General features: G+C 46.1%; 46 protein-coding genes and 1 pseudogene (2 of these 47 running past the window's edge). 30 read left to right on the forward strand and 17 right to left on the reverse strand.

What is annotated here, in order from left to right; all coding sequences use genetic code 11:
• The 5 genes and pseudogenes from glgB to AACV12_RS13820 all read left to right on the forward strand — a co-directional run.
• On the forward strand, positions 1-1,523 hold the 3' portion of the coding sequence (gene glgB / locus AACV12_RS13805) for a 1,4-alpha-glucan branching protein GlgB (RefSeq protein ID WP_170900540.1). Its footprint begins 667 nt before the window's first position; the window shows 1,523 of its 2,190 coding nt (coding positions 668-2,190); its start codon lies off the left edge, out of view; the stop codon is at positions 1,521-1,523.
• Between the two features lie 290 nt (positions 1,524-1,813).
• Complete coding sequence (locus AACV12_RS13810) at positions 1,814-2,332, forward strand: Hcp family type VI secretion system effector (RefSeq protein ID WP_013868180.1); 519 nt, start codon at positions 1,814-1,816, stop codon at positions 2,330-2,332.
• Positions 2,333-2,474: 142 nt separating this feature from the next.
• Positions 2,475-4,940 (forward strand): annotated as a pseudogene (tssI, locus tag AACV12_RS13815) (type VI secretion system tip protein TssI/VgrG); the annotation flags it as partial.
• Positions 4,929-5,504, forward strand: coding sequence for a pesticin C-terminus-like muramidase (locus AACV12_RS18110; RefSeq protein WP_445286172.1), 576 nt, complete (start codon positions 4,929-4,931; stop codon positions 5,502-5,504). The pseudogene tssI and the gene AACV12_RS18110, both read left to right, overlap by 12 nt.
• A complete protein-coding gene (locus AACV12_RS13820) occupies positions 5,501-5,884 on the forward strand; it encodes a hypothetical protein (RefSeq protein ID WP_019281225.1) in 384 nt (127 codons plus the stop codon). The genes AACV12_RS18110 and AACV12_RS13820 overlap by 4 nt, the downstream gene beginning before the upstream one ends.
• Positions 5,885-5,952: 68 nt before the next feature.
• Here the strand turns inward: AACV12_RS13820 and AACV12_RS13825 are convergent, their stop codons facing one another.
• Entirely contained in the window at positions 5,953-6,213 is a 261-nt protein-coding gene (locus tag AACV12_RS13825) for a DUF3012 domain-containing protein (protein WP_170900544.1), read from the reverse strand.
• 306 nt (positions 6,214-6,519) lie between these two features.
• Here AACV12_RS13825 and rbsD point away from each other — a divergent pair, with 306 nt between their 5' ends.
• The 6 genes from rbsD to AACV12_RS13855 all read left to right on the forward strand — a co-directional run bounded on the left by rbsD (position 6,520) and on the right by AACV12_RS13855 (position 12,517).
• Positions 6,520-6,939, forward strand: coding sequence for a D-ribose pyranase (rbsD, locus tag AACV12_RS13830; protein WP_013868176.1), 420 nt, complete (start codon positions 6,520-6,522; stop codon positions 6,937-6,939).
• A 20-nt stretch (positions 6,940-6,959) separates the two neighbouring features.
• Positions 6,960-8,465 (forward strand): ribose ABC transporter ATP-binding protein RbsA, encoded by a 1,506-nt coding sequence (gene rbsA, locus AACV12_RS13835; RefSeq protein ID WP_013868175.1) that lies wholly within the window; start codon positions 6,960-6,962, stop codon positions 8,463-8,465.
• Between the two features lie 11 nt (positions 8,466-8,476).
• Positions 8,477-9,445 carry a ribose ABC transporter permease gene (gene rbsC, locus AACV12_RS13840; RefSeq protein WP_010320544.1) on the forward strand — a complete coding sequence of 323 codons (969 nt, stop codon included), beginning with the start codon at positions 8,477-8,479 and terminating at the stop codon, positions 9,443-9,445.
• Between the two features lie 73 nt (positions 9,446-9,518).
• Positions 9,519-10,397 carry a ribose ABC transporter substrate-binding protein RbsB gene (rbsB, locus tag AACV12_RS13845; RefSeq protein ID WP_010320543.1) on the forward strand — a complete coding sequence of 293 codons (879 nt, stop codon included), beginning with the start codon at positions 9,519-9,521 and terminating at the stop codon, positions 10,395-10,397.
• A 175-nt stretch (positions 10,398-10,572) separates the two neighbouring features.
• The gene (gene rbsK / locus AACV12_RS13850; protein ID WP_249371349.1) at positions 10,573-11,493 is read left to right on the forward strand and encodes a ribokinase; all 921 of its coding nucleotides are present in this window, start codon (positions 10,573-10,575) and stop codon (positions 11,491-11,493) included.
• A gap of 16 nt (positions 11,494-11,509) precedes the next feature.
• A complete protein-coding gene (locus AACV12_RS13855; RefSeq protein WP_013868172.1) occupies positions 11,510-12,517 on the forward strand; it encodes a substrate-binding domain-containing protein in 1,008 nt (335 codons plus the stop codon).
• Between the two features lie 45 nt (positions 12,518-12,562).
• On the opposite strand, the gene AACV12_RS13860 is transcribed toward AACV12_RS13855, so the two are convergent.
• Positions 12,563-13,186: a DsbA family protein gene (locus AACV12_RS13860; RefSeq protein ID WP_094149348.1), complete on the reverse strand. Its 624-nt coding sequence runs from the start codon at positions 13,184-13,186 to the stop codon at positions 12,563-12,565.
• Positions 13,180-14,043, reverse strand: coding sequence for an MBL fold metallo-hydrolase (locus AACV12_RS13865; RefSeq protein ID WP_013868170.1), 864 nt, complete (start codon positions 14,041-14,043; stop codon positions 13,180-13,182). The genes AACV12_RS13860 and AACV12_RS13865 overlap by 7 nt, the downstream gene beginning before the upstream one ends.
• Before the next feature lie 110 nt (positions 14,044-14,153).
• Between AACV12_RS13865 and AACV12_RS13870 the strand changes: the two genes are divergently transcribed.
• Positions 14,154-15,056, forward strand: a complete 903-nt coding sequence (locus AACV12_RS13870) for a LysR family transcriptional regulator (RefSeq protein ID WP_013868169.1) — start codon at positions 14,154-14,156, stop codon at positions 15,054-15,056.
• Between the two features lie 53 nt (positions 15,057-15,109).
• On the opposite strand, the gene AACV12_RS13875 is transcribed toward AACV12_RS13870, so the two are convergent.
• The 5 genes from AACV12_RS13875 to AACV12_RS13895 all read right to left on the reverse strand — a co-directional run bounded on the left by AACV12_RS13875 (position 15,110) and on the right by AACV12_RS13895 (position 19,930).
• The gene (locus AACV12_RS13875) at positions 15,110-15,250 is read right to left on the reverse strand and encodes a hypothetical protein (protein ID WP_010320537.1); all 141 of its coding nucleotides are present in this window, start codon (positions 15,248-15,250) and stop codon (positions 15,110-15,112) included.
• Positions 15,251-15,383: 133 nt separating this feature from the next.
• Complete coding sequence (gene gnd / locus AACV12_RS13880; protein WP_017046894.1) at positions 15,384-16,832, reverse strand: decarboxylating NADP(+)-dependent phosphogluconate dehydrogenase; 1,449 nt, start codon at positions 16,830-16,832, stop codon at positions 15,384-15,386.
• 13 nt (positions 16,833-16,845) lie between these two features.
• On the reverse strand, positions 16,846-17,562 hold the full coding sequence (gene pgl, locus AACV12_RS13885; RefSeq protein ID WP_017044906.1) for a 6-phosphogluconolactonase: 717 nt from the start codon (positions 17,560-17,562) through the stop codon (positions 16,846-16,848).
• Positions 17,559-19,061 (reverse strand): glucose-6-phosphate dehydrogenase, encoded by a 1,503-nt coding sequence (gene zwf / locus AACV12_RS13890; RefSeq protein ID WP_026027598.1) that lies wholly within the window; start codon positions 19,059-19,061, stop codon positions 17,559-17,561. Before zwf ends, pgl begins: the two co-directional genes overlap by 4 nt.
• A gap of 356 nt (positions 19,062-19,417) precedes the next feature.
• Entirely contained in the window at positions 19,418-19,930 is a 513-nt protein-coding gene (locus AACV12_RS13895; RefSeq protein ID WP_170900548.1) for a hypothetical protein, read from the reverse strand.
• 209 nt (positions 19,931-20,139) lie between these two features.
• Here AACV12_RS13895 and AACV12_RS13900 point away from each other — a divergent pair, with 209 nt between their 5' ends.
• The 3 genes from AACV12_RS13900 to AACV12_RS13910 all read left to right on the forward strand — a co-directional run bounded on the left by AACV12_RS13900 (position 20,140) and on the right by AACV12_RS13910 (position 25,900).
• Positions 20,140-22,500, forward strand: a complete 2,361-nt coding sequence (locus AACV12_RS13900) for a Lon protease family protein (RefSeq protein WP_094146852.1) — start codon at positions 20,140-20,142, stop codon at positions 22,498-22,500.
• A 270-nt stretch (positions 22,501-22,770) separates the two neighbouring features.
• Positions 22,771-24,399, forward strand: coding sequence for a methyl-accepting chemotaxis protein (locus AACV12_RS13905; protein ID WP_017044904.1), 1,629 nt, complete (start codon positions 22,771-22,773; stop codon positions 24,397-24,399).
• 256 nt (positions 24,400-24,655) lie between these two features.
• A complete protein-coding gene (locus AACV12_RS13910; RefSeq protein WP_047687787.1) occupies positions 24,656-25,900 on the forward strand; it encodes an MDR family MFS transporter in 1,245 nt (414 codons plus the stop codon).
• A gap of 42 nt (positions 25,901-25,942) precedes the next feature.
• On the opposite strand, the gene AACV12_RS13915 is transcribed toward AACV12_RS13910, so the two are convergent.
• From AACV12_RS13915 to AACV12_RS13925, 3 genes are all read right to left on the reverse strand, one after another.
• Complete coding sequence (locus AACV12_RS13915; protein WP_013868161.1) at positions 25,943-26,680, reverse strand: MBL fold metallo-hydrolase; 738 nt, start codon at positions 26,678-26,680, stop codon at positions 25,943-25,945.
• Positions 26,658-27,287, reverse strand: coding sequence for a hypothetical protein (locus tag AACV12_RS13920; protein WP_017043842.1), 630 nt, complete (start codon positions 27,285-27,287; stop codon positions 26,658-26,660). The genes AACV12_RS13915 and AACV12_RS13920 overlap by 23 nt, the downstream gene beginning before the upstream one ends.
• Positions 27,288-27,386: 99 nt before the next feature.
• Positions 27,387-28,721, reverse strand: a complete 1,335-nt coding sequence (locus AACV12_RS13925) for an MATE family efflux transporter (RefSeq protein ID WP_170900550.1) — start codon at positions 28,719-28,721, stop codon at positions 27,387-27,389.
• A gap of 478 nt (positions 28,722-29,199) precedes the next feature.
• Here AACV12_RS13925 and AACV12_RS13930 point away from each other — a divergent pair, with 478 nt between their 5' ends.
• The 8 genes from AACV12_RS13930 (at position 29,200) to AACV12_RS13965 (ending at position 39,866) form a co-directional block, all read left to right on the forward strand.
• Positions 29,200-30,438, forward strand: a complete 1,239-nt coding sequence (locus tag AACV12_RS13930; protein WP_017044902.1) for a carbohydrate porin — start codon at positions 29,200-29,202, stop codon at positions 30,436-30,438.
• Positions 30,439-30,775: 337 nt separating this feature from the next.
• A complete protein-coding gene (locus tag AACV12_RS13935) occupies positions 30,776-31,783 on the forward strand; it encodes a LacI family DNA-binding transcriptional regulator (RefSeq protein WP_017044901.1) in 1,008 nt (335 codons plus the stop codon).
• A 30-nt stretch (positions 31,784-31,813) separates the two neighbouring features.
• Positions 31,814-33,061 (forward strand): extracellular solute-binding protein, encoded by a 1,248-nt coding sequence (locus AACV12_RS13940; protein ID WP_170900553.1) that lies wholly within the window; start codon positions 31,814-31,816, stop codon positions 33,059-33,061.
• 95 nt (positions 33,062-33,156) lie between these two features.
• Positions 33,157-34,143 carry a carbohydrate ABC transporter permease gene (locus tag AACV12_RS13945; protein WP_013868154.1) on the forward strand — a complete coding sequence of 329 codons (987 nt, stop codon included), beginning with the start codon at positions 33,157-33,159 and terminating at the stop codon, positions 34,141-34,143.
• Between the two features lie 4 nt (positions 34,144-34,147).
• Entirely contained in the window at positions 34,148-35,014 is an 867-nt protein-coding gene (locus tag AACV12_RS13950) for a carbohydrate ABC transporter permease (protein WP_017044900.1), read from the forward strand.
• Positions 35,015-35,094: 80 nt separating this feature from the next.
• Positions 35,095-36,189: an ABC transporter ATP-binding protein gene (locus AACV12_RS13955; protein WP_088733558.1), complete on the forward strand. Its 1,095-nt coding sequence runs from the start codon at positions 35,095-35,097 to the stop codon at positions 36,187-36,189.
• Positions 36,189-38,789 carry a glycoside hydrolase family 3 protein gene (locus tag AACV12_RS13960; protein WP_170900555.1) on the forward strand — a complete coding sequence of 867 codons (2,601 nt, stop codon included), beginning with the start codon at positions 36,189-36,191 and terminating at the stop codon, positions 38,787-38,789. The genes AACV12_RS13955 and AACV12_RS13960 overlap by 1 nt, the downstream gene beginning before the upstream one ends.
• A gap of 63 nt (positions 38,790-38,852) precedes the next feature.
• Positions 38,853-39,866, forward strand: coding sequence for a LacI family DNA-binding transcriptional regulator (locus AACV12_RS13965; protein ID WP_026027775.1), 1,014 nt, complete (start codon positions 38,853-38,855; stop codon positions 39,864-39,866).
• Positions 39,867-39,903: 37 nt separating this feature from the next.
• Here the strand turns inward: AACV12_RS13965 and AACV12_RS13970 are convergent, their stop codons facing one another.
• Entirely contained in the window at positions 39,904-41,460 is a 1,557-nt protein-coding gene (locus AACV12_RS13970) for a methyl-accepting chemotaxis protein (protein WP_040122886.1), read from the reverse strand.
• Between the two features lie 234 nt (positions 41,461-41,694).
• Between AACV12_RS13970 and AACV12_RS13975 the strand changes: the two genes are divergently transcribed.
• A complete protein-coding gene (locus AACV12_RS13975) occupies positions 41,695-44,613 on the forward strand; it encodes an alkaline phosphatase family protein (RefSeq protein ID WP_170900557.1) in 2,919 nt (972 codons plus the stop codon).
• Positions 44,614-44,709: 96 nt separating this feature from the next.
• Here AACV12_RS13975 and AACV12_RS13980 read toward each other — a convergent pair whose 3' ends face one another.
• Entirely contained in the window at positions 44,710-45,240 is a 531-nt protein-coding gene (locus AACV12_RS13980; RefSeq protein WP_370685849.1) for an RNA methyltransferase, read from the reverse strand.
• A gap of 196 nt (positions 45,241-45,436) precedes the next feature.
• On the opposite strand from AACV12_RS13980, the gene AACV12_RS13985 reads away from it, so the two are divergent.
• The 5 genes from AACV12_RS13985 to AACV12_RS14005 all read left to right on the forward strand — a co-directional run bounded on the left by AACV12_RS13985 (position 45,437) and on the right by AACV12_RS14005 (position 50,033).
• Complete coding sequence (locus AACV12_RS13985; protein WP_170900559.1) at positions 45,437-46,765, forward strand: endonuclease/exonuclease/phosphatase family protein; 1,329 nt, start codon at positions 45,437-45,439, stop codon at positions 46,763-46,765.
• Positions 46,766-47,713, forward strand: a complete 948-nt coding sequence (locus AACV12_RS13990) for a hypothetical protein (protein WP_249371351.1) — start codon at positions 46,766-46,768, stop codon at positions 47,711-47,713.
• Positions 47,714-47,796: 83 nt separating this feature from the next.
• A complete protein-coding gene (locus tag AACV12_RS13995) occupies positions 47,797-48,318 on the forward strand; it encodes a DUF2058 domain-containing protein (protein WP_026027777.1) in 522 nt (173 codons plus the stop codon).
• A gap of 306 nt (positions 48,319-48,624) precedes the next feature.
• A complete protein-coding gene (locus AACV12_RS14000; RefSeq protein ID WP_017044884.1) occupies positions 48,625-49,176 on the forward strand; it encodes a YbhB/YbcL family Raf kinase inhibitor-like protein in 552 nt (183 codons plus the stop codon).
• Between the two features lie 14 nt (positions 49,177-49,190).
• The gene (locus tag AACV12_RS14005) at positions 49,191-50,033 is read left to right on the forward strand and encodes a helix-turn-helix transcriptional regulator (RefSeq protein ID WP_212754899.1); all 843 of its coding nucleotides are present in this window, start codon (positions 49,191-49,193) and stop codon (positions 50,031-50,033) included.
• Positions 50,034-50,046: 13 nt separating this feature from the next.
• Here AACV12_RS14005 and AACV12_RS14010 read toward each other — a convergent pair whose 3' ends face one another.
• The 3 genes from AACV12_RS14010 to AACV12_RS14020 form a co-directional block, all read right to left on the reverse strand.
• Positions 50,047-52,887 carry an FAD-binding and (Fe-S)-binding domain-containing protein gene (locus AACV12_RS14010; RefSeq protein WP_445286171.1) on the reverse strand — a complete coding sequence of 947 codons (2,841 nt, stop codon included), beginning with the start codon at positions 52,885-52,887 and terminating at the stop codon, positions 50,047-50,049.
• Between the two features lie 69 nt (positions 52,888-52,956).
• Positions 52,957-54,093: an FMN-dependent L-lactate dehydrogenase LldD gene (gene lldD, locus AACV12_RS14015; protein WP_170900563.1), complete on the reverse strand. Its 1,137-nt coding sequence runs from the start codon at positions 54,091-54,093 to the stop codon at positions 52,957-52,959.
• Between the two features lie 107 nt (positions 54,094-54,200).
• On the reverse strand, positions 54,201-55,901 hold the full coding sequence (locus AACV12_RS14020; RefSeq protein ID WP_170900565.1) for an L-lactate permease: 1,701 nt from the start codon (positions 55,899-55,901) through the stop codon (positions 54,201-54,203).
• Positions 55,902-56,121: 220 nt separating this feature from the next.
• On the opposite strand from AACV12_RS14020, the gene AACV12_RS14025 reads away from it, so the two are divergent.
• Positions 56,122-57,021 (forward strand): LysR family transcriptional regulator, encoded by a 900-nt coding sequence (locus tag AACV12_RS14025; RefSeq protein ID WP_013868134.1) that lies wholly within the window; start codon positions 56,122-56,124, stop codon positions 57,019-57,021.
• A gap of 317 nt (positions 57,022-57,338) precedes the next feature.
• Here the strand turns inward: AACV12_RS14025 and AACV12_RS14030 are convergent, their stop codons facing one another.
• Positions 57,339-57,671, reverse strand: the 3' end of a protein-coding gene (locus AACV12_RS14030; protein ID WP_170900567.1) for a zinc-dependent alcohol dehydrogenase family protein. Its footprint extends 657 nt past the window's final position; only the last 333 of its 990 coding nucleotides appear in the window; its start codon lies beyond the right edge, outside the window; its stop codon occupies positions 57,339-57,341.

The following is a 57,671-nucleotide window of genomic DNA, read 5'->3' on the forward strand; positions in this document are numbered from 1 at the left end:
ATCGGCGTTATGAATGGCAAGACAGTACGTGGCAAGCTCGCCCCATCACCGAAAAGCGCAAGCAAGCGCTCTCTTTCTATGAGTTGCACGTGGGCTCTTGGCGTCGTAATTCGGCGGGTGAATTTTTAAATTATCGTGAGCTGGCTGATCAACTGGTGCCTTATTTGGTGGATTTAGGCTATACCCATGTAGAGCTTATGCCCGTTTCTGAACATCCATTTTATGGTTCTTGGGGCTATCAACCTGTTGGCTTATTTGCGCCAACGAGCCGTTTTGGTACGCCCGATGATTTTAAATATTTCGTTGATCAATGTCACCAAGCCGGCCTAGGTGTGGTGCTCGATTGGGTTCCCGCACATTTTCCTGCCGATAGTCATGGTTTAGCCAATTTTGATGGCACTCCTTTATTCCATGATCCTGATCCGCGCCGTGGTTGGCATCAAGATTGGAGTTCGTATATTTACGACCTTGGCCGTGAACATGTGCGCCGTTTCTTAGTCTCGAATGCGTTATATTGGTTTGAACAGTTCCATATCGATGGCATTCGGGTCGACGCCGTTGCTTCGATGCTCTACCTCGACTACTCACGCAGCCATGATCAGTGGATCCCAAATGTGGATGGCGGCAGAGAAAATTACGATGCGATTGCCACCTTAAAGTGGATGAACGAAGAAGTGTACAAACACTTCCCGAATGCTATGACCATTGCTGAAGAATCAACAGCTTTTCCCGGCGTTTCAGCGCCAACCTTTATGGGCGGCTTAGGTTTTGGTTTCAAATGGAATATGGGCTGGATGCACGACAGTTTGGCCTATATAAAAGAAGATCCCGTCCATCGTAAATACCATCACAACGTCATCACCTTCCCGTTAGTCTATGCACACAGTGAAAACTATGTGTTGTCGCTATCACACGATGAAGTGGTGTACGGCAAGGGTTCGATCCACAACAAAATGCCCGGCGATGAGTGGCAACAAACGGCAAACTTGCGTGCTTATATGGGTTACATGTATGGCCAGCCGGGTAAAAAACTCAACTTCATGGGCACTGAATTTGGTCAAACGGCAGAATGGAATCATGATGACCAACTTCAGTGGTTCTTATTGCAGTTTGAACGCCATCAAGGAGTGCAGAATTTAACGCGAGATCTCAATAAGATGTATCAAGCCGAGCCTGCACTTTTTGAGTTAGACAGTGAGCCTCGTGGCTTTGAGTGGCGCTTACAAGATGCGGCCGATGCGAGCATTCTTGCGCATGAACGCATGAGTGACTGCGGTGAACGTATTTTAATTATCACCAATTTTACCCCTGTTCCTCACCAAGCTTTTCGTTTAGGTATGCCTGTCAAAGGTGAGTATCAATTACTGCTTAATACAGATGATAGACACTATGGCGGTAGTGGTTTTGAAGTCAAAAACCGTGTACTGACTGAAAACGTTGAGAGTGAGGGTTTAGACCAATCTATTTTGGTCTGTGTACCGCCACTGGCAACTCTCTACTATAAGCTAGAGACAAGGGTATAGTTGTCAACCCCATTGCAATTTAATGAGTTGAATGGTTCCTTGTGAAGTCTCAACATCAAAATCCCGATTTACAGTGTGAATCGGGATTTTTACATCTGGCTGTCTCAGAATGAGGGTAAGTTTTTACCCATCGAAGCAATATCTTGCTCATACTGGGCAGGTTTTTGCTCAATCAAAAATACATACAATATAAGTGTTTGATTTTAAATAGTAATAGAGTTGGCACTGACTTTGCTCTATGACGAGTGAACTTGTTTCATACCATTCATCATTAAAGTAAGGAATTTGCAATGCCAACTCCATGTTATATCTCTATCGAAGGCGAAACTCAGGGCCTGATCACTGCTGGTGCTCTGTCTACTGATTCAATCGGTGATGCGTTCGTTGAAGGTCATGAAGACCAAATGTTGGTTCAACAATTTGACCACGTTGTAACTGTACCGACTGATCCACAATCAGGTCAGCCTTCTGGTCAACGTGTTCACAAACCATTTAAATTCACCGTAGCGCTAAACAAAGCGGTTCCTCTTCTTTATAACGCACTGGCGTCTGGCGAGAAGATGAAATCGGTTGAGCTAAAATGGTACCGCACTTCTATCGAAGGTAAGCAAGAGAACTTCTTCACTACTACACTCGAAAGCGCGTCTATCGTGGACATTCACTGTGAAATGCCACACTGCCAAGATCCAGCGAACGGCGACTTCACACAAAACGTTACGGTTTCTATGTCTTACCGTAAAATCCTGTGGGATCACGTGAATGCGGGTACTTCAGGCTCTGACGACTGGCGCAAGCCTGTTGAAGCGTAATCACGCTTAGTTTTTGGGTCGCTCACTCGTGTTTCATGTCCTTGGGGTGAGTGGCCCACACCAAAACCTTAAGCTCAGTACGTAGCCTAGTTATGTATTGAGCTTAAGGTTTTTCGACATTCAAATGTGGAAGGGAACAAAGATGGCAAGGTTAAGTTTTAGGCTCACCGTGGAGGGTTTGGCAGACGACACGTTGGTGGTGCGTGAATACCAAGGCGTGGAATCGCTGTCTGATAGCGCGCAAGCGGGCCTGCATTGCTACGGTTTTCGCTATGAGATAAAACTGGCCAGTCGCCAATCTGGCTTAACAGCGCTGGAGCTGGTGGACAAAACCGCTCAGCTTGAGATGTTGCGTGATGGCCTTGTCGTGCAGCGCGTGCACGGCATTGTGCGCCAGTTCAGTAAAGGCGATATTGGCCATCATCACACCTTTTATTCACTGACCTTAGTCCCGGCATTAGAGCGGTTATCACTGCGCCAAAACAGCCGTATTTTCCAGCTCAAAACCGTTCCCGAAATCCTCTCCATCGTACTGCAAGAAATGGGCATTAACGACTACGCCTTCTCGCTGAAGCGTGAGTGTGCTCAGCGTGAATTCTGCGTGCAGTACCGTGAGACGGATATCGACTTCTTGCACCGCTTAGCCGCCGAAGAAGGCTTGGTGTATCACTTCATTCATGAAGAGGGGAAACACACCCTCTTTTTCAGTGACGACAGCCAAAGCCTGACGAAGCGAGAAACGCCTATCCCTTACAACGCCCTCGCAGGTGGCGTGATGGAGAGCCCTTATGTGTCGCAATTAACGCAACACAGCCAAACCGAAGTGAGCCACAGCGCGCTGCAAGATTACAGCTTTAAAAAGCCGAGCTACTCGTTTGCTCAGCAAGCGCAAGGGCGCGAGATGGATTACCAGCAAGCGACCTACGAACACTTTGATGCACCGGGTCGCTTTAAAGACGACGTCAGCGGCAAAGCCTTTAATCAAATTCGCTTAGAGTACTTACGACGAGAAGCGCGTACCGCGACCGGAAAAAGTAACCATCCGGGCCTGCAAGCGGGCACAAAGTTTGACTTACAAGAGCACCTTGACGACAGCGCGAACCGCGACTGGGTTGTAGTGCAAGTGCACCACCAAGGGCGTCAGCCACAAGCATTGGAAGAAGAGGGCGGCAGTGGCGCGACCACGTACAGCAACCAATTCACGCTCATTCCTGCCGATGTCACGTGGCGTGCGACACCGCAAGCCAAACCTCAAGTGGATGGCCCTTGCATGGCGTTAGTCGTGGGCCCTGACGGCGAAGAAATCTTCTGCGACGAACATGGCCGCGTCAAACTGCATTTCCCGTGGGACAGATATTCCAACGGCGATGAACACAGCTCGTGCTGGGTGCGTGTCTCACAAGGTTGGGCTGGCAGCCAATATGGCATGATAGCCATTCCGCGCATTGGTCATGAAGTCATCGTCTCGTTTCTCAACGGCGACCCAGACCAACCGATAGTGACAGGCCGTACCTACCATGCCACCAACAAAGCGCCGTACACACTGCCGGATAATAAAACCAAAACCGTGCTGCGCAGTGAAACGCACCAAGGAGAAGGGTTTAACGAGCTGAGCTTTGAAGACCAAGCGGCGCAAGAGAAAATCTACCTACACGCGCAAAAAGACTTAGATGCTTTGGTGCTCAATGATGCCACGGCGCACATCAAGCACGACCAGCACCTCACGGTGGATAACGACCAGTTTACGCACGTTAAACATAACCACTACCTCACGGTGGAGGGAGAAAGCCGCGATAACATAACCAAAGATAGCAGTGTAGAGATTAGCGGGTCATTACAGCATAAAGTGGCCAAACTGACCGCGATACAAACAGGGCGCGAAATCAGCCTTAAAGCGGGAGCTAAAATCGTTGTAGAAGCTGGGGCTGAAGTGACTTTAAAAGCGGGTGGCAGCTTTGTCAAAGTGGATGCCGGTGGCGTGCACATCGTTGGTCCTGCGATTAACCTCAATGCTGGCGGAAGTGCGGGCAGCGGTAGCGCTTATGGTGGGCAATCCGCCATGTTGGCAACCCCACTACTTGATATGAAAGTTCCAGCCGAATTGCAAGCGAGTGCAATTAACGCGACCATGCAAAGCGGCCAAGCGAATGTGATCACTCATTTTGAGGCTGCCGCAGTACAATACGCTGCGCAGAAATCATCTGCATCATCAGAAAAGCAGTCAGAAGCGAAGGTGGCAGAAAAGAGCGCTCAGGAAGAGAGCCCAAAAGAGGATGCACAAAACGAAGATAAAGCATCACTGCTACAATCGGATGTGTTGAAACCTTCAGAAGAGCTGGAAAAGTTAGCGAAGAAACAAGCCAGCGCTTTCAGAAAAGGCAACAATGGCGAAGAAGTGAGCTTGATTCAGCAAGCGTTAATCAAAATGAAATTTGATTTGCAAGCCGATGGTGATTTCGGTAATAAAACCAAAACGGCCATCGAACAGTTCCAAAAAAGTTATCAACCCAGCCATCAAACGCATCCGTCATACAGCATTGGCCCCATTGATGGTATTGTTGGCCAAGGCACATTACTTGCACTGGATGAAGCTTTGATGGATGGTTGGGAGTCAAAATCGCAGTGTAAATTGATGATCAATTTTGACTTCATTAAAGAACTTGAAGGAGTAAAAAAGAAAGGATATGTTCCTGATGTCGAAAATAGTAATAGTGGTGTCACTATTGCTTCAGGATTTGATTTGGGAGCACGCTCAAAATCAGATTTAATTGCTTTAGGTCTCCCTGCTTCTTTGGTAAATAAGCTTACACCTTATCTTGGTTATAAAAAGAGTGAAGCTGAAGCTATTTTGATTAAGAATCCTCTTATGGTTAACGATTTTGAATTAGAAATTCTAGTATCAAAAGTAAAAAAATCAGAGACAAAACGTATTGTTGATTTATACAATCGAATATCCAAGACGACAAAGTTTGAATGTTTACCGTGGCAGGCTCAAACTGTCATTGCTTCATTGTCATACCAATATGGTTATTTACCATCAGAGACAGAAAATTTCTGGAAGCAAGCCATCGAACAAAATTGGGTAGAAATGTATGATAACTTAATGAAATTTGGTGATAAATATCCCACGCGCAGAAAAAAAGAAGCAAAATTAATAGGAGAAATAAAATGAAAAAATCACTGGTGTTTCTTTTTTGTATAATAACATCCTATGCTCATGCATTTTCAAGCAATGAAATATATAAATCCTTAGATATAACATCGTTTAATAGCTCGCTTATGCAGAAAATATCTGAGAATCAGCGCTATTTTCCACAGTTGGATTTACCTAAACCGAAGATATCAAATGAATCAATTCTGATTGAAAGTGATTATTGGAAGTATGAGATTAAGTTTCTTAAAGAAACCAGTAGTGGAATACATATTTGTTTTATAGATAAAGCAAAGTGGGGCAGTTATGATACTCAAACTCCGATGATTATACGTAAGTATGCTAATGAATACGTAGCAATAAAAATGGTTAGTGATGTATGTGAAGATTTCGCTAAATAGATTTTTGTAGAACATCATGTTTTTATTTGCAATCTCCCAGAGCCAACCTAGCTCTGGGGACTCCCTTCTTACAGCACACAATATTTAGCGTAAGAACCAGCCTCATTCGCTGTCCAATCACCTTTTGGCTTGTCTTTCATACCTTCACACCACGCGTCGCTGCCAATTTGTGATTGGAAGACACAGTGCTTTGCATAATCCACCGCCTGCCCGGCGTTCCATTCGCCTTTTGGTTTCTCTTTCATATCTTGACACCATGCTTCGCTGCCTACTTCTGAGCAGGCGGCGAGTGAAAATGCAGTAAACAATACCAAGGCTATTTTTTTCATGTTTGAGTTCCAAATGGATGCGATTTTTGTTCGGAGTGACTATACCGAAAATCACGGTCTCAGTGTTAATCCTATGCTAAAAATGGGCATCTAATGACAAATCACTCAGTGATGATCCTCACTCTTTTTTACTCCTCAGCTCACTAATCAACGATCAAAATCACATTACCTATTTTCGCATCGTGCAAATTATTTTTGCTACGCTAGGATTCATCGAAACGTTTCGATGAGATTTTCTTGAACGATTCAAGAGTGATAGAAAGGTGTCAAAAAGCGAAACATAAAGCCTAACGTGAAGGTATAACAATGAAAAAAAGTACCCTATTAAACTCGGAACTCTCTTACTTGGTGGCTACTTTAGGGCATACCGACGAAATCACAATTTGTGATGCAGGTTTGCCCATTCCCGATGAAGTGCAGCGTATTGATTTAGCATTAACTCACGGTATTCCCGGTTTTATTGACACGGTCCGCGTGATTCTTTCTGAATCTCAAATTGAAGGTGTGATCATTGCTGAAGAGTTTGCACAAGTAAGCCCTGAGCATCACAAAGCGCTGCTTGCTGAGCTGAAAGCGGAAGAGGAGTTGTGCGAGAAAGCGATTGCTGTCACTTACCTCTCTCATCAAGATTTTAAAGAGCGCACTATGCGTAGCCGCGCCGTGGTAAGAACAGGCGAATGTACGCCGTATGCGAATGTTATTTTTCAAGCAGGCGTCGTGTTTTAAGCCGCGATTGAGGATCCACTATGACTCAAGCAATTTTAGCGCTCAGTGAGATTGAAAAAGCGTTCCCCGGCGTGAAAGCGCTCGATAAAGCTAGCCTCAATGTTTACCCCGGCCGCGTGATGGCGTTGATGGGCGAAAACGGCGCGGGTAAATCAACTTTAATGAAAGTGTTGACGGGTATCTATTCATTGGATGCGGGTTCTATCACTTACCAAGGAAAACCAGCCGCCTTTAAAGGCCCACGAGATTCACAACAAGCGGGCATCAGCATTATTCACCAAGAGTTGAATTTGATTCCGGAATTAACCATTGCTGAAAACATTTTTCTGGGTAGAGAGATAACCGGTGCGATGGGGCGAATTTTATGGAATGAAATGTACCAAGCAGCCGACAAACTACTGGCTCGCTTAAATGTTAAACACAGCTCCAAGACCTTGTTGGGTGACTTAAGCCTTGGTGAGCAACAGATGGTTGAGATTGCAAAAGCGCTCTCATTTGAGTCGAAAGTGATCATCATGGATGAGCCGACGGATGCGCTGACGGATACCGAAACTGAATCGTTATTTAATGTGATTAACGAGCTGCGTGAACAAGGTTGCGGCATTGTTTATATCTCACATCGGTTGAAAGAAATTTTTGAAATTTGTGACGACATTACTGTGTTACGTGATGGCAAATTCATTGGCCAGTGCAAAGTGTCTGACACCAATGAAGATGGCCTGATTGAGATGATGGTCGGCCGGAAATTAGAAGAACAGTACCCACGTATTGAGGTAAAGCACGGCGACACTTGTCTTGAAGTGATAGGCCTTACGGGCTCAGGTGTGCATGACATTAATTTTACGCTCAAACGAGGTGAAATCCTCGGTGTCTCGGGTTTGATGGGCGCAGGGCGCACTGAATTAATGAAAGTGATTTACGGCGCGCTGCCCAGTGAGCGAGGCGTGATTAACCTTGAGAACAAAACCATCAACCCAGTCAGCCCACAAGATGGCCTTGCAAACGGTATCGCGTATATTTCAGAAGATCGCAAAGGGGACGGTTTGGTTCTTGGCCTGTCGGTGAAAGAGAACATGTCACTGTGTGCGTTGAATAAATTTAGCAAAGGTGTACAGATTCAACACAGTGATGAAGTCATCGCAGTGGAAGATTTCATTCGCCTATTCAACATCAAAACGCCATCTCGTGATCAAATCATTGGTAATTTGTCCGGTGGCAATCAGCAAAAAGTAGCGATTGCGAAAGGGTTGATGACACGTCCCAAAGTTTTGATTTTGGATGAACCCACACGCGGGGTTGACGTCGGAGCCAAAAAAGAGATTTACCAATTGATTAACCAATTTAAAGCCGAAGGGATGAGCATTATTTTGGTCTCGTCAGAGATGCCAGAAGTGCTAGGGATGAGTGACCGAATTTTGGTGATGCATGAAGGTCGAATCAGCGGCGAATTCAGTGCCAAACAAGCCAACCAAGAGATTCTACTCGCCTGTGCGGTAGGCAAAAAGATCAATGAGGAAGCAGCATGAGCAGTAACAGCATGAGTAATTCAACCCAAACTAACCGCAGAAAATGGATCAGTAAAGAGTGGCTCATTGAGCAAAAATCACTGATTGCTTTGCTTTTTTTAGTGGTCGTTGTCTCTTTTTTAAACCCCAATTTCTTCACGGTTGACAACATACTGAACATTTTGCGCCAAACCTCAGTCAACGCCATTATCGCTGTGGGGATGACCTTGGTTATTCTAACGGCAGGTATCGATTTGAGTGTTGGCTCGGTACTGGCGTTGTGCGGCGCTTTTGCTGCAACCATGATTGGTCTTGAGATTCCTGTCATTATCGCAGTCCCTACAGCGTTACTTGCTGGCGCGGCACTGGGTGCGATTAGCGGCATCATTATCGCCAAAGGTAAAGTGCAGGCGTTTATTGCCACCTTAGTCACTATGACCTTACTGCGTGGTGTGACCATGGTTTATACCGATGGGCGTCCAATTTCGACAGGTTTTACCGATACTGCAGATGCTTTTGCTTGGTTTGGTACAGGTTACGCGTTGGGTATTCCCGTTCCGGTGTGGATGATGGTGGTGGTCTTTGCTGCGGTTTGGTACTTACTCAACCATACACGTTTTGGCCGCTATGTTTACGCGCTAGGTGGCAATGAGTCTGCGACTCGATTGTCAGGTATTAATGTGGATCGCGTGAAAATTGGTGTGTACGCCATCTGCGGTCTATTGGCTGCGCTGGCTGGCATCATCGTCACGTCTCGCCTCTCTTCTGCGCAACCGACTGCTGGTATGGGTTATGAGCTGGATGCCATCGCTGCCGTCGTACTTGGTGGTACCAGCTTGATGGGTGGTAAAGGACGCATTATGGGCACGTTAATTGGGGCGCTGATCATCGGCTTTCTTAATAACGCGCTGAACCTGCTTGATGTCTCTTCTTACTACCAAATGATTGCGAAAGCCGTGGTTATTTTGCTCGCGGTACTCGTGGATAACAAAAATAAGTAACACGATAGAAAACCTCCGTTTTAAAGCGAGCCATATTAGCTTTAAAACGGCCCCTACAAAAAGGACTATAAAGATGAAAAAACTTGCAACTTTAATCTCTGCTGCTCTACTTTCCACCACTGTCTCTGTGGCTGCGCATGCGCAAGACACCATGGCGATTGTACTATCCACTCTGAACAACCCATTTTTTGTCACCATGAAAGATGGCGCAGAAGCGAAAGCGAAAGAGCTAGGCTACAACCTGATCGTCTTGGATTCACAAAATGATCCAAGCAAAGAGCTATCAAACGTAGAAGACTTAACCGTTCGTGGCGTTAAAGCGATTTTGATCAACCCAACCGATTCTGATGCCGTCTCTAACGCCATTCGTATGGCCAACCGCGCTAAAGTGCCAGTGTTGACACTGGATCGCGGTGCAAGCCGTGGTGATGTTGTGAGCCACATCGCTTCTGATAACGTAGTCGGTGGTGAAATGGCCGGTCACTTTATCGTCGAAAAAATCGGTGCAAAAGCCAAAGTCATTCAACTGGAAGGGATTGCCGGCACATCGGCCGCTCGTGAGCGTGGAGAAGGTTTCATGAACGCGGTGAAAGGCAGTGAAATGGAACTGCTTGCGAGCCAGCCTGCTGATTTTGACCGCACTAAAGGTTTGAATGTAATGGAAAACCTGCTAGCGGCAAACCCAGATGTTCAAGCCGTATTTGCCCAAAATGATGAAATGGCATTGGGTGCACTTCGCGCCGTTCAAGCATCAGGCAAAGAGGTGATGATCATCGGTTTTGATGGTACCGACGATGGTATCGCGGCGGTAGAACGCGGCCAACTTGCTGCGACTGTTGCTCAGCAACCAGACATGATCGGTGCACTTGGCATTGAAACGGCCGATAAAATGCTAAAAGGCGAACAAGTGGATGAGTACATTCCGGTTCCTCTAAAAATCATCAGCAAATAATCTTTGCTGTAGGTAGCTCTTTACTGGCTCGTAGAGAGCTACCTCTTCTATAACCCCTCAGTCATCAATAACCAGTAATCAGGCTCGATAGGTTTGTTTTTTCAGGTGAAGCCACAAAAGCCAAACCTCTCCAGCTCTATTTCAAACATGTTCACTCATGAACAAAGGACAAATTATGAATCAGTTAGTGGTATTAGGTAGTGTTAACGCTGACCATGTTTTGCAAGTGCCTTCATTTCCTCGCCCGGGCGAGACGCTGCATGGTCGTCATTATCAAGTTATTCCCGGTGGTAAAGGGGCCAACCAAGCTGTAGCGGCCGCGCGATTAAAAGCGGACATCGGTTTTATTGCCTGCGTGGGTGACGATGCATTCGGTATCAATATTCGTGAGAATTTTAAGCTCGATGGTATCAACATTACGGGAGTTAAAATGCAGCCCAATTGTCCGACGGGCATTGCGATGATCCAAGTCTCGGACAGCGGAGAAAACAGCATCTGTATTTCGGCAGAGGCGAATGACAAGCTGACGGCTGATGCCATTGAACCGGATTTAGCCGCCATTGGTGCGGCCAAATATTTATTGATGCAACTGGAAACGCCAATCGATGGCATTATTAAAGCTGCGCAAATCGCCAAACAAAATCGTACCAATGTGATTTTAAACCCAGCGCCTGCCCGAGATCTGCCTGATACTCTGCTAGAATGTGTCGATGTGATCACACCAAACGAAACGGAAGCGCAGCGCTTAACGGGGATCACGGTTGATGATGATCACACGGCACAGTTAGCGGCCAATGAACTGCATAAAAAAGGGATTGAAATCGTCTTGATCACCTTAGGTGCAAAAGGCGTTTGGCTAAGCCAAAATGGACGTGGTCAACTGATTGCTGGTTTTAAAGTCGATGTGACAGACACCACCGCGGCAGGTGATACGTTTAACGGTGCTTTGGTCACGGGTTTGTTGGAAGATATGCCTTTAGAATCAGCCATTAAATTTGCACATGCTGCGGCAGCCATTTCTGTTACCCGTTTTGGCGCGCAAACCTCAATACCCACCCGAGTAGAAGTGGACGCGTTTCTCGCTCAGCATCAATAGAATAGGAAAAACAGACATGGCGACAATGAAAGATATTGCAAGATTAGCCGGTGTATCCACGTCTACCGTCAGCCATGTCATTAATAAATCTCGCTATGTGAGCGATGAAATTGCTGAGCGTGTCAATAAAGCCGCGCAAGATCTGAACTATGCCCCGTCAGCATTGGCTCGCAGTCTCAAAATGAACCGAACGCGCACCATTGGTATGTTAGTGACCACTTCGACGAACCCCTTTTTTGGCGAAGTGGTCAAAGGGGTAGAACGCAGTTGCTACCACAAAGGTTATAACCTTATTTTGTGTAATACCGAAGGGGATAGCCAGCGAATGCAAGCCTCTATCAACACGCTGCTGCAAAAGCGCGTTGATGGCTTACTTTTGATGTGTTCCACCTTAGAAGGTGAGCGGATTGACGTTTTTGAACGCTACCCAGATATCCCTGTTGTGGTGATGGATTGGGGCCCAATGCTCTTTCCTAGCGATAAAATACAAGATAACTCTTTACGTGGTGGTTATATTGCGGCGAACTATTTGATTGAGTGCGGTCATAAAGAAATCGGTTGCATTACCGGGCCATTGATTCGACATCAAGCTCAAATGCGTTATGAAGGCTATAAGCGCGCTGTCTTGGAAGCAGGTTTGGACATTTATCCCAATTGGATTGTGGAATCCGATTTTGAATGTGAAGGTGGCTACGAAGCGTTCAATAAAATGTTAGCTAAAGGGCCATTGCCGAGTGCGATTTTTGTCTCTAATGACATGATGGCAATGGGTGTGATTAATGCAGCTAATGAAAAAGGGATCCGCATTCCTGAAGATCTTTCGCTGATGGGGTATGACGATATTCACATCGCCCGTTTTATGTCGCCAGCTCTAACCACTATTCATCAACCCAAATATCGTTTAGGTAAAGCGGCAGTTGACACCTTACTTGCCCGTTTAGAAAACGAAGCGCTCGAACCGCAAATTGTCCAATTAGAGCCGACTTTAGTGGTGCGTAAAAGCATCAAAATGATGAACAAGTAGATGGAAAAATCCCTCTCTTTTCTAAAGAGAGGGATGAGGCACTAATTACTGAGTCATATTTTTCCAGAAATCAGCCCATTGCTGCGGTCGATTATAGAAATGGCTAACAGATACGGTTCGCCATTGCCCCTCTGCTTCATACACAATCGAGGGAAAACCAGAAAGCTGATATTGCGCCATTAAGCTTTGCGTCTGCTCTAACTGCTCTGGTAACTGAGCTTTGGCTTGCTCCATCGCTTGTTCCCATTGATTTGGCTCTAGGTCAAGCGATTGGGCTAACAGTGCCAATGTGTCAGTATCGGCCACAGGCAAACCTTGCTGGTAGTGCGCTTGTTGAATGCTTTTGAGCATAACACTTGGCGATACACCGAGTAATTGCGCTGCAATAATGGCTTGAGCAGTAACGTATGAGTCCAATATCACGGTTTCGCCACTTTTGATTTTGGTGATGTAACCTTCCCCAAATACGGCTCCTGTTTGCTGAGCAATGCGCTGATCAGCTTGCAGTACATGTTGGCGAAAACCATCTGAAAGAGGCGATCGCTCGATCATTCCACCCGGATGAAGGTGCAGTTTGATTCCGCTCATTTCATTCAACTGCTGAATCAGAGAGGTTGCTCCGTAACACCAGCCACACATTGGGTCGAAAATATAGTGGACGTTTACCATTTCATCTCACCCATATGAACTTTGGCACCAATTTCTAAAGCCATTGGTAGGCCAGCATTAGGGTAAAGGTTTTGCATGGTTTGAATTAACTGAGCGCTGTCTTTGCTGTTTGCTTTGGCTTTAGCAAAATCCATAAGATATTGCTGTGCAAATTCAATTGAAGAAGCATCAAGCGCTGTTCCAGAAGTCATATGCCCCGGGATCACTACGTTTGGTTTGAGTGCTTTCATTTGATCAAGTTGTTGCGCCCAAGCTTGGCGGCTCGCATCACTTTGTGCATCAGCCATCCATAAATGAACATTTCCGTATACCGCGACGTTACCTAAAATCGCTTTATTGGCTGGTATCCATAAATAAGGACGATGCGCTAATGCTCCATCCGCATCGCGAATTTCAATAGTTTGCCCATCAATGGTTAAGGTTTTGCCATTATAAGCCGTTGGTAGTATTGGTTTTACAGGGGCATTTGCCCCCATTTTGGGAGCCCAAAATGCCAGTTTACCTTCGAGTTTTTCTGCAATCGTTGCACGTACGCCAGGAGTCGTCAGCACTTTCGCTTGTGGAAACATGTCATGCAGTACTTCAGCGCCAAAGTAGTAATCAGGGTCAGCTTGGCTAATAAAAATCGTGGTTAAGTTTTTGCCAGAGTCGAGTACTTTTGCTGCAATACGGAGTGCGTCGGCTTTAGTAAAGCCAGTGTCAACCACCATCGCTTCTGTTTCGCCATAAACCAAAGTGGAGTTGACATGGAAGCTATTGCCATCTGCATTGTAGACGTCAAGTGTCAAAGGTTGTTGTGCTGCAAACGCGGTGCTGCTGATGAGTGTGGTTGCTGTAAGTAGAGTCAGTGTTTTCATGATTATTTATCCAAAGAGTATGTTATCGGTTCGGGAGCTATCATACGAATTAGACTTGTTCGGATATATAGCTAATAATTGACATCATTGTTTCTTAATTAGAACTAATCATGGACAAACTCACAGCAGCTCAGGTCTTTTTAGATATAGCGATTACCCAAAGTTTTACGGCGACAGCGGAACGGCTGGATATTTCTCGTCCTATGGTGACTCGGCATGTTGAAACCATGGAAACTTGGTTACAAGCTCGGTTATTAAACCGAACCACACGAAAAGTATCGCTCACATCAGCAGGAGTTCAATGCCTAGACGCGATAAAATTATGGGTCGAGCAAGCGCAGCAATTAGAACATCAGTTGATGGATCAACAGTCGTTATCTGGAAAAATCCGGATTGCGACCAGCATGTCGTTTGGCTTTTCTCAACTGATCCCGGCCGTTAAACCTTTTTTGAATACGCATCCAAATATCGAAATTGATATTGATGTACAGGATAAAACCGCAGATTTGATTGCAGAGCGAATTGATTTAGCGATCCGTATTGCGGCCGATCCTGATCCTTCTTTAATCGGGCGCCCTATCGCCCAATGTGATTCTGTATTGGTTGCCTCTCCTGACTATCTCATGCGCTGTGAGCCAATAGTCACACCAAGCGATCTCTCACAGCATCGTTGTCTTGGATACAAAAACTTTGAGCGACATATTTGGCATTTAAAACAAGATGATAAGCATCAATCGGTGGAGGTGCCATGCCAGCTAACTGCGAATGAAGCCACCACTTTGTTACATGCGGCTATCCACGGGATGGGCGTTGCTTTACAGCCGACTTATCTAGCCAAGGGTGCGTTAGAAAGGGGGGATTTACAGCAGGTGTTAGCGCATTGGCAACCGAAGAAAATGGACATTTACGCTTTATATCCTTCTCGGCGTCATTTATCACCCGCTGTCAGAGCTTTGATTGATCACTTAAAGGAGTATTTCATGAATCATGATTGGCAAACGATATGCCTATAGATGAGGTAGAGAGGAGTGATAAGCAGAGCGTGTTGCCACACTCTGCTTATGGATTATGCTACTGCGCCTTGTTTCTGCGCTTGTTGCACTAATGCCTGACGTTGAGCTTCCATAGCAGATTGAACTTCATTTTCCCTATGAGTGTCTTCTTCCACAGCCTGTGGGACAAATACATAGAACTTATTGATGGTCATCTTTGGATCTCATGTAGTTTTGGAAACAAAAAAATAGAGGATGTTAACCTAGTTAACATCCTCCATGACGGTCAAATTATAGGCGTAGATGAAGGGGCTTAGCTAGTCCTTTTTTCATCGTAAGCCGAATTTTTTATACGTCGTAAGTGGTAGACGCCGTATCGCCGCCTGTACCGGTCCAGTTTGTGTGGAAGAATTCACCACGTGGACGATCAGTACGCTCATAAGTGTGAGCACCAAAGTAATCACGTTGTGCTTGCAGTAAATTAGCCGGTAAGCGAGCGGTGGTGTAGCCATCTAAGAAAGTGAGCGCGGAGGTCATACATGGCATTGGAATGCCGACTTCCATTGATTTGGCCGCTACTTTACGCCAAGCCGCTAGGCAGTTATCCAAAATGCCCTTGAAGTAGGCATCTGAACCTAAGAAGGCGATTTCTGGGTTAGCTTCGAACGCATCACGAATGTTGCTCAGGAATGCGGAGCGGATGATACAACCACCACGCCACATCAATGCCACGTTACCGTAGTTAAGATTCCAACCATTCTCGTTAGACGCTTGGCGCATTAGCATAAAGCCTTGTGCGTAAGAGATGATCTTAGACGCAAGTAGCGCTTGACGAAGTGCGTCAACCCACTCTTGTTTATCACCTTCGATCTGCATATTGCTCTTACCAAACAGCGCTTCGGCAGCAACGCGCTGATCTTTCAATGCTGAAAGGCAACGAGAGAAAACTGACTCAGTGATCAGCGTCAGCGGAATACCCATATCGAGTGCGTTAATGCCCGTCCATTTCCCTGTGCCTTTTTGGCCAGCAGTATCGAGGATTTTCTCAACCAGAGCTTCACCATCTTCGTCTTTGTAGCCTAAGATATCAGCGGTGATTTCCACTAGGTAGCTATCGAGCTCGGTCTTATTCCAATCAGCAAACACTTTTTGCATTTCATCATGGTTTAAACCCAAGCCGTCTTTCATAAACTGATAAGCTTCGGTAATTAGCTGCATGTCGCCATATTCGATACCGTTGTGTACCATTTTAACGAAGTGGCCCGCGCCGTCGTTACCCACCCAATCACAGCAAGGTTCACCAGCTTCGGTTTTTGCTGAGATACCTTGGAAAATTGGCTTCACGGCTTCCCAAGCTTCAGGTGCGCCACCTGGCATGATAGATGGGCCAAAACGTGCCCCTTCTTCGCCGCCAGAAACGCCTGTACCGATAAAGTGAATACCTTTTTCACGCAGTGCTGCAACACGGCGGTTGGTGTCTGGGAAGTTCGTGTTACCACCGTCGATAATGATGTCACCTTTATCGAGTAACGGAACCAGTTGGTCGATGAAATCATCCACGACTTGGCCCGCACGCACCATCAGCATCACTTTGCGAGGTGTCGCCAGTTTGTCGACTAACTCTTGCAGTGAATAAGCACCAACAATATTGGTGTCTTTTGCTGGACCTGCTAGGAACTCATCGACTTTTGCCGCGGTACGGTTGTGAGCTACCACTTTAAAACCGTGGTCGTTCATATTTAGGATAAGGTTTTGGCCCATCACTGCTAGGCCGATTACACCGATATCACCTTTCATTTATTTCTCTCCTTCACGCAATCTTTGTTGCGGCATCTGAATCTAAAAACCACTCTGTTTCGCCAGTTGTTGATTTAACTTTGGCAGCCGGATAAGGAAGATCCTCGGCTTTCGTGGTGTGAATTTCGTGTACGATCTCGGCTTTACCTGCGCCAAGAACGAGGTAACTAATGCGTTTTGCAGCTTCCAACACTTTCGCTGTTTTAGAGACACGAAGTTGGCCTGATTCCGGATGCGTTGCCACTAAAGATAAATTCTCATCCTCGTAGTCGGTCACATTAGGGAACAGGGATGCCGTATGGCCATCTGCGCCAACACCGAGCAAAATCCAATCAAAAACAGGAGTACCGTTGACGGATGGAATGACTTTTGCCATCTCATCGGCAAAGCGCTTAGCTTCGGTTTGTGGATCATCTTCGCCGCGAATACGGTGAATATTTTGAGGTGGAATGTTCACTTGGCTAAACAGCAGTGTATTGGCTTCACCAAAGTTGCTTTCGGCATCGTCAGGAGCGACACAGCGTTCATCACCCCACCAGAAATGCAGGTTTTGCCATGTAATCGCCTGTGCATAAGGTTCACTGGCCAATAATTTGAACAGCATTTTGGGTGTGCTGCCACCGGAAAGGGAGATATGAACTGGCTGACCTTGCTCGCTATAGCGTTGCATTTCATTGGCGAGCGTTTCAACCACCTGTTCTGGGGTTTGAAAAATTTTATGATTGATCATAATTCGCAGTAATCCGTATCGGTCAAGTTTTTACACGGGAAGCGCCACGCGCGGCCATCATTGTGTAGCAGCAAATCGGACTCTTTTGGTCCCCACGTGCCACAGGCATAGCCAAACAGCGATTGAGGGTCTTGTTTGAAATCCAAAATAGGTTGCACGAACTTCCAACACGCTTCTACGGCATCGGTACGCGCAAATAAAGTTGCATCACCGTTGAGCGCATCCAAAAGGAGCCGTTCATAAGCGGTCAACATCTTGGTTTCTTCCAGTGATGTGTAATGGAAGTTCATGGAGACTTCTTTGGCTTTAAAGCCCGCACCTGGCTCCTTCAAACCAAAGCTCATTTGAATGCCTTCATCGGGTTGAATGCGGATGATGAGCTTATTTTCAGGGGCATTTTGCCCAAAAACAGGGTGTGGCGTACGCTTAAAGTGAATGACCACTTCGGTGACGCGCGTTGGTAAACGTTTACCTGAACGCACATAAAATGGCACACCATTCCAGCGCCAGTTATTGATAAACATTTTCAAACCGACATAGGTTTCAGTGCGCGAATCTGCTGCCACACCATGTTCATCACGGTAACTGGGTAAAAACTGGCCACGAACTTCCGATTCCGTATATTGCCCCAGTACGAGGTTGTGGCGTAGGTCATCATCAGAAAGCGGTTGCAGGCTTTGCAGCACTTTATTGACTTCGTTACGAATTGAATCGGCATTAATGGCGGCTGGTGGTTCCATGCTAACCATAGCTAACACTTGCAGTAAATGGTTTTGGAACATATCACGCACCGCACCAGAACCGTCGTAATAGCCACCGCGTTCTTCGACGCCCAAAAATTCTGCGCCTGTAATTTCGACATAGTCAATGAAATTGCGGTTCCACAAAGGTTCGAACATCCCGTTAGCAAAACGGAAAACCAACAGGTTTTGTACCGTCTCTTTGCCTAAATAATGGTCGATACGGTAGATCTGGTGTTCTTGGAAATGGCGATGAATTTCGATATCAAGGCTTTGAGCCGATGCGAGGTCATAACCAAACGGTTTTTCGATGATCAAACGCTTCCAACCTTGCGCTTCGCTATTTAATCCATGCGCAGCGAGATTGGCCGGGATGACGCCATAAAGGCTCGGCGGCGTCGCGAGATAGAACAGAGTGTTGCGTTGCGTGAATTGGTATTGATCAGCCAAAGAGTCAAGGCGCGTGGCGAGCTGCGCGTATTCTGCAACATCTGAAGTATTGATCGCTTGATAATGCAAGTGCTCGCAAAAGGCGTCGAGAATATCTGGGACGGTCTTTTCCATTTCCTGAAGAGAGCGCTTTAATTTTTCACGGTATGACTCATCGCTGTATTGGGTTCGGCTGACACCCAGAATAGCAAAGGATTTCGGCAGTTGATCACTGGCGAACAAGTGATACAGAGCAGGTATAAGCTTGCGATAGGTTAAGTCGCCTGAAGCACCAAAAATCACAATACTGCTGTTTTCAGGTATTACCATCATCTTTCCCTTAAAAACGAGGTATTTAGCATGCGCCAACGGTAGCAGCGTCATGCAAAAATAGAAAATAGGCTCTAACTATAATGTTGATAGTTAAAACCAATGCGCTCCTCCAAAAGTGCAGAACGCAGTCTAGGGATCGCCCCTAGACTCGGGTGCGTATTGTCTACGACAATTTGACATACATCAACTATTGATAACGCAATCGATTAAATTCTCATGCCATCTCGACACATTTTCAGGGTGAGAGGTTAGGTTCTGCCTAAGTCTCATCCCCTGACCACAGCACGTTACTTATAGCGGCTGTGAATGATGCTAGGTGGTCAGTCTTATCCGGAATGGTAACTCTATGGTGATTATTCAGTTGAACAATGACAGTTTGACGACGGAACTTGAGCCTGTACTTGGTTATAACGTTTGAGTTGGTTGAAATAGTGGTGCGCTTTTTGTACGTGTTCGAACTCCAACATCCAAGTCGCACTGCGCTGCGCTGAACAAAAAGCACCCATATGTTTGAGCAAGTCATCGCTTTGTTTGGTGAGTACGTTGGCAAGGCGGTTAACCAAGGCATTGGGCTCAATCGCAGTAAACTGCAGCAGAGCATAAGATTGATTTAAGACATCAAAGGCTTGTTTATGCTGGCCCAAGTGGTTGAAAATTTCAGATTGAGAAACAGCAGCATCACATAGCCCAGAGATCAAGCACACCAACTGGCAAGATTTTGTATGTTCGCAGTTTAGCGCTGATTGAATATGACTTGGCATATGATGCAGTACATCTTCAAACAAACAGTGTGCTTGTGGCCAATGCCCCTGTGCTAATAGTTGTTCAGCCTTGAGATAGCTTGTCCAGCACTGTTGTAAGTCCATACTCAATTCTCCAGAATGACGGCGTTCACTTATTTAAATGCAATTTATTATCAAATGCAAATAATTGTTATTTGCGATTTTAAGTGTGGTGATTGTTTATTATTTGTTCGGTTAAACGCGAATAAGGTGTAACTCGCTAAAATATAAATGAATTGCTTCTACACTTAGGTCAAACTACAACAAGAATCCAAAAGCTAAGGAGCGGAGTGATGGCGATTCAACAATTGAATGCAGAGCAGCTCTACCACGTTGCCCAGTTAGAAAAACTCCCTTGTAAATCAACTAAGGAGTTAGACCCAGTTGATGAGATTGTGGGGCAAGAACGGGCGCAAAAAGCGGTCGAATTTGCAATGTCGATCAAAGAGAAGGGTTACAACATCTACGCTATTGGCCGTAATGGGTTGGGCAAACGTACGATGATTTTGCGCTATTTAAACCGCCATCAGCATGATGTCGATGCGTTGTTTGATTGGTGTTATGTGGCCAATTTCAGCGATATTCGAACCCCAAAAGTGCTGAAGTTACCTTCGGGTATTGGGGTTAAACTCAAGCAAGACATTGAAAAGTTAATGAATAAGTTGGTCAATGCGATCCCGTTAGCTTTTGATAACGAGATTTACTTTGCTCGTGCCGATAAACTGAAAAATCAGATGGCACAAAAACAGCAAAGTGAATTGGATAGCATCAGTAAAGAAGCCAAAGATAAAGGCATTAGCTTAACCATCACCACTCAAGGCGATTATCAATTTGTTGCGATGAACGGTGAAGAGATGCACACCGAAGAGTCCTTTGACGCCTTGTCTAAAAAAGAGCAAGAGCACTTTAGCCATACCATTGATGAGCTAGAAATCAGCCTACGCAATATGGTACGTCAACTGACCGAATGGGAAGACTCCTACAGTGAGAAGATCAAAAAGCTCAATGATGAAGTAACGCTTGGCGTTATTACCCACTTTATTAAGCAGCTTAAGCAAGATTATTCTGGCTACCCAGACATCAAAACGTATCTTACGGAGTTACAAAAAGACATCGTCGATAATGCGGACATTTTTTTAGATGAAGACAGTGAGCAAGGCGAAGTTGCGACAGCTTCTTTAGATAAGCGTCTGCCGCGTCGCTACAAAGTCAATGTGCTGGTCAGCCAGCCTTCAGACAAGCTACCGATCGTGGTAGAAGAGAACCCAAACTACCACTCTCTATTTGGTTATATCGAAACGGCGACTTTTAAAGGCACAGTATTTACCGATTTTTCGTTGATTCGAGCGGGTAGTTTACATAAAGCCAATGGTGGTGTGCTGTTGATGGATGCGGTGAAAGTGCTTGAACAGCCCTATGTTTGGGACGGTTTAAAGCGCGCGCTGCGTTCACGCCAAATGAGTTTTACCTCTTTGGAAAAAGAGGTCACGCTAACAGGGACGGTTTCACTTGACCCAGAGCCTATCCCGCTAAATGTGAAAATCATCCTATTTGGTGATTACCACACTTATCAGCTGCTGACTCATTACGATCCTGAATTTAGCGAATTGTTCCGAGTAACGGCCGATTTTGAAGATGAGATGAAACGTACGCCCGATACCGAGCTACATTACGCGCGTTTTATTTCGAGCATAGTGCACGACAACAATATGCTGCATTGCGACCGTAAAGCGATTGCACGCATCATTGAACACAGTTCACGTACAACGGGCGATCAAGGCAAACTGTCACTTCATTCGGCGCATATTGCCAATTTGTTACGCGAATCTAACTATGTGGCGAAGCAGGCGAATTCAAACATGATCCGCCAGAATCATGTCGAAGAGGCGCTCAGCAACCAAGAGATGCGAGTGAGCCGCCTGCAAGACAGTGTGATGGAGTCGTATGTTAACGGTACAACGCTAATCCAAACGCAAGGCATGGCGGTCGGGCAGGTGAATGCGCTGTCGGTATTGAGCACCAGCGATCATATGTTTGGTGCGCCAAACCGTATTACCGCCACCACTTCCTATGGCGATGGTGACATTATCGATATCGAGCGCAGTGTCGATCTGGGTGGCAGCATCCACTCTAAAGGTGTGATGATTTTATCCGCGTATCTCTCTTCGGTATTTGGCCGTACGGCGCGCGTACCACTCACCACGACCATCACATTTGAGCAATCATACGGTGGTGTGGATGGTGATAGTGCCAGCATGGCCGAATTCTGTGCGATTGTGTCTGCGTTTTCTAAACGGCCTAATCGCCAAGATATTGCGATCACAGGTTCGATGAACCAATTTGGTGAGTCGCAGCCGATTGGCGGTGTGAATGAGAAAATTGAAGGTTTCTTTGATGTGTGTGCAATCAAAGGGCGCACCAGCCAGCAAGGTGTCATCATTCCTCGTTCAAACATGCACAATCTGATGTTACGCGCTGACGTTGTTAAAGCGGTCGAGAAAGGGGAGTTCAATATCTGGGCTATTGAACATGTCACTGAAGCGGTTGAGCTCTTTACTGGCAAACCCGCAGGCGAAGCAACAGAAGATGGCAGCTACCCGGTTGATACCATCTTCGGTTTAGCACAAGCCAAACTGAATGCGCTTAGAAAATAGCCTTATCGAAGAATAAGTTCTTCAGTACTAACCACCTCAATGACCACCTAGCAAGTGGTCATTTTTCTTCATAAATCATCATAATTTAACTTATATTGTCTTATTGGTATCTAGTCATTGTTTTGACGACCATATGCTCATAACTATATGAATTGCATTATATTATTTCATGGACAAAAATGTGAATTTTGTCTATTGTTTGCTCTTGTTTAGTCCGTGGGATTAGTCCCAAGGCATGGATGCGAATGTTATTTTAATCGAGGCTTTTAAATGCATTTTTCACTGAAAAATTTGTCAATTCGCGTACAAGTTTTATTACCCGTTTTGTTAACCACTTTCGCTTTACTTATTGCACTGTGGATAACCAAAAGTAATCTCCAAAATGAACAAATCAAAGTGTCGAACAGTACTGATCGGCTCGTTGAATATAAAGATGCCCTTGCCAGTGTGGACGATACCGTTTATCCGCTGCGTATTAGTGCGGTATACGCTATTTATGATCCCGCTCGTCGCGCCACATTCTTAGCTGAGTTAAAAAATGGCCTGGAAGAAGTAGAGCGCAATTTGAGCAAAATGCGACAAGATGAGCTTTATCGGAGCGATGTTGAGGTAGTTCATAAAAGCATCGGACATTACGTTGATATGTCGACGAAAATGGTGGAATTTTTTAACCGTCGCGATCAAGGGATGACCTCTGAAGCTGAATACACAGCATTTATTGCGCAATTTCGTCAAAGTGGTGAGCAAATGGTCAATGCGATAAATGATCTTTCGCAGCAAGTGAACCAACAAGCGACGCAGTCATTGGCTCAAAGCGACAAAGACAACATTCGTGTTATGAACACGGCTATGGTCACTGTTCTGTCTGTACTTTCGCTTTCTCTTGCGATGGCTTGGATCCTTTCAAATATGATTGTGGCTCCGATTCAAAAGTTACAAGCTGTAATGCGTGAATTAGCGCAGGGGAACTTAACCATTCGCGCTGATGCGGATGGCGAGAATGAAATCTCAAAGTTGGGTAAAGATGTCAATACGACTACCTCTCAGTTACATGCTACGGTAGATCATTTAAACCGTATTAGTGAAGAAGTGGCGTCAGCTTCAACCGAGCTGGCTGCGGTGATGACGCAAGCAGAGTCAAATGCACAACAAGAGTTGAGTGAAATTGAACAAGTTGCGTCGGCGGTGAATGAACTTGCGAGCACAGCAAACAACGTGAGTGATAACGCAACGGTCGCTGATTCAACTGCTCGCGAAGCGGATGAACTTGCTAAATCAGGCTTAGCTATTTTTAAAGAGAGCGCCCAAGCGAGCTTACAAATGTCAGAAGCGCTGAATCATGCTGCGAGCGTAGTTCTGCGTCTAAAAGAGCAATCAGAGCAGATCAACGATGTCGTTGAAGTGATCCGAGGTGTCTCTGAACAAACCAACTTATTGGCACTGAATGCGGCTATTGAAGCGGCACGTGCAGGTGAGACTGGTCGTGGTTTTGCGGTCGTGGCTGATGAAGTTCGCATGCTTGCTGCACGTACTGAGAGTTCAACTAAAGAGATTCGAGTTATCATTGAAGAGCTGCAAAGCCAATCGATTCTTGCAAACGATAGTATGCAAACCAGCATTGAGATGCTTGCGCGTAACGGTGAGCTAACGCAACGAGCAAATGATGCACTCGTTGGGATCACGGAATCGGTTTCAGACATCAATGATTCAAATACCCAAGTGGCGACTGCGGCAGAAGAGCAGTCGCAAGTCACGCAAGATATTAACCGTAACGTGGTTAATATGTCTGAGCTTGTAAATCAAAACGTAACGGGTATCAGCCAGAGCGCCAGTGCCAGTGCCGAACTGTCACAATTGGCCGAGAAGCAAAAAGCGCAGCTCGCCTTCTTCAAACTATAAATCGACTACTATTTCCTAGTCTCAACCGCATAACTCGAAAGGTTATGCGGTTTTTTTATGAATCAAAGAATATCTAACCATCCGAAATAACTAGGTTTTTTGGGGTTATCTGTTTGTTTTTATGATTCGATCTCCCTCGTATAAAAAACACTATCTTTATTAACATTATCTTCATATATTGACCCAATAAGAACTAGAAATGTGATGTTCATCGTGTGAACGCATGGTCAAGTGGCTGAAAGTAAGGAGTGTTTTTATGGCGAAAGAGGAAAGCTTATTTCGTTTAGAAAGGGTAAAAAGGTTTAATTTTTCAGTGTGGACGGTATTAACCGGAACATTGATTGCTCGTACCAGTTTTTTCATGGCATGGCCATTTTTGATCGTGTTTCTTTACCAAGATTATGGTGCATCGCCGATTGAAGTGGGTGGAATGCTGGCGACCTCTGCTGTTGTAGGAGCAATTACTGGGTTGTATTCAGGGTATCTTTCCGACAAATTTGGTCGCAAGTGGGTGATGGTTCTTGGCAGTGTGATGGCTGCATTTGCCTACAGTGGCATTGGTGTGGCTGATCAAATCTGGCAGTTTTACGTGCTTATCGTCCTTACTGGTTTAATGCGACCAATGATTGAAGCGCCGGGCAAAGCAGTGATTGGTGATAACTTGCCGAATTTGAAAGATCGCGAGCTGGCGCTCAACATCCGCTATTTCCTACTCAATCTAGGTGGTGCCATTGGGCCACTGCTTGGGATTACGTTTGGGCTTTCTCACCCACAAACTCTCTTTTTCTTTACCGGCGGCACGTATTTATTGTTTGGTTTTTGGCTGCTGTTCGGTATTGAACGTAAAGGGCGCTACACCAAGCCCGATCGCTCTGGTTTGCCTAATTTTTCTTCGACGCTAAGAGTGATCAGTAAAGATAATATTTTTGTGAAGTTGATGGTGGCGAACTTCATCATGATGTTCATCTATGGGCAGGTAGAATCGTCTATTCCACAAGTGATTGTACGCACCAGTGCCGCCGATGCAGCGCAAATTGTCGCAGGGTTAGTGCTGGTAAATACCATGACCATTATCATCTTCCAGTTCCCAATGCTGAAGTGGTTGGAAAACGTCCCGCTGTTTGTACGAACTCGGATCGGCATGTTATTGATGGGGCTTGCGCAACTCGGCTTTCTGTTTACCCCTGCAGATTTACCGATTGGTTGGGCGCTCGCTTGCTTTGTTTTGAGTATGGGCGAAGTCATTGCTTTTCCAACCTTAAACGTACAAATAGACCGCATGGCTCCCGCCCATTTGCGTGGTTCTTACTTTGGTGCCGCCGCGCTTTATTCGTTAGGTTTTGCGATTGCGCCACTGGTTGGGGGGGCGGTGATTGGATACCTCAATTCAAACTGGCTGTTTGGTCTTTGCTTTGTGCTGTGCTTAGTGATGATTTGGCTTTACTGGGTCGCAGAGCATCAGCCCGATACGGTCGAGCGTGAACCCATTACTCAAGCTTAATTTGTTCTTTTTGTAAGGCTCTCATCGAGAGCCTTAACATCGCTATTTTTTTATCGCTACGCCAACTTCCAGCTTATCTAGCCATTCCAAAAATCGTTGAACATCATCGCCCCGAAAAATAGCGCCATGTTGCGGACACATCATCTCAATATCCAGCTGGCTGACTCGCTCAATCCAATCACTTTTGGCGCGGTTAGATGGCATCCAACGTTGATGAAAATAAGTCATTTTTGGAATATGGCTTTGAAAATCTTCTACAAAAAAAGAGGCATTAGGGCTGTCGAGCGCGGCACCAATATCGCCAGACATCAATATTTTTGCATCAGGGTCGTAAACCGAAAAGTTACCAGAAGAGTGCATGTAATGTGCTGGGATAAAGTGCAGGTCGTGACCTGATAAGGACACTTTTCCACCTTCATCTTTGATGGGGGAGAATTGAATTGACTCCATACCAAAATGGCGGATAAACCCTTCCCACAACCAAGGTGAATGTAATGTTGCACTGGGCAGTGCTTTATCCCATAAACCGAGGGAAGAGATGATGTCTGGATCTTGGTGAGAGGCAAAAAGATGCTTGATATGTTCAATCGGCACTTCTTTCACGACGCAACCGAGCATCGCCGAAAACAGTTCAATGCCACCGGGGTCTAGCAATATCGCTTGATCACGATTGACTATCATATATTGGTTGGTATCAATGATTTTTTCTGGTTTGTTTGGATCGCGAGCAAACATCACCCAGCGATGATGGCCGCGTTCAAATAGTATTTTTGATTGCATAGTTCACCTGAGAAAAGAGAGAGAATGTTTTGAGCGATAGCATGACGTGAGCTTGAATTTCTTTTGCCAGTTCAGCGACGTTATTCGCAATGCTTTGCAGTTGGGCTTGATATCGCTCATCTGCTTGAGAGGCTTCCACGCTCAGCATGATCGAGATGATTTGTGCAATGCGCAGGTTGTCGTATAAGGTTTGCAATAACTCGTGCAGGTTTTGAGCTTCAGAGTAGAAACTGTGACTGAGTTTGCTATATTCCTCTTGGTTTTGATGATGTACGACATCCAAACTGTGTAAATGCCGAGCGTTATGCGCTTGTATATACACATTTTCAAAACGTTCAAGCGCAGCGCGTGCACGAGTCCTTGCAGTTGCGAGTTGGCTGATACGCTGCGCCTTCAAGTTGATGGTGTGCGACGCCTCTAGCGTGACGCGGACTAAATCGTCAATCGAATCAGTAATTGGCCGAAAACCTGCGGCACTTTCGCCCGCACGCAGAGCCAGAGCTCTGGCATTGCTGGCGACAAGCAGTAATTTTTTTGCAATGAGTACGCTTTGGTTTAGCTCTGCTGCCACTTCCGCCGCAATCACGAAAACCGGTTTGTTGTCCATAGTTATCGAAAATATTCATCAACTTAACGTGTGTTAACTATAGACCAGATTCATATTTTTGAGACTAGATTGCTCGTTTGGTCTCTGTGTTACCCAAACTCAATGGTTTTTCTGCTGCTCAACTTGCCGAAGTGCACGTTGGTACATCGCCCACGCGGCAAGGCCTGCGAGGATATTACCGACCAACGCCCCGATAAACAGGCCATGCAGCGCCGCTATTTGAGCGCCAACCCATAAACAGGGCAAGAAGAACACAAACAGGCGCAGCGCGGAAATGGTTAAGGCGGTGTATGATTTTGCCAACGCATTAGAAACCGAGACCATTAACATGCAGATACCAAGCGGCCCTAAACTGATTGGCACGATCATTAAGTGCCAGTGCAAAATGGATTCGACACTTTGTTCGCTGGTCATCAGCGCTGCAAGGTGGCCGGATAATAGATAGGTCACTACGGCGATGATGAGCTGAAACCCAAGAATAAATTGGCACGCAACACGAACCAATTTTCGAATGTCTTGCAATTGGCCTGCGCCAAGCAAACGACCCACCATCGGTGGCATCGACATAGTTAATGCCAATATTGCGACCATCGCAAAAAACTCAAAACGAGATCCTAACGCCCATGCCGCGACAGCTGCGGTGCCGAAACTGGCCAATAGTTTGGTTGCCAGCATCGAAGAAAGCGGTGGAAGAAGCTGGCTTATCATGGCCGGCCCCATGATATGGCTGATAGAGCGAATACTTTTCCCTACATCCAAATCTGACCAATCAAACAGCATCCAGTGTCTTTTCGACACCTTGGGCGCAACCACGAATACACCAATCCCAAAGGCTAGAATGGTCGCCAGCGCTGCGCCTTCAATACCCAAATCAAAAGTGAAGATAAAAATAGGGTCTAAAATCAGGTTTAAAATGCTGGTGACCATCATCATAGTCCCCGGCAACATAGTATTACCATTGGCTCGACACAGACTGTATAAAAAGTACAGCACCGCGCCCACCCAAGCACTGACTAACCAATAAATCCAGTAGCTGTCGACGATCTGATACACAGATTCAGGAGCGCTGAGTAGCGCTAAGATGGGATGACGCAGTAAATAGATAATCACTGAAAACAGAGCAACCCCAATGCTGCCGATAGCGACGACTAACCCACCAAGCTGCTTCGCGTAGCGAATTTGGTTCGCACCCAATGCGCGAGCAATCACCGCTGTGGTCGCAATGCCAAGCCCAACCTGAAGGCCAATAATGATCATCTGAATGGGTAATGTAAACCCTTGCGCGGCAAGGGGTAACACGCCAAGTTGGCCGATAAACGCACTATCGACCAGTTGGAAGCTCATGAGGGACAGCACACCAAACATCATCGGCCAAGTCATTTGCAAGAGTTGGCGCGTGAGTGAAGGTGGAGATAACGGGGTGGTGTTTGACATTGCTCGGCTCAACTATATGGGTAGAGGTTTTAATATGTGGCCTCTGCGGTGAAAAACAAGCTCAGAATGGTTTGTACGTTATGTACGTTATGTACGTTATGTGCGTTGAGTATGTTAACAGCTATACGTGAAGAGAGCGACGTTCATCCCCATCGAGTTGTTTCGTGCAATGACATGAAAATCATCATACTGATGAAATATTTCATAAAAACCTAACCATTTGGTGAATACTTGAGCGTTAATCTCGTGATGAACTCGTCCTATTTCTATGAAATGAAACCGATTTCATTTCTGTTTTGTGAATCAATTTGCGTTTAATGTATTGATGGTGTTAATAAAAAATAACAATAACGCTCTTCCTCAGTTTCATCGCCAAAAGCAGTCGAGCGCGCTGTGAAGCGACACCTAATTTTCACTTGTTTCATTTTTTAAACTGACCACAGAACAAAAACAAACCAAGTGATTAATAGGACTTAACATGAAAAATTATAAGCTTCTACCTCTATCCCTAGCTGTGGCTGCCGTACTCTCTTCTGCTCCTTCTTTTGCCAACGATCCAATGCCAAATCCTGAGGTGTTGGATCAAGATCAACAACCACTGGTGCTGACACCAGATATAAACGTTCCCGCGGGTATCGTATTTTCTGGTTATGCTCGTTATGGCGCAGCCTACCAAAATGGCGATGTCAAACTGGTTGAAACCAATGGCCGTTTAAACGGTAACTCAACAGGCCGTTTAGGTAACGAAGGTAACGGTGGTGAGTTCCAATTTGGTAAAGGATTCGTCAGTGACAGCGGTGCTATTTGGGATGTGGTGGTGATGTTCAACCATTGGGGTGATGAGGTGGGTGTGCCTAAAGCTTACGCTGGCGGAACCAACATTTTTGAAAGCCAACCTGAACTTTATGTATGGGCTGGTCGAGACTTTCACCAACGTATTTCAACGAATTTGAACGACTATTTTTGGATGACGCATGATGGGCAAGGTGGTGGTTTCTACAACCTTAATCTAGGAGGCATTAAATTCGACGCCAGTGTCGTCAGTGCAACGGGGGCTTCTCCTAGCGATCATCCAGATGGTAATTACGCATTGACCACCAAAATCCACGGCATTCAATTTTCTGATACAACCAATCTCAGCATTTATGCTAACTACGGCTTTGATGACAATTCGGATCCAACGGCCAAAAAACTCAACGCGTTTCAAGTGGCGGGTGAATTGAAGTTTGGGGATGACCGTTTGGTGGTGCGTTATGCTGATAACGCCAAAGACAGTGTTTTTTGGAAAACGGAGAATCAATCAGCGTTGTTGGTGAGCTTTGATGGGAGTAAGGCGCTGGGAGACAATGCGGCGATCGAATACCTAGCGGCTTATCAAGCCTACGAAGATGGCGCATATAAACAGTATGACCGTACTAACTACAACGTGTTGGTTCGCCCGATGTATTTTTGGGATGAGACCAACTCAACGTGGTTAGAAGCTGGCTATGATGTTGTAGATTTTGACAACATCGATGCCACCAACTCTTCTTGGAAAGTGACACTATCGCAGAACATTTCGTTTGGTAAAGGTGCAGGCGCTCGACCAATGCTCCGTTTCTATGCCACTTTGGGTGATGCCGATAACGAAACTGTGATCGACAAAGACGGCCTATTTAAAGCCGCAAGTAACCCAGATACGGTAACGATTGGCGCGATGTGGGAAGCGTGGTGGTAACCCCATATTTGATCATTAACTGTCCATTCTTTTTTTACGGCTCGCTCGATGCCTGCCGTGGTTTTTAACCTCCAGCGATACACTTACGCTTTCGGGCCACATTAGTGGCCCTTTTTTATTTACGGTAATCGGCCATCATCTTTTTCTCTCTTCCGATTGCCATGAAACAGTTTCATGGCTGCCTGGGAAACTGCTGTGGCTTTCAATGTTTAGATAATTGTCATTTGTGTGCCTAGTTCGATGTGATTTCTCTCACGCTAAAGCGAGGGGATATCTTGAATACTAGCTCATGAAAGCGGTTTCTTGTTGGTTTTGTCAGTAATGTTGTGAGGCGAGAGTGGCGACAATTAAAGATGTGTCTGAACATGCAGGTGTATCGCAAGCGACGGTGTCGCGGGTGATTAATGGAACTAGCCGTGTTAGCCACGATAAAAAACTCAGAGTCGAAAAGGCGATTAAAGATCTTGGTTACCGCCCCAATTCTATTGCTCAAGCACTGGCCTCAAGCCGTACGGGGAGCATCGGCATCATAGTACCGGAATTAGGGGGCCCTTTTTATTCAAGCATTTTGCATAACATTGAAGAGCAATTGCGTAAGTTTGGCTACCACGTCGTCGTGACGGCAGGCTCGAACACAGAGCAAGGACAAAAAGAGTCGGTGCAATTTCTGCTAGGTCGCCGAGTCGATGCATTAATTCTCCATACTCAACATCTAACCGATGACTACTTGATTGAATTGGATCAACAAGGGGTTCATTTGGTGCTAGTGAACCGTTTTATTCCTGAAATGGCCAGCAGCTGTATTGACATTGATAACGAGATAGGTGGCTTTTTGGCAACACAGTATTTACTCAGTCAGGGTCATCAACGAATTGCTTGTATTACTGGGCCATTGGATAAATCTGATGCGCGAGGCCGTTTGCAAGGCTACCGAAAAGCGTTGGAAGAGGCTGGGCTTGACTATGAAGAAGCGCTCGTGTCTGAAGCTGGTTTTACCGAAGAATCCGGCGTCAAAGCGATGCGCAAATTACTGATGCGTCACTGTGAATTTAGCGCCGTATTTGCTTCAAACGATCATATGGCATTTGGTGCATTTGAAGAGTTGCGCCGTGTCGGGTTGCAAATACCACAACACATATCCTTGGTTGGATTTGACGATATTTTATTCGCGCGTTACCTCACCCCAGCGTTAACGACCGTGAATTTCCCTCTTGAACAGATGAGCTTAGAAGCGGTTCAGCTCGTTATTCAAAAGCTGCACAAAAACAAACGCGACGTGAACTTCAAATTATCCCCTTCGTTGGTGATACGAGACTCCGTCAAAAATTTACTCAACACCCTATAAACCTAACAATAAAGATATTAAGGATGAATCATGAAATTTAAGACCTTAGTGCTATCAAGCGCCGTGGCTTTAGGATTTTCTTCGCTTACATATGCTGCCGACCACACCATCCGTTTAGACGGTTTCCCCGACTTTGATAGCAGTTTGAAAGTCTTATTGCCGGACTTTGAACAAAAGAGTGGTATCAAGGTTGACTATTTAATGAATAACCACGGCGACCACCATACCAAACTGACGACGAACCTCGCCACAGGATCCGGAGCGGGGGATGTGATTGTGGTTGATGTAGAGAAAATTGGTCCCTTTGTTGCCTCCGGTGGCTTAGTCAATTTGTCGGAAAAATATGGCGCGGACAAATTCCAAGACCATTTCGCACCTTATGCTTGGGCACAAGGCGAGGGTGGTGATGGCAATATGTATGGCATTCCTGTCGACCTTGGCCCAGGCGTGATGTACTACCGAACCGATGTGTTTGAAAAGGCGGGGATTGACATCAATCAAGCGATAAAAGATTGGGACTCCTACATCAAAGCCGGTGAAATATTGAAGAAACAAAACGTACAGCTGATTGCATCCGCCGCTGATGTAGCACAAGCGATCATTTTTACCACGGTTCCTGACGGCGAAGGATTGTATTTTGATAGTAAGGGAAATTCAGTCGTCACTTCCGAACGTTTTGTACATGCATTTGAAGTGGCAAAAACGATTCGTGAAAAAGGGCTAGATGGCCGAATTTTGGCATGGTCTAACGAATGGTATGAAGGTTTCCGTAACGGTACTTTTGCCACTCAGCTTTCTGGTGCGTGGTTACTCGGACATCTGAAAAACTGGATTGCGCCAGATACAGCAGGCAAATGGGCCGTATCAAACCTTCCTGATGGTATTTACGGCAGTTGGGGCGGTTCATTTCTCTCAATCCCTACTCAATCAAAACATCAAGATGACGCGTGGAAACTGATTGAGTACATGACAACCAACCGTGATGTGCAGCTTAAAGCGTTCGAAACGATTGCCGCGTTCCCCTCTAATGTCACGACTTACGATGACCCAATGTTCAATGAAGAAATTGAATTTCTAGGTGGTCAAAAAGCGCGTTTGTTGTTTGCGAATGTGGCAAAAAACATCAAACCAGTCGCGCCTGCGAAAGGCGACCATGTGGCTCGTTCTATCATCTTAGAAAATGCACTGATGGAAGTGTTGGATGAAGGCAAAGACATCAAAGCCGCATTGAAAGATGCAGAACGTTTAATTCAGCGTCGTACCCGTAATATGCAATAGCACGGTCATCATTAAAAAAGAACCGCCAGCGGTGCTGGTGGTTCACTAAGCGTAAGTTATAGAAGGCATGATGTTATGCCTAAGAGGTCGTTATTATGAATCACGTTACGAGCAACGCTGTGCAAGCGCCATCGGGTCGACGTTTTTTTTCTCACCTGAGTTTGAAAGCGCTTACACCGTACGGGTTTCTATTGCCGTTTTTGATTATTTTTTCTGTTTTTGGAGTTTTTCCTCTCCTGTTTTCTGTCTATCTCTCTTTCCATGCGTGGAACCCCGTCGAAGGGGTTGCCGCCATGAATTATGTGGGATTTGATAACTACCAAGTTGCACTGACCGACCCTTGGTTGTGGCGTTCATTAAGCAATACATTGTGGTTGGCGATAACCTCGGGCGTTGCTCAACATTTAGTGGCTATTCCAGTGGCCTATATTTTGGTTTCATTGGGCGATCGGCTGCGTCATTGGCTGACATCCGCTTATTTTTTGCCATTCATTACCTCAACGGTGGCGGCGTCGCTCATCTTCTTCAATATGTATTCACCCAATTCGGGCATCATCAACCAAAGCTTAATGGCTTTAGCTGATAGCAGTGTCTTTGGCTGGGCATTTTCTTGGCTTAATGAGTATCAACCTATCCGTTGGTTAGATGATGCCAACATGATCAAACCCTCGATTGCCATCATGGTTTTTTGGAAATACACCGGTTTTAACATCGTGTTGTACACCACAGGTTTAATGACCATTCCCAAAGAAATTTTAGAGGCCGCGCGGATGGATGGCGCTAACGCCTTTCGCCGTTTTTGGAATATCTCACTGCCGATGATTCGCCCTTTCGTTTTCTTTGCCGTCACCATGACCATCATTGGCAACTTACAACTGTTTGAAGAACCGTTTGTATTAACGCGTGGCACCGGAGGCGTAGGCCAAGCAGGCTTAACCATCTCAATGTATCTCTACAAAGTGGGCTGGGAGTGGCTAGAGATGGGCACGGCATCCGCTATTTCTTGGCTGCTGTTTGCGCTGATTGCAACTTGTACTGCGATTCAGTTTTTCTTCTTTGGTAAAAAAGGGTTGGGGGAGTAATAGCATGTCAATCCACGCTTTAAAACTCAGTGATCGCAGCATTGAACTCATCACTAAAGTAATGATGGCGCTACTGGCGGTTGTATTGATTGTCTCGGCGTTGATCACTGTTTTCCCATTTTTGTGGTCGGCGCTGCTGTCAACGCGCGATCGTACGGAAATCTTCGGTTCAGGCATCAGCTTTGCCATTGGGGATAGCTTAGCCATTAACTATGCAAAGCTGTTGCAGATTATGCCGTTTTGGCAGGCGATGTTTAACTCTATCTACATTGCCTTTTTAGGCACCACTATCTCACTGTTGTTTTGCAGTATGGGCGGTTACGCGTTTGCGGTGTTTCAGTTCAAAGGTAAGAACGCGCTATTTGGCATGTTGGTGGCTTCCATGATGATCCCACCCGTCTTGAGCTTGATCCCTTATTTTATGATCGTGAAATTTCTGGGTTTGATGGATAACCACATGGCAGTTTGGCTTCCGTTTACCACCACTCCATTTGGGATTTTTCTAATGCGCCAACACGTGATGGCTTCTATTCCTAAAGAGTTATTAGAAGCGGCCAAACTCGATGGCGCGGGAGAGTTTCGTACTTACTGGAGCGTTGTTTTGCCGTTGATGAAACCTGCATTGGCAACACTGGCGATTGTACAGTTTGTCTTTTTCTGGAACAGCTTTATGAACCCGTTAGTGGTGCTCACATCGCCAGAAAACTACGTCATTACTCAGGCGTTACGTAGCGTGCAAGGCATTCCAAATACGCCTTGGGGTGCGGTGATGCTTGGCACCACCATTTCTATATTGCCGCTGGTGACTATCTATCTCTTTGCGTCCAAACAGATGATAAGCGGCTTAACATCCGGTGCAGTAAAAGGCTGATTAGCCTTCAATCCCTCATTTTAGTTACTCATGCTGGCGTGGTTTTGTTGAAAGAAGGCGCAGTGTGAAGGAGAAAAATTATGGCAAAAGTTGAATTTAAGAACATTAAGAAGTCGTTTGGTCATGTGGATGTTGTTAGGCATTTTGATTTCACGGTGAATGATGGTGAGTTTGTGGTATTTCTTGGCCCATCGGGTTGCGGAAAATCAACCACATTACGCATGTTGGCGGGGCTGGAGTCGATTACGGCCGGTGATATTTACGTTGGTGACAAGTGGATGAATAACGTAGATGCCAAAGATAGAGACTTAGCGATGGTGTTCCAAAGTTATGCGCTTTACCCACATATGAGCGTGTATGAAAACATCGCGTTTGCATTGAAGTTAAAAGGCATGTCAAAAACTGAAATCGATAAGGAAGTGCGTAAAGCGGCAAAAATGTTAGAGCTTGACCCGCTCCTTGATCGTAAGCCTAAAGAGTTATCTGGCGGTCAACGCCAACGCGTGGCGATGGGGCGTGCCATGGTGCGTACGCCAAAAGTGTTCTTGTTTGATGAGCCGCTTTCTAACTTAGATGCCAAACTTCGTGGTGTGATGCGCGAAGAGATCAAGCAGTTACATCGTCAGCTTAAAACCACCACTATTTATGTTACGCATGATCAAATTGAGGCCATGACGCTCGCTGATCGCATTGTGATCCTCAAAGATGGCTATGTTGCGCAAGTCGGTACGCCAACAGAGGTGTTTCAACGCCCGGCGAACAAATTTGTGGCGCAGTTTATTGGTAACCCTTCGATGAACATGCTTGATGCACAACTTATCCAGCAAGATGGCGAATGGCTTATCCAACTGGGTGACATCTTTATTCCGCTTCCCGAGCGATTTAAAGCGCATGCGTCTAAAAACCTCGCACTGCATGTCGGTATTCGCCCCACCGACATTCACTTACGCGCAGAACAAGTTAACCATGAACGTGTATTGCCAATTGCCGTCACGCTCAAAGATAAAGAGTTGCTCGGTGCGAGTATTTTGTTGAAAACCCATGTTGCAGGCCAGCCTTTGATGGTGGAAACCCAAGCGGCAGAGGTAGAGGTGACGAAGGTTACACTCTATCTCGACTTGGATGCGATTCATATTTTTGATGCGCTGAGTGAAAACTCATTAGCCAGTTTTTAATGGTGAACAAGACGATGACAATAATAAAGCAAGCCCCTTATTTCGACGTTTGGCCCAAAATAGAATCAGCAATCAAAGCTGACCCTGAAATTGAACAGCAAGTAGCAAGAATCATAGGGTTGATGACCTTAGAAGAAAAAATTGGCCAGATTATCCAACCAGAAATCCGCGATATTACGCCGCAAGAAATCATCGATTATAAGATTGGTACGGTACTCAATGGTGGTGGCTCTTGGCCAAACAGCAATAAACATGCACCAGCCAGTGAGTGGGTAGCGAAAGCCGATGAATACTGGTTTGCCGCAGAAAAAGCTTATCAAGGTCGCCCATTTCATATTCCGTTTATGTGGGGGACTGACGCAGTACACGGCCACAATAACGTCTTTGGCGCAACCGTATTTCCGCACAATATTGGGTTGGGGTGCGCGCGCAATCCCGCGTTAATTCGCAAAATTGGCCGTATCACGGCACTGGAAATCGCCGCGACGGGTATTGATTGGACCTTTGCACCAACCGTAGCCACCCCTCGTGATTTGCGTTGGGGGCGCTGTTATGAAGGTTACTCTGAAGACCCTGAAGTGACTTATGTTTATGCCAGCGAAATGGTCGCAGGTTTACAAGGTGACGCCATTGACTTACAAGGTGAGCATCATGTGATCTCAAACGTCAAACATTGGGTGGGCGATGGCGGCACAGTGAATGGTGTTGATCGTGGCAGCAATACTTACAGTGAAGATCTGCTGCGTAACGTGCATGCCATGGGCTATTTCAGTGGCCTTAATGCCGGTGCGCAAGTGGTGATGTCTTCATTTAATTCGTGGGATAACCAAGCGAACTACGACCACGCACCGCACATTTCAGGTGATTACAACCTCAAAATTCATGGCAGTAAGTACCTACTCACTGATGTTTTGAAAGATCAAATGGGCTTTGATGGATTAGTTGTAACCGATTGGCATGGTCATTCTGAAGTCAGTAAATGTACCGATGGTAATGCGACTTACGCTATCAATGCGGGTAACGATATTTTAATGATCCCTATCCGTGAGCATTGGCAATCGGCCTATCGTCAGGCGGTGAGCGATGCAAAAAGTGGAGTACTGAGCCAGAGCCGAATTGATGATGCTGTGACGCGTATTTTACGGGTGAAAATGCGCGCGGGTTTATGGAAAAAACCGCATCCTTCAGCGCGAGCTTTGGCTGGTCAGCAGTCACTGATTGGTTGCTCTGAACATCGTGCTATCGCTCGCCAAGCCGTGCAGCAATCGATGGTACTGTTGAAAAATAACAAGGGTATTTTACCGCTCAAACGTGGGTGCAAGGTTGTGTTAACGGGCAGCGGTGCCAATGATTTGCAAAAGCAAGCGGGCGGGTGGAACCTCACTTGGCAAGGGGATGAAAATAACTTAGCCGATTTCCCCGGAGCCACCACAGTGAAAATGGCGTTAGAAGCCGAATTGGGCATAGATAATGTTTGCTACGATCCAGAATTAACAGGTGATTGGCAAGCGGGTGATATTGCGGTTGTGGTGTTTGGTGAAGATCCTTATTCTGAAATGATGGGTGACATTAAAGCGTGGCAATCTTTGGAGTTTTCAACCTTGAAACGTCGCTACCGAGCAGATAGCGAAAAAATCAAAGCATTTCATAAGCGCGGCGTAAAAGTGGTATCGATTTTCTTTAGCGGTCGTCCACTGTTTGTCAATGAAGAAATATCCTTGTCTGATGCTTTTGTTGCGGCATTTTTACCCGGCAGCGAAGGACGTGGCATTACTGATGTTTTAGTGGCTAAAGAGAATGGTGAAGTTAATATCGACTTCTCTGGAACCTTGTCATTCAGTTGGCCCAATAAAAAGCGCAGCACCTGTGTGAACCGTATTCCTCCTCATATTCCCAACTATGTCGTGCCTGAATGTGAGCAGTCTCCTGTTGGGGAACATGCTCCTTTATTTGAATACGGTTATGGGCTTAATTACGCTGAAAAAAAACAAACTCGAGATTTGGATAACCTTGATTTAGATATCGACTCAGAAGAAGCAAAATGGCAAGCAACACGTGCAGAGCATCTGTATGGCATTATGGCGACGATAGGCGATTATCAACTTAAAGTGTCGGATGCTGAACATTGGATGGGCGTGGATGTCTCACGCAACAACGTGATGAAACTCGGTGCTGTCCGAACTAAGCCGTATAACTACCAGCAGCAGCAAGACGCCGTTGAGGTAGAAATTCTGGGGGGTGGAGCAATGGTTTATGCGCAAACGGGGCTAGGGCAAGCGGAAGATTTCAGCCATTACGATAATGCGCATGGCGTGGTCAGTTTTGAGATTAAAGTGCTCAGAGCGGCAACAGAACCTGTTTATTTGTCACTGCAACGCGCCGTTGTTCCTGGATGTTTGGGGGATATTGATAACGTGGTTAAAGTGGACGTCAGCCACTACTTTTCCACCATCAATGATAGCTTTACGCGCGTGAACATTGCTTGTTCACATTTCTCAGAGCAGGGATTAAGTTTTACTCATCTCGACACGCCCTTCTCATTATTTACTAATGGTGAGTGTCAATTTGTGATCGCCAATATATGTTGGGATACACAGTAAAAAGAAACGATAGACTCCTTCTCTGTGTGGAGAAGGAGTGCTTCTAAAGGGCCAAACATCGCCATGAGAAAATCAAAGAAAGCACCCACTGTTTATGATGTCGCTAAGCTTGCCGAAGTTTCGGCAAGCACTGTCTCTCGTTTTTTGAATCGCACAACTTACGTATCGGATGAAAAAAGCCAAAATATTGAACGTGCAATTAAAACCCTTGGCTACAAACCTAGTTACCCAACCAGTCATCTAGGCAATAAGCGTTCGATGACTATTGGTGTATTAGTGCAGCACGCAGAGAGCCCTCACACCAGTCGAATTCTGAATGACATGGAGAAGGTATTAATGACCCAAGGGTATTCACTGGTGATTGCCACAGGTCAGTGGCAGAAAAACTTGGAAGCACATGCACTGGAGTATCTTGCTAGAAGCAATGTCGATGGAATGATCATAGTGACAGGCAGTTTAAAAAGCGATCAAATCCTCAAATATGCTCAATCGATTCCCATCATTGCTGTCGGCCACCAAATTGTTAGTAATAATGTACGTTGCATTAATGTGGACAATGTACTCGGCGGTTATATTGCCACCTTGCACCTATTGCAATTAGGGCACGTGAACATTGCTCATATAAAAGGGCTCGCTAATCAGCCTGATTCAACCGCCCGTTTCACTGGCTACCAAAAAGCGCTTCGTGAAGCGGGAATTAAGCCTATGCCTAAACTCATTAAACAAGGTGACTTTAGCTCTGAATGTGGGTATGAAAAGACGGTTGAACTGTTGCAGTCGAAAGTCCATTTCTCGGCTATTTTTGCTGCTAATGATCAAACGGCTTATGGTGCCATTAAGGCATTAACTGACCACGGTGTGCGAGTGCCAGATGATGTTTCAGTGATTGGTTTTGATGACTTACCTGTCTCTCAGTATTTCACTCCGGCCCTAACGACATTGCGCCAACCAATTGAAGAGATCGGTGCGGTGTGTGCGCATTCCATTCTCAACTTGCTCAGTGGTGAGAGGCACGATGCTAGGTTACCCCCTATCGATTTAATTGTGCGAGAGTCCACAAAGTCTATCTACCGTTAATAAAAAGCCCTCGTTAGAGGGCTAGTCGGACATGAAATTATAACCGTCGGAATTGGCGAACTAATGTGCCTTGAGAGCTAAGGTTTACCACTAAATCCTCACATTCATCTCGTGTATCACTGGCCAAAATATTGGTCGCAACACAGACATCACTGATCGATTGAACACTTGAATTCATATCTTCAGTCACGCGTGCCATCTCTTCTACGGCGGTGGCAATTTGTTCATTTCTATCCGTAATATCAATCACTTGTGTAAGTAGCATATTGAGTTTATCGCCAGAGACATTAGCACTATTAACACATAATTTAGATAACTGTGCGCCTTCATGCATCGCATCGACAGCTTGGTGGGTGCTGGTTTGAATCAGCGCAATGACATTTTGGATCTCTTTAGTGGACTCATGGCTGCGTTGTGCCAAGGTGCGAACTTCGTCGGCGACGACCGCAAATCCACGGCCTTGCTCGCCAGCCCGAGCAGCTTCAATAGCGGCGTTAAGTGCAAGCAGGTTGGTTTGCTCAGCGACAGATTGGATCACAATTAACACTTGGCCAATGGTTTTTCCGTGGTCTGCCAATTGTGTGACAACCGATGAAGCGCTGTCTAGTTGGGTTGCGAGCTGTTGCATTGCATTCAATGTATCTTTTACCGAATCCATACCTTCTTCGGCGGCCAATTTTGCTTTCTCTGTTGCGTCTGATGCACTTTGCGCATTTTGTGCAATTTCATTCGCGGTAGAGTGCATTTCATTGATCGCGGCGGCAACTTGTTCTGTTTCTCGTGTTTGACCTTCTAAATTGGTCGCAGTTGTTTTGCAGTTTTTTGAAGATGAATTGGCCGCTTCACCAATTTGTTGGTTTGAATCTTGAATGCGTCCCACCACAGCATTGAGTTCGGATTGGCGCATTTTTAACGCAAGTTTGATTTCAGAAATGTCATCAATATGGCCGTTATACACCAATTCCATTAGTGGGTTATCAAATATCTTGCGTGCTTCGGCACTGAGCGATTCTAAACGGCGAGTTAAATAATAACCTGCAACCATGGACAGTAATAACATCAATACTAAGCCTATTCCCGGAAGCAGAGTGTCAGCCACAAAGCTGATGCCTGCAATGGGGACTAAGGCGATGGCCAAACGTTGCCACAGGCGAGTCCGAGGCAGCTTTAACTGCCTGGGTGTTTTGCCTGCTTTAAGCTGCGCGTAGATTTTTTCTGCGTTGGTGATGTGTTCTCGACTTGGACACAAACGTACCGACTGAAACTCAACCGTTTTGCCATTTTCGACTATCGGAGAAGCAAACGCATCAACCCAATAATGATCGCCATTTTTACATCTATTTTTGACGATACCCATCCAAGATTGGCCGCGTTTTAAATGCTCCCACATATCTTTAAACGCTTCTGCTGGCATGTCAGGGTGACGAACTAGGTTGTGAGGCTGGTTGATAAGCTCTTCTAATGAGTAGCCCGCTACGTCACAAAACTCTTTACTGGCATAAGTGATATGGCTGCTTGGTTTAGTGACCGATAATAAGTTATAGCTAGGTGGAAACTTGACTTCTTTTTGTGTGACAGGTTGGTTGGTACGCATGATTACCTCGAATTAAATAAGTTAAAAACAAATTAAGCCAAGTTTCTCTAGCGTTAGATGAGGGTGTTATTTATTATTTTTGTTTCCACTGTTATAGATTCAAATCGCTAAGAACGCAATAGAATTAACCAGTATAGAATACCTAATTGGTATCATTACTTTTGATGTGGACATATGGCCGATTTATAACGTAAATATAACTTACGGCTTGACCTTACGAGTAAGCTTGCCACAATGTGCGCATGCAATAACTGTAGGGAAAACAGTATGATATTTTATTCTTTTGGGCGGCTAAAACCCATCGCGTTACTCTTAACTTCTTTACTTTCATCAACTTCTTTCGCTGCTATCAGTGATGCGCCTGTGGTTAGCGGGCTGTTCAATTCGGCGCAAATATTGAAAAATCAAATGGCGTCGTCTTTAAGCTATTCAACGCGCTTTGCCCGTGATTCGACTTTATTTACCATCGCCGGGGTAACACTCGATAGCTATATCCTTATGTTGCCTTTAGATGCAAAAACAAAAGCTCGCGTTATTGCACAAATTTCTAACCCAACTTACGCCATCCCGCTGGGCTACTTTTTATATCAATATTATGATCGTTATACGGGGTTAGAAAATGATGATGTATTTAAACAGTATTTAAGTACTGTTTATGACGCAAAGGTTTTAAAGGGATTCGAGCATAGCCTCTACCATTATGGGGAAGAGGTGGTGAGTGAACAAAAAGAAAATATTAAAGATCAAGGGCATCATGAAGGGATTAAAGTGGATGCCCAATTTATTGCGGCCATGGTGACTGTGTATGATGCCTTGGTTGAAATTGGTGAGTGGCAAAAGCTTGAGAGATTGCCGGATCACTATCAATATCTGACGTCAAGTGAACCCGATCGATTACTGATTAATAAAATCCAACCGATAGTGATCCAAATTATTAGTCAGGCTGCTAATGGGATGGATGAAGGAGAGATGAAGCAAGCCCTTTTTGGGGTATTAGAAGATGCAAAGCCAGAAAATACAGCACGTGTGAACAACAAAGCAGAGGCAATCACGGTTACTTTGATTGATTTTGTGCGTATGAACGTATTAAAAGGCTACCGCCAATTTGTCTATCAGCAAGAGCGTGAACAAGCACTAAACTCCTGGTTACAAAAAGCACTTGATGATGATCCTCAAGCATTGATTGCGTTTCTCCGCTCTCAGCAACAACGTCGTATGGCAGTGCAGATCACCGTGGATGGTTTGCAACAAGGGCTGATCGAAGGTTTGGTTGACCCGAGTAAGCCATTCATCCGCAAAGCTCACCAAGATCACCACAATCGATTGAGCACTAAGCCCTCTTCAATGGAGGTGGTTCAACCCGAACATCAGCAGCAAGTACGTTTCATGCAGATATTGGCTGAGCAGCCTTATCACGATCCACATTACTTGCCATTTTTTAAACGCTTGTATCGTGATCATCGCGCTTCTATTACTCAAGTGGGCATTTCATCAACACCAACGATCAGTGTGCGTAATTTACCGATCATAAAAACAGGAGCTAAGGTGTCCGGCCAAGGTGGTACTGGCATACCCAATTTCCACTTTGTTGATCGCCCAACCGACCGAGCTTATTACTTTTTTGGTAATGATGCACTGCAGCTTGATCGCTTACTGGCTAAAAACCAAGTACAAACGATGTTTGATCGCCTCGCTTACCTCAACACCCTCAACTGCAATGCACAATACGATTGGAATGCTCATACCACTTATGATGGTTTAGTGAATTTGGGGGCGGGTGAGGCACTACGTGATTTTGGTGAAAAGCGGTGTGTGCGTGAGCTGAAAGAGCGCGCGATTGTCGAACGTGAACTTCAACAGTTGCGAGCGACATTAGTTGAAGAGGTCACGCGCTATCAGCAGATAAGCAAGTGGGATTTTTATACTCGCTGGACTCGCCATCAAGTGCTTGCTCACCAGTTGAAACAACTTGCACAAAAAGAACTGAAAGGAATGCCCGACTATACGCTGATTTATAATCCATGGCCGGATCATTTTGCTCATTTTAGCGGCCCATTCAGCGATGAAGTCATCATGCCTACTGGGGAACTAAACCGCCTCGATTACTGGCTAGCGCAAATAGAAGCAACCTATCAAGACGCGGGAGTATATGACCGCACGTTATGGGGCATGGCTGGCGATCATGGTTTAGCGCCTGTTTATTTCTCCCTCAACCCAGAAAAACAGATCTTTGATCCGCTAGCGTCACAACTGGGAATAAAACTCAAGGTGAAGAAAATCTCATCGGATGAGGGAGAAGGGCCAAAAATGACGAATGCGATTAACGCGCCGTCAAACAAAGGGATTGATGTGGTCGTCGCTTCCACTGCGGGTGGAAATTTTATGATGGATTTCTTTAATGCAGAAGCTGGATGGGAAGTTCAACCGGTTTATCAAGAGTTGATCCGTTGGCAACCGATCCATTCTAAGCCAGGGCAGCAGGTTGATGTGATCGATGAAACCGTAGCGCGACTTGCTGAAAGCCTAGATTATTTAGTTGTGAGAGAAAAACCATGTGATTTAACGGACTGTTCTGTACGGTTGGTTGGCGAGCGACAAGGTAAACGAGTGGATGAATGGATTGAAAAAAAGGGTGATAAACTGCGCTATTTTGCTAAATCGGAACAGCCATTGCTGCTTGGCGTTCAGCAGCTAAATGCTTATTTGTCGCCTCCTTCATCTGACGAGCTAGAACATTATGCACAACTCGTCGAACGTTGCGTTTATCACGCTAAAGCGAATCAAGCTGAGACGTGGTGCTCAAGTGCGCAGTGGCGAGAGTTAACACGTTTTACGCCCCGTCCAGATTCGGTTAACCAGCTCGCTGCTATTTATGAAGACGACCGTGCGGGTACCATTAACCTATTTCCTAAAGAGGGTGTTGGCTTTAATACTAAAGTTCCGGGACGTCATGCGGGTGAAAGCTATCTAGAAAAAGATGCTTTTATCGGTTTTTGGGGGAGTCCGATTGGCAATCAAGCCACGCCGCTCGGTTCAGTCGAAAATGGCTCACTTGCGCCCACTCTTTATCACTATTTAACGGGAGACGAAGTTAAAGTTGGCGAAGATGGTTGGGGTTATCCATCGGTTCTTAAACAGCTGGATATTCGTTAGCGAGAGTTAGCCGTTATGACTGCCAATGAAATAAGTGAGCGTTAGGCTCTATTGAGTGAAGAACGTTCGCTTGTTTCATTGGCTTCGATTGCAGCCTTAAGTGGCTGGTTGATCAGCACGTTTAAACTTCAAACGATTTTTCACATCTCGGCTGCTCAGAATACGTTGGCTGTGGTCAATATCGAGCTTGGATTTTGCCAAGCGATCATACAGCAGCACATTGACGCTCGCGGCCAAATTCATGCAACCAATCGTTGGGATGTATACAACCTCACTGGCTTGGTTAACTATCTCTTGTGGAATAGAACCATCTTCAGGGCCAAACACATACAGCGCTTTTTCCGGGTGAATAAACTCGGGCAGTGGTGTAGCCCCTTCTGCCAGTTCAACACAGACGATTTTCATCTCACTTGGTAAGTCCTGCGTGATCTCTACCATCGCGGTGAGCGGGATTTTACTTTGAATGTTTTTTGTGTCGGTTTGAAATTTCACTGCGCGATCATAACGCTCACCACTGTAGCGAACCGCGCACGCTTGGTAGCAACCTGCTGCGCGCATCACACCACCTACGTTGGTTGGGCTTTTAGGGTTACACAAACCAATGATCACTGACATTTCACGTTCCACAAAAAATCCTCTCACAATTTGGGGCGGGCAGTATAACGCTAAAATTTGCCTTGAAAGAAAAAATATCGATAAATCGTTCAATAGTTTTTATATTTTTCGTGACCTTTCTTGGAGTACTCAAACTGTCGTATTTCTTACATCAATATTTCATAGGGGGATGGCTTAATTTATTTTTTCACAGTTAAAGGATGAAAACGTGAAGATTATTAATAAAGTCATTCTATTTGGGTTGTCTCTTGCTGCTCATGCGGTATTGGCGGACACCGATATTTATTTAACCAATAACTCTGCGCTGCCAATGTCTATTGCCGTGAAACAGACCGGATCTGATCAGTTGCAACAAGGCAGTGAATGGCAGCAACACAGTGAAACGCTAGGCCCGTGGGAAACTAAAATGGTGCTCAGCTTTAACCGCTGGCAAGGGGTGAAATCTGGCAAAACGTACCAATTTGAAACCATGGTGACTTTGCCGCAAGGGCCGGTTTTCTCTTTACAGCAGAAGATGGAAGGCCATTGGTATAACTCAAGCATTGAGCATGGGGTACAAGCACGAGATATTCCTCTTCAGTGGCAAAATGATCGTGCGGTTCACCGTTATTACTCAACGCAGTTGATTGAACGTCCAACCGAGCTTGCGTTTAAATCCGTCAGCACCACTCGTTACGACGACATTTATTACACCATTACGCCAACGAATACAGAAGAAACACCCGATGCTGAGACCTTAAAAGTGATGACCTATAACGTTTGGGCGTTACCTGTGATTGCTTCAAATATTGCCGAGCGTTTTGCTATCATCCCTCAGCACATCAAAGGATATGATGCCGTAATGCTGCAAGAAGTGTTTGCTGCGGGGCGTGATGCCTTTCTTCGAGAGCTGGCAAAAGAGTATCCGTACCAAACGAAGATGCTCGATAAGTCTGGGGTGAATATCCATGACGGCGGAGTGATGATCGTCAGCCGCTACCCAATTGTTAACCAAGGACAATATGTCTTCCCTGATTGCTCGGGAACTGACTGTTTTGCTGATAAAGGGGTGAATTATGCTGAAATTATCAAAAATGGTCAGGCTTATCATCTGTTTGCAACGCATACTGCCTCGTTTGATACCGATACCGCTCGCGATTATCGCCAACGTCAGTTCAGACAGATGCGCAGTTTTGCGCAATCGTTCTCTATTCCCAGCACAGAAACGGTGATTTATGGCGGTGATTTTAACGTGAATAAACGTAAATTTGCCGATGACTATCAAAACATGCTCGCGAATCTTGCGTCAACCGAACCTAGCTACGCAGGCTATACCGAATCAACGTTTGATCCGCGTATCAATGATTTTGCAGGAGAACCCTTATCCGGTGGTGAAAACGTGGAGTACCTTGATTATGTGGTGGTAAGCCAAGAGTTTGCACAACCAAGCGAACAACAAAACCGCAATACTGTGCTGGTGCCAAGAACCACGGACGAGCGTTTATGGCAGCATTACAATTTATCGGATCACTTCCCGGTTAAAGCTGAGATCCGCTAGATGCGTTGGGTTAGGTTATTGATCTGCGTTGCTTTAGTCGGCAGCGCAAGTTATTGGTGGGTGAAGAGGGATGAGTTTCCCACTATCCAAACACCCTCCAATAGAATTGAGGTTGCATTGCCGGGCACGGTGCGTTTGCCAGAGCAAAGTAGCGTTGCTTTGGTGGCTAATCGCGATCATCAAACCCATGAAGAGTGGACACTCGTTGGTGAAACGCTGCAAACAGAAATAGGCAAAGCGCTGAGAGAGAGAATAGAGCAGTTTTGGCAACAGTGTCGTCAGCAAAATGTGTGCGCTGCGCGGCTACAACAATTACAAACGCAGTTGCCCCATGAACGCTATGAGCTGGTTGCACTCTATTGGCAAAAACAGGCGGAACGTGACGCGTTGCTTGGAATGGAACTCATCAGTCAGGATACGGAATTAGGTGACAAAATGGCTTATGTAAAATCGATTGATCAACAAGTATGGGGGCGACAAGCGGATATCTTGTTTGCTGATCAGTACGCTTATGATGATTTTGTACAGCAACCCAATGACTACGAAGGCATTGCTTCCGTAGAAGAGGCGTTGCAGAGCATTGAACAGCGGCTTACACAGCATCAATATCAATGGGATGCCTTTTCATTAAACACAGGTAATGCACGCTATGAACAAGCGATTCGGCTGATCCCTCAACATTTATCGTTAGAACAGCGCTTAGAAGTACAACAAGGTTTGGCCGAACTTTACTTAAATGAACATGAGCGCAGTGAGGTGGCCCATCGCCAAATCGAGCAACAAGCGCAGGCTGCTCAAGTCATTGACTACCAGCAAGCGTTAGCGCAGTTAGAAAAGACGCTCTCAAACCAGAGAAAGACAGCCTATGCCACCCTTTCGACAGAAGAGTGGGTACGCTACGCGGCAAAGCAGCGTTATGAGTTTAGAAAAGCATTTTTTGCTCGTTAGGATGAATAAGATAACTACAGCGCTCTTTATTCACTCGCCATGAACCGTTAAACTCACCAGCAAATAACTGACTTGGATTGATCATGGCAACCTTATCTCTACAAGAGCAAATGCTAAAAGCGGGTTTAGTTAACGCCAAAAAACTCAGCAAAGCGAAAAAGAGCTCTAAAAAATCGCGCGTGCAAGCACGTGAAGTGAAAGCGGCAGTAGAAGCGAATAAAGTCGAGCAACAAGAGCGCGACAAGGCACTGAATAAACAGCAAAAAGAGCAGTTGTTGAGCAAAGAAATTCGTGCTCAAGTAAAACAACTGATTGAGATGAATAAGCTGGATCTAAAACACGGTGAAATCAAATACAACTTTGTTGATGGTAAGTTGGTGAAGTCACTTTATGTCGATTCATTGGTTCGTGATCAACTGAGTAAAGGAATCCTGGCTATCGCGCGTTATGAAGATGGCTATGCTGTCATCCCGGGTGTGGTAGCGGATAAAATCTTCATGCGTGATGAAGAGAGCATTATCGAAAATAAAACTGCCGATGAATCTCTACCTGCTGAAGATGATCCGTACGCGGATTTCGTAGTCCCTGATGATTTGATGTGGTAATTCCTTCCAGCTCTCCTTCTCAACGGAGGAGGGCTCTCGTTCTCCCTTCCTACCTCTACTTTCCACTCTACAATAACGTTATCCGCGATAGTGGGTAGTGGTTCTTTTTCCGTTGAAGCTGTGGCTTGAGTCGAACTCAATACAATTGCCGCTATTAAGCCAAGTAGGCGTATTGATAATAGAAGAGTGACTGTAACACAAAGTATCATTGACTGATTCTTAAAGAAGATAAATGATACTTTCTGTCGGGTGTTGTATGGGTGATGCTGCTAAACTTGTTCATGAACTTATTCATAGGAGAAAACAATGAACTCGACGATTTTTAGCTCGGCCATCGTCACCACGACGTTAACCACCAGCTTATTATTTACAGGGATGGCAAACGCTCTGCAACTCAGCAGCCGTGATATCCAAGAAGGCCACCCGATGGCAAAAACCTTTGAATTTTCAGGCTGGGGTTGTTCTGGGGAGAATCTTTCACCGCACTTAATTTGGACCGATGCACCACAAGGAACCAAAAGCTTTGCTATTACGGCTTTTGATCCAGATGCTCCGACAGGAAGTGGCTTTTGGCATTGGATTGCGCTGGATATTCCAGCGACAGTGAGTGAGCTAGCACGTGGGGTTGAAGTCAAAAAACTCGGTGCAATAGAAACACGTATCGATTATGGCAGCGTTGGTTTTGGTGGTGCTTGTCCGCCAGAAGGGCACGGAATGCACCGTTACCAGTTTACGGTATGGGCTCTCCCGACGGAAAAACTCAATTTGGCGGCCGATGTATCACCTGCGGTGGTTGGTTTTACCCTCAATAGTTTGGCGTTAGAAAAAGCGACGCTGACCGCAACCTATACACGCTAATTCATGGGGGAGTGATGAATCACCAATACCAAGTCAGCACCTTTCGAGCCGCTCAGCAACAAAGGCTGAGAAATGTGAGGATTCACTCTCCAAGCTTGATTCAGATCCAATCTGGCAGTAAAAAACTGTTTCATAAAGAAGAGGCCACTAATCTATCGAGCACTTCGTTATTGTTGTGTGAGGCCTCAGCTTCGCTCAGTTTCGAAAATTTACCAGAACACGGTTACTTCTCTTCAAGGCTGTTCAGTTTCACCTACCGCCCGACCGAGGCGATGCTTGCGTTAAGCGCAAGTCATGATCGCCCAGTTATGTGGCCTGTGATTTCAACCAGCCCCTCACTGAAAAGTTCGCTCAATGCGCTCGCCTCGTTCGATCTTTCGTTAATCAGCCAAGAAACCCAAGCCTATCTACTGATGGTGTTATACCAACAATTGGCTGAGCAAGGTGTACTGCATTGGCTCTTTGAGAGTAATTCTCTACCCTTTGAGCAGAAGCTGAGAAACTACCTCGCCCAGTCACCAGAAGAAGAACATCCACTTGAGCGGGTAGCAACGCACTTTGCCATGAGCCGCGCGACCTTAATTCGACGCTTAAAGCAACATGGCACCCGTTACCGTGAGGTTTTGGCTGAAGTGCGTGTGAATCACGCGCTGAACTTAATGCAAAGTGGCCAACGAAATATAGCGATATTGGCGCAGTGTTGCGGCTACCAATCGGAACAGCGATTTAATCAACGTTTTCGCAGTCAGTTTGGTTTAAGCCCCAAAGCGTATTTACACACTCTTGGTATGCGAGGTAAAGGTACGCCAGATAAAGAGACAAAAAAACAGCCCATTTTATCCAATGAGCTATTTTAAGATTGAGGGTAGATCAAAGCGGTTTAGACACTTCATCAACCAAATACAAAATGGATTGATATGGAATGCCGCTGTGGTGCGACAGGCCAATTTCACAGGTACGGCTATTACTGAATCCGCGTTCGCAGTGAGCAGGAACTTGCTCTTTGAGCGGATGAACGGCCGCAGCATTCAGTTCTGGCGTGGTAAAGCCTTTATCGCCCGCCCAGCCGCAGCATTGAATATGCTCTGGCACAATCACTGTGCTGACGCAGGTTTGGGTCAATTTGAGCATGTCGGCTTCCAACCCCATTTTGCGCGCACTACAGGTGATATGCAGCATCACAGTTTCTTCTTTGGCTTTGATCGCTAAAGAATCCAGCAGATACTTATTGACAAAACCGACGGGTTCTAAGATCTCCAGTGGTTTAGTAAATTGTTCAATACTGCGTTTTGCACACGGGCTGGTGTCCATCAATACCGGATATCGCCCTTGTTGGCTAGCTTGCCATAACGCGGCTTCTAACTGCTGCGCTTTGGACTGTGCAAGCTCATTCATTCCCTTGCTGTCATAGGGCATACCACAACATTGGCTGTTGAGCTCGTTAGGTAGGATCACCTCATATCCTGCTTTGTTAAGCAGTGATAAGGTCACTTCGGTTAATGGCCGCTGATCGCCCGCGCTGTTTTGTTGGCCCATATTTCGGCTCGCACAAGAGGGTAGATAGACGACTTTTTTCTCACGGCGCGGCAGGTTTTCTACTGCAATGGTTAAGTTCTGATGATTGGCTTGCGGCAGTTGTGGATACCAAATAGGCGTTTTGCCTTTGCTGAGTTTACGCAAGCCGTTGGTTGCGCCGCCGACTAACTTGTCGCCCAGCCATTTGCTCGCCAATTGGTTGGCACTGAGGCCGATTTTAGCCACGGCTGTGGTGGCGGCAAAGTGATCCGCTGTCCATGTAGCAATGGGGATGAATTTTTGGTATTTCGCGGTGCGCAGCTTTTTCACTAAATCGCCAGTGTTGATACCAACAGGGCAGCGCTCAGCGCATAAGCCAGTTGCGGCGCAGGTGTCTAATCCTTGGTATTCAAAGACTTTTTCAAGCTCAGAAGCTTCTACCGTTTCACCTTGCGCGCGTCGACGTTGTAGCTCGCGGTACAAGACGATTCGTTGACGGGGCGAGAGCGATAGTGTGCGAGATGGACAAACAGGTTCGCAAAACCCGCATTCGATGCAGCGATCGACCAAGGCATCGGCCGCTGGCATCGGCTTTAGGTTAGCTAGGTGAGAACGCGGATCATCGTTGATTATAACGCCGGGGTTGAGCAAGCCTTGTGGGTCAAACAGGGTTTTGATTTGTTGCATTAAGGCGTAACCGTCTTTGCCCCATTCCAATTCCACATACGGTGCCATGTTGCGGCCCGTGCCGTGCTCGGCTTTGAGTGAGCCTTGATATTTCACTGCCACTAGCTCGGCCACTTCATCCATAAATGCGCCGTAGCGGTCGATTTCACTTTGGCTATCAAAGCCTTGTGTAAAGACAAAATGCAAGTTGCCTTCCAGAGCGTGGCCGAAGATGATGGCTTCGTGATAGTGGTAGTGATCAAACAAAGCCTGCAAGTCGCGCACACCATTAGCAAGGCTTTCTACCGGAAACGCCACATCTTCAATGATGACGGTTGTCCCTACTTCGCGCACTGCGCCCACGGCAGGGAACATCCCTTTGCGAATACCCCATAAGGTTGCCACTGTTTTGGTATCAGAGGTGAATGGTACGGATTCGATGATCTGGTAGTCGCTTAGTGCTGCCATCACGGCGCTGCATTGCGAATGAAGGGCCGCGTGATCGCTGGCGTGAGACTCAATTAGCAGCGCCGCGGCTTCTAGATCCAATTGCGCAATAAATGCGGGCATGCCAGCTTTGTCAGCGACAGAGCGCATCGCGCGTCCATCCATCATTTCCACTGCCGCAACTGGGGTTTTGGACAGGGTCGTAACCGCTTGGCTAGCCTGCTCAATATCAGCAAAGACAAGCAGCGCCGAGGCTTTGTGCGCGTGCTCAATGACGGTGTTGTAGGTGATGTCGGCAATAAAACCGAGTGTGCCTTCCGACCCAATCATCAAATGTTCAATAATTTCAATCGGATCAGAGTAATCAACGAGAGCATTTAGGGCGTAGCCAGTGGTGTTTTTTAGGCGATATTTGTGGTGAATAAGCTTTGATAATGTGTGATTTTGCGCCGTTTGTGCATGAAGTTGAGCAATACCTTCAATCAATTCGGGTTTAGCGATTTTGAATGCAGCGATGCTTTCTGGGTTTGCGGTGTCGAGCACGGAACCGTCTGCGAAGACGATCTTCATACTATCGACAGTACGGTAAGAATTTTGCGCGGTGCCGCAGCACATACCACTGGCGTTATTGGCGGCGATTCCACCAATTTTGCAGGTGTTGATTGAGGCTGGATCTGGGCCGATTTTGCGTTGAAAAGGGGCAAGGTATTTGTTGGCATCAGCTCCGATGACCCCCGGTTGTAGGGTGATTTTTTTTCCCTCATCGTGAATGCGATGGCCGCGCCAGTCATCGGTTAAGGCGATCAAGACCGAATCAGAAACTGCCTGACCAGATAAACTGGTGCCAGCGGCGCGAAACGTGCAGTGAACGCCAAGCTCGCGGCAGCTTTTAATGGCAAAAATGACCTCATCAAGGCTTTGTAAGCGCAGCACAATTTTCGGCACCAAGCGATAGAAACTGGCATCAGTGCCATAAGCAAGGCGTTTTGCCTGCTGCGTGATGATGCGCTCAGGGTCGATGCGTGTAGCGAGTTGCGTTTCCAGTTGACGATAGGTGGCGTCTGAAAGAGTGCTGGCCATCATTGTTTCCCATTTTAAATTGAGGTTGTGGATAGGTTAACGTGCGGCTACCGTCGGTTTGTCATCATGAGATTAAAGTTTGACTAACGAGTCTCGTGACAAATCGGCAATGGTTTTCGCTCCGGTTAAGGTCATGGCAACGCGCATCTCTTTTTCATACAAGTCGAGCAAGTTCTCAACGCCGCTTTGACCTTGCGCCGCCAATGCATAAACAAACGAGCGACCCAGCAGCGTGCAGTCCGCGCCCAGTGCCAGCATGCGTACCACATCAAGCCCAGTGCGAATCCCAGAATCGACCAGAATTTTCAGGTCACCCTTCACCGCATCAGCAATTGCAGGTAAGGCTTTGGCGGTTGACAACACTCCATCAAGCTGGCGACCACCGTGGTTGGATACGATAATGCCATCAGCGCCAAATCGCACCGCGTCTTTGGCATCTTCTGTATCTAGAATGCCTTTAATGATCATCGGGCCGTCCCAAAAGTCGCGGATCCACTCTAAATCTTTCCATGAAATGGAAGGATCAAAATTTTCACCAAGCCAACCAATGTAGTCTTCCAATTTAGTCGGCGTGCCACGGTAGGCAGAAATATTGCCTAAATCGTGTGGCTTGCCGAGCAAGCCGACATCCCACGCCCAGCTTGGGTGTTTCATCGCTTGAAACACTCGGCGCATCGCCGCATTAGGGCCGCTCATGCCAGAATGCATGTCGCGGTAACGCGCGCCGGGAACGGGCATATCCACGGTAAACACGAGGTTTTTTACCCCCGCGGCTTTGGCGCGATCCAACACATTTTTCATAAAGCCGCGATCTTTAAGCACGTAGAGTTGAAACCAAATTGGTCGAGCCAGCGCCGCTGATACTTCTTCGATCGGGCAAACCGATACGGTGGACAGTGTAAAAGGAATGCCTTTATTTTCAGCCGCGCGCGCCGCTTGCACTTCGCCGCGCCGCGCGTACATACCAGTTAAACCTACAGGGGCAAGGGCGATCGGCATTGCAAGCTGTTCGCCAAACAGTTGTGTTTCTAAACTGAGCTCTGACATGTCATTAAGCACGCGTTGGCGCAGTGCGATGTCAGCTAAATCCGCGGTATTGCGTGTGAGCGTGTGCTCACCGTATGAGCCACCATCAATATAATGAAACAGAAAAGGAGGCAATTTCGCTTTCGCGGCAGCGCGATAGTCGGTGGAGGCTGAAATAATCATAGATTGAATCCTAATTTGTACAGAGCCGCCGCCTAGCGAGCTCTGCATTTATTACACAAGATTAATGGTTATAAAAACCAAGTTGATACCAAATCACATTACCAAACTTAGGGTTGCGGGGTCATTAGTACATCGGTCATATTAAAGCCGTAAATCACCACTAAACCGATAAGGCCAGTCATCACAAGGTAGTAGAAAGTTGGGATAATGGTTTTGCGCAGCGTCGCTCCTTCTTGGCCCAATAAACCGACCGTTGCTGATGCCGCGACGACGTTGTGAATCGCAATCATATTGCCCGCCGCTGCGCCAACAGCTTGTAGCGCAATGATCATCACACTGGAGATAGAGAGTGTTTGCGCCACTTCAAACTGGAACTGGCTAAACATCATGTTCGACACCGTATTTGAGCCTGCGATGAACGCCCCAAGTGCACCAACGGTGGCACTTAATGCAGGGAAGGCATCACCGACTAAACCCGCGGCAAAATTGGCGGTAGTGACAGGCATGCTCGCAAGCTCTGCGCCATTGACGCCAGAGTTAATAAAAATGCGCACCATAGGGATAGTAAATACCAACACAAAGCCCGCACCGATCAGCGTTTTGCTTGATTCACCGAATGCTTTGATGAGTGGTGTCGCACTGCGTGACTGCAATATTACTGCCAGTAACGCGACAAAAACCAAGATGCCACCGGGAAGATAAAGCGGTTGAATGGCCGTGCTGACGCCCGTTTCAGCCAGAATGTTGTTAAAGGATAGGCTCACTCCAGCCAGCAGTGACTTAAATTCGCTGCTCACACGGCTTGCCACAAGGATAACCGCGAGCAGAACATAGGGAGTCCAAGCCAATGCAAGGCCCATCGGTTTAGCCTTGATCTCTTCAATATCAATTTTTAATGAGCCTAACCACTCTGCGGGCCACGATTTCTCTTCTGGAAAATCCCATTGTGATTTGGGTACTAAAAAGCCTTTTTTCGCGGCCGTGACAACCAGTGCCAAGCTGATCAAGCCACCGATTAATGAGGGAAATTCTGGGCCAAGAAAGACGCCCGTTAGCGCGTAAGGCACAGTAAAAGCCAAGCCAGAGAAAATCGCAAAAGGCAAAATATCTAACCCTTCGGTCCAGCTTTTGTTTTTACCGAAAAAGCGCGTCAACATCATCGCCATTAATACTGGCATCAATGTACCGACTATCGCATGGGTGATGGAGACACTGGCGGTGATTTGCTGTAAATACACATCCCAACTTGAACCGTTGCTGATCAGCGTTTCGGTGATGTTGTGCGTATCTAACCCCTTGTTCACCCCAACAATAATGGGCGTACCCACTGCGCCGAAAGAGACAGGAGTGGATTGGATCATCATCCCCATCAATACGGCAGCCAAAGCGGGAAAGCCAATCGCAACCAGCAACGGAGCCGCGATAGCCGCCGGTGTACCAAAACCAGAAGCGCCTTCAATAAAAGAGCCAAAACACCACGCAATGATAATGGCTTGCACACGGCGATCAGCCGAAACATCAGTAAAACCGTTACGAATGGTGGTGATAGCACCAGTGTGTTTTAAGGTGTTGAGTAGGAATATTGCGCCAAACACAATCCAGAGCACGGAAATCGTGATACCGAACCCTTGCAAAACAGAAGCGAGCACGCGGTTTGCCGACATATCCCAAAATGTGAGGGCGATGGCCACAGTTAATGCAAAGGCCACGGGCATCGCCTTTTTCGCAGGCCAGTTGAGCCCGACTAAAAGAATCGCTGCTACCACAATGGGGGAGAAGGCCACTAGTGCCAGTAAGGTTTCGTTCATTGGATACTTCCTCGTAAAGTGTGCTCTTCGTACTAACTCTAAATAGTAGGATAGTTGAAGAGCAGACATCCTGTAGGGGCTACAGACCTTTCGGCCACGTCGGGTAGCTAAATTATTATATTTGTGATGTTTTTGTTAATTTGGGGTAAATTTACTCCTTTATTTTTTATGGATATAGGGAAATAATGAAAATAATTAATTCCAAAATTGACATAATAAAATGCGAGCAGACGACCTAATATTGTTTTCACAAGTGATGGAACTGGGAAGTTTTAGTAAAGTAGCAGAACAGAATAGCCTTACAAATTCGGTAGTTAGTAAAAGAATGGCTCGTTTAGAAGAAGAGTTAGGCGTGCAGCTATTATATCGAACTACGCGTAAATTAACCCTGACCGAAGCAGGCAAGGCACTGTTACAGGGTGCGAAAAATGTGAAGCTTGCCACTCAAGAAGCCGTCGATGCGGTGGCTGGGTTTGGTGAAAATGTCAGCGGCCACATCAAAATGTCTGTACCCACCATATCAGGCGATCTAATTTTGGCTGACGCGGTTGCGGAATTTTGCAATTTACACCCCGGCTTAACGGTAGACATGTCACTTGATAACCGTTTTGTTGATTTAGTGGAAGGAGGCTTTGACCTAGTGATCCGCACTGGTTATTTGGAAGATTCAAGCTTAATCGCGCGGCATATTTTAGACTCACAGTGGGTTGTGTGCGCTTCTCCCTCTTATATTGCGAAAAATGGAAAGCCGTTAAAACCGGAAGATTTAGTCAACCACAACTGCTTTCAATATGCCTACCAAACCACAGGCGCGAGCGAGTGGGAATTTAAAGGTCGCAAAGGAAACTACATTGTCACAGTGTCGGGCTGCTTCTCTACGGATAATGCCACGGCACTGAGAAAAGCGGCTTTAGGCGGCCACGGCATTGCTTATGTACCGCGCTGTTTGGTTTATCATGATTTTCGGAACGGCCAGCTAGTGGATATTTTCCCGGAACAAGTGGGCAAAAAATTGGGTATATATGCCGTGTATCCCTTTACTCGCCAACCCCCGAATAAAGTCCGCTTGCTGATAGAGCACATCCGCGCCCGCTATTTGACTATTTCACACTATTTTTGAGTGTCGACTTATGTAAAGCATGCCTTCAGTTTATTTTGTAAAGGATGTCTTCGGTCTGTATACCGTTCTGTTCCTCCCCCTTTTAGGGGGAGGTTAGGAGGGTACTGCCAGCAACCAAGAAACACCCCACCCTCCCCTTGAAGGGGAGGGAATCAGTTTCGTGATCGTTGAGAGTGTGCTATTTATTATGATTGGTATGGCTTACTAAAACACTTTTGCCCCATAGTGTTTTAACGTAAATACTCAGTTATGGGGCAGGCCTCAGAATTTAAGATACTTTTTCTTATGATAACTAGCCGTAAATGGTCACATCTCTACTACATTGGTAGCAAAATGATTTTTCCATGTAAGTTCGTAGATTTAGACTCGATTAGCTTGATAGCATCCTGAACCTGTTCCAATGGAATACAACGATCTACATCTAGTTGTATTCCATTGGTGATGAAATGGTCTAGCATTATTGAAAATTTTTCACGCCGGATATCTTTACCAACAGCATTCTCCCAGTAACGTAAGAAAAATGTACTGAAGTCAATGTTTAGGTTCTTCGCATACTCAAAGAAGCGAGGCTCATAGAACTCCAGAGAAAGAGTTCCATAGTTGATATACCGTCCATTATCGCCGATTGTATGAATCAGCTCCGTTCCTTC

It is taken from the genome of Vibrio sp. 2-2(8) (assembly GCF_963888495.1).
Taxonomy (GTDB): domain Bacteria; phylum Pseudomonadota; class Gammaproteobacteria; order Enterobacterales; family Vibrionaceae; genus Vibrio; species Vibrio anguillarum.

Bases quoted from the DNA above. Each gene is read 5' to 3' on its own strand.
- rbsK (WP_249371349.1), top strand. From the start codon at position 10,573: ATGAATCAGTTAGTGGTATTAGGTAGTGTTAACGCTGACCATGTTTTG.
- AACV12_RS13955 (WP_088733558.1), top strand. From the start codon at position 35,095: ATGGCAAAAGTTGAATTTAAGAACATTAAGAAGTCGTTTGGTCATGTG.
- AACV12_RS13960 (WP_170900555.1), top strand. From the start codon at position 36,189: ATGGTGAACAAGACGATGACAATAATAAAGCAAGCCCCTTATTTCGAC.
- AACV12_RS13855 (WP_013868172.1), top strand. From the start codon at position 11,510: ATGGCGACAATGAAAGATATTGCAAGATTAGCCGGTGTATCCACGTCT.
- rbsB (WP_010320543.1), top strand. From the start codon at position 9,519: ATGAAAAAACTTGCAACTTTAATCTCTGCTGCTCTACTTTCCACCACT.
- AACV12_RS14025 (WP_013868134.1), top strand. From the start codon at position 56,122: ATGCGAGCAGACGACCTAATATTGTTTTCACAAGTGATGGAACTGGGA.
- pgl (WP_017044906.1), bottom strand. From the start codon at position 17,562: ATGATCAATCATAAAATTTTTCAAACCCCAGAACAGGTGGTTGAAACG.
- AACV12_RS13910 (WP_047687787.1), top strand. From the start codon at position 24,656: ATGGCGAAAGAGGAAAGCTTATTTCGTTTAGAAAGGGTAAAAAGGTTT.
- gnd (WP_017046894.1), bottom strand. From the start codon at position 16,832: ATGAAAGGTGATATCGGTGTAATCGGCCTAGCAGTGATGGGCCAAAAC.
- AACV12_RS13915 (WP_013868161.1), bottom strand. From the start codon at position 26,680: ATGCAATCAAAAATACTATTTGAACGCGGCCATCATCGCTGGGTGATG.
- AACV12_RS14005 (WP_212754899.1), top strand. From the start codon at position 49,191: ATGAATCACCAATACCAAGTCAGCACCTTTCGAGCCGCTCAGCAACAA.
- AACV12_RS13895 (WP_170900548.1), bottom strand. From the start codon at position 19,930: ATGGACTTACAACAGTGCTGGACAAGCTATCTCAAGGCTGAACAACTA.
- AACV12_RS13865 (WP_013868170.1), bottom strand. From the start codon at position 14,043: ATGAAAACACTGACTCTACTTACAGCAACCACACTCATCAGCAGCACC.
- AACV12_RS13930 (WP_017044902.1), top strand. From the start codon at position 29,200: ATGAAAAATTATAAGCTTCTACCTCTATCCCTAGCTGTGGCTGCCGTA.
- AACV12_RS13870 (WP_013868169.1), top strand. From the start codon at position 14,154: ATGGACAAACTCACAGCAGCTCAGGTCTTTTTAGATATAGCGATTACC.
- AACV12_RS13900 (WP_094146852.1), top strand. From the start codon at position 20,140: ATGGCGATTCAACAATTGAATGCAGAGCAGCTCTACCACGTTGCCCAG.
- AACV12_RS13820 (WP_019281225.1), top strand. From the start codon at position 5,501: ATGAAAAAATCACTGGTGTTTCTTTTTTGTATAATAACATCCTATGCT.
- rbsD (WP_013868176.1), top strand. From the start codon at position 6,520: ATGAAAAAAAGTACCCTATTAAACTCGGAACTCTCTTACTTGGTGGCT.
- AACV12_RS13875 (WP_010320537.1), bottom strand. From the start codon at position 15,250: ATGACCATCAATAAGTTCTATGTATTTGTCCCACAGGCTGTGGAAGAA.
- AACV12_RS13810 (WP_013868180.1), top strand. From the start codon at position 1,814: ATGCCAACTCCATGTTATATCTCTATCGAAGGCGAAACTCAGGGCCTG.
- AACV12_RS13990 (WP_249371351.1), top strand. From the start codon at position 46,766: ATGCGTTGGGTTAGGTTATTGATCTGCGTTGCTTTAGTCGGCAGCGCA.
- AACV12_RS13925 (WP_170900550.1), bottom strand. From the start codon at position 28,721: ATGTCAAACACCACCCCGTTATCTCCACCTTCACTCACGCGCCAACTC.
- AACV12_RS13975 (WP_170900557.1), top strand. From the start codon at position 41,695: ATGTGCGCATGCAATAACTGTAGGGAAAACAGTATGATATTTTATTCT.
- lldD (WP_170900563.1), bottom strand. From the start codon at position 54,093: ATGATTATTTCAGCCTCCACCGACTATCGCGCTGCCGCGAAAGCGAAA.
- rbsC (WP_010320544.1), top strand. From the start codon at position 8,477: ATGAGTAATTCAACCCAAACTAACCGCAGAAAATGGATCAGTAAAGAG.
- zwf (WP_026027598.1), bottom strand. From the start codon at position 19,061: ATGGTAATACCTGAAAACAGCAGTATTGTGATTTTTGGTGCTTCAGGC.
- AACV12_RS13920 (WP_017043842.1), bottom strand. From the start codon at position 27,287: ATGGACAACAAACCGGTTTTCGTGATTGCGGCGGAAGTGGCAGCAGAG.
- AACV12_RS13965 (WP_026027775.1), top strand. From the start codon at position 38,853: ATGAGAAAATCAAAGAAAGCACCCACTGTTTATGATGTCGCTAAGCTT.
- AACV12_RS14010 (WP_445286171.1), bottom strand. From the start codon at position 52,887: ATGATGGCCAGCACTCTTTCAGACGCCACCTATCGTCAACTGGAAACG.
- AACV12_RS13950 (WP_017044900.1), top strand. From the start codon at position 34,148: ATGTCAATCCACGCTTTAAAACTCAGTGATCGCAGCATTGAACTCATC.
- AACV12_RS13995 (WP_026027777.1), top strand. From the start codon at position 47,797: ATGGCAACCTTATCTCTACAAGAGCAAATGCTAAAAGCGGGTTTAGTT.
- AACV12_RS13905 (WP_017044904.1), top strand. From the start codon at position 22,771: ATGCATTTTTCACTGAAAAATTTGTCAATTCGCGTACAAGTTTTATTA.
- AACV12_RS13860 (WP_094149348.1), bottom strand. From the start codon at position 13,186: ATGGTAAACGTCCACTATATTTTCGACCCAATGTGTGGCTGGTGTTAC.
- AACV12_RS13970 (WP_040122886.1), bottom strand. From the start codon at position 41,460: ATGCGTACCAACCAACCTGTCACACAAAAAGAAGTCAAGTTTCCACCT.
- AACV12_RS14020 (WP_170900565.1), bottom strand. From the start codon at position 55,901: ATGAACGAAACCTTACTGGCACTAGTGGCCTTCTCCCCCATTGTGGTA.
- AACV12_RS13825 (WP_170900544.1), bottom strand. From the start codon at position 6,213: ATGAAAAAAATAGCCTTGGTATTGTTTACTGCATTTTCACTCGCCGCC.
- AACV12_RS18110 (WP_445286172.1), top strand. From the start codon at position 4,929: ATGGATGGTTGGGAGTCAAAATCGCAGTGTAAATTGATGATCAATTTT.
- AACV12_RS13940 (WP_170900553.1), top strand. From the start codon at position 31,814: ATGAAATTTAAGACCTTAGTGCTATCAAGCGCCGTGGCTTTAGGATTT.
- rbsA (WP_013868175.1), top strand. From the start codon at position 6,960: ATGACTCAAGCAATTTTAGCGCTCAGTGAGATTGAAAAAGCGTTCCCC.
- AACV12_RS14000 (WP_017044884.1), top strand. From the start codon at position 48,625: ATGAACTCGACGATTTTTAGCTCGGCCATCGTCACCACGACGTTAACC.
- AACV12_RS13945 (WP_013868154.1), top strand. From the start codon at position 33,157: ATGAATCACGTTACGAGCAACGCTGTGCAAGCGCCATCGGGTCGACGT.